Annotated in this window: 60 protein-coding genes and 1 pseudogene (1 of these 61 running past the window's edge); 34 read left to right on the top strand and 27 right to left on the bottom strand. The window is 63.8% G+C overall.

Features of this window, described 5'->3' with window-relative positions; genetic code table 11:
* Together Q0S16_RS22600 and Q0S16_RS22595 are read right to left on the bottom strand one after the other, a co-directional pair.
* On the bottom strand, positions 1-668 hold the 5' portion of the coding sequence (locus Q0S16_RS22600; protein ID WP_295853378.1) for an aminotransferase class IV. The gene continues 244 nt to the left of window position 1, outside the view; only the first 668 of its 912 coding nucleotides appear in the window; its start codon is at positions 666-668; its stop codon lies beyond the left edge, outside the window.
* A gap of 156 nt (positions 669-824) precedes the next feature.
* Entirely contained in the window at positions 825-1634 is an 810-nt protein-coding gene (locus tag Q0S16_RS22595) for an ABC transporter substrate-binding protein (protein ID WP_295853376.1), read from the bottom strand.
* A gap of 175 nt (positions 1635-1809) precedes the next feature.
* Here Q0S16_RS22595 and Q0S16_RS22590 point away from each other — a divergent pair, with 175 nt between their 5' ends.
* From Q0S16_RS22590 to Q0S16_RS22565, 6 genes are all read left to right on the top strand, one after another.
* Positions 1810-3891: a HAMP domain-containing methyl-accepting chemotaxis protein gene (locus Q0S16_RS22590; RefSeq protein ID WP_295853373.1), complete on the top strand. Its 2082-nt coding sequence runs from the start codon at positions 1810-1812 to the stop codon at positions 3889-3891.
* A gap of 149 nt (positions 3892-4040) precedes the next feature.
* Positions 4041-4181, top strand: a complete 141-nt coding sequence (locus tag Q0S16_RS22585) for a hypothetical protein (RefSeq protein ID WP_295853371.1) — start codon at positions 4041-4043, stop codon at positions 4179-4181.
* A 272-nt stretch (positions 4182-4453) separates the two neighbouring features.
* Entirely contained in the window at positions 4454-5101 is a 648-nt protein-coding gene (locus Q0S16_RS22580) for a nuclear transport factor 2 family protein (RefSeq protein WP_295853370.1), read from the top strand.
* Between the two features lie 109 nt (positions 5102-5210).
* On the top strand, positions 5211-6095 hold the full coding sequence (locus tag Q0S16_RS22575) for a hypothetical protein (protein ID WP_295853368.1): 885 nt from the start codon (positions 5211-5213) through the stop codon (positions 6093-6095).
* Positions 6096-6236: 141 nt separating this feature from the next.
* Positions 6237-6656, top strand: a complete 420-nt coding sequence (locus Q0S16_RS22570) for a hypothetical protein (RefSeq protein ID WP_295853366.1) — start codon at positions 6237-6239, stop codon at positions 6654-6656.
* A 134-nt stretch (positions 6657-6790) separates the two neighbouring features.
* A complete protein-coding gene (locus Q0S16_RS22565; RefSeq protein WP_295853364.1) occupies positions 6791-6928 on the top strand; it encodes a hypothetical protein in 138 nt (45 codons plus the stop codon).
* A gap of 52 nt (positions 6929-6980) precedes the next feature.
* Here Q0S16_RS22565 and Q0S16_RS22560 read toward each other — a convergent pair whose 3' ends face one another.
* The 3 genes from Q0S16_RS22560 to Q0S16_RS22550 all read right to left on the bottom strand — a co-directional run bounded on the left by Q0S16_RS22560 (position 6981) and on the right by Q0S16_RS22550 (position 8210).
* Positions 6981-7124, bottom strand: a complete 144-nt coding sequence (locus Q0S16_RS22560) for a hypothetical protein (RefSeq protein WP_295853362.1) — start codon at positions 7122-7124, stop codon at positions 6981-6983.
* 138 nt (positions 7125-7262) lie between these two features.
* Positions 7263-7745, bottom strand: a complete 483-nt coding sequence (locus tag Q0S16_RS22555; protein ID WP_295853359.1) for a MaoC family dehydratase — start codon at positions 7743-7745, stop codon at positions 7263-7265.
* Positions 7746-7754: 9 nt separating this feature from the next.
* Complete coding sequence (locus Q0S16_RS22550) at positions 7755-8210, bottom strand: MaoC family dehydratase (RefSeq protein WP_295853357.1); 456 nt, start codon at positions 8208-8210, stop codon at positions 7755-7757.
* Positions 8211-8392: 182 nt separating this feature from the next.
* On the opposite strand from Q0S16_RS22550, the gene Q0S16_RS22545 reads away from it, so the two are divergent.
* The gene (locus Q0S16_RS22545; protein ID WP_295853355.1) at positions 8393-8686 is read left to right on the top strand and encodes a DUF4282 domain-containing protein; all 294 of its coding nucleotides are present in this window, start codon (positions 8393-8395) and stop codon (positions 8684-8686) included.
* A gap of 159 nt (positions 8687-8845) precedes the next feature.
* On the opposite strand, the gene ychF is transcribed toward Q0S16_RS22545, so the two are convergent.
* The 3 genes from ychF to Q0S16_RS22530 are packed head-to-tail and all read right to left on the bottom strand — an operon-like array spanning position 8846 to position 11324.
* A complete protein-coding gene (gene ychF, locus Q0S16_RS22540; RefSeq protein ID WP_295853351.1) occupies positions 8846-9943 on the bottom strand; it encodes a redox-regulated ATPase YchF in 1098 nt (365 codons plus the stop codon).
* Positions 9944-9971: 28 nt separating this feature from the next.
* Positions 9972-10574, bottom strand: a complete 603-nt coding sequence (gene pth / locus Q0S16_RS22535) for an aminoacyl-tRNA hydrolase (protein WP_295853348.1) — start codon at positions 10572-10574, stop codon at positions 9972-9974.
* A 21-nt stretch (positions 10575-10595) separates the two neighbouring features.
* Positions 10596-11324 (bottom strand): 50S ribosomal protein L25/general stress protein Ctc, encoded by a 729-nt coding sequence (locus Q0S16_RS22530; RefSeq protein ID WP_295853345.1) that lies wholly within the window; start codon positions 11322-11324, stop codon positions 10596-10598.
* A gap of 208 nt (positions 11325-11532) precedes the next feature.
* On the opposite strand from Q0S16_RS22530, the pseudogene Q0S16_RS22525 reads away from it, so the two are divergent.
* Positions 11533-11726: pseudogene (locus Q0S16_RS22525) on the top strand (type II toxin-antitoxin system HicA family toxin).
* Positions 11726-11932 (top strand): type II toxin-antitoxin system HicB family antitoxin, encoded by a 207-nt coding sequence (locus tag Q0S16_RS22520; protein ID WP_295853342.1) that lies wholly within the window; start codon positions 11726-11728, stop codon positions 11930-11932. The pseudogene Q0S16_RS22525 and the gene Q0S16_RS22520 overlap by 1 nt, the downstream one beginning before the upstream one ends.
* A gap of 26 nt (positions 11933-11958) precedes the next feature.
* Here the strand turns inward: Q0S16_RS22520 and Q0S16_RS22515 are convergent, their stop codons facing one another.
* A complete protein-coding gene (locus tag Q0S16_RS22515; RefSeq protein ID WP_295853338.1) occupies positions 11959-12234 on the bottom strand; it encodes an accessory factor UbiK family protein in 276 nt (91 codons plus the stop codon).
* A 193-nt stretch (positions 12235-12427) separates the two neighbouring features.
* Here Q0S16_RS22515 and lgt point away from each other — a divergent pair, with 193 nt between their 5' ends.
* The 5 genes from lgt (at position 12428) to Q0S16_RS22490 (ending at position 17025) form a co-directional block, all read left to right on the top strand.
* Positions 12428-13282: a prolipoprotein diacylglyceryl transferase gene (lgt, locus tag Q0S16_RS22510; RefSeq protein WP_295853403.1), complete on the top strand. Its 855-nt coding sequence runs from the start codon at positions 12428-12430 to the stop codon at positions 13280-13282.
* Positions 13279-14403 carry an SAM-dependent methyltransferase gene (locus tag Q0S16_RS22505; protein WP_295853335.1) on the top strand — a complete coding sequence of 375 codons (1125 nt, stop codon included), beginning with the start codon at positions 13279-13281 and terminating at the stop codon, positions 14401-14403. The genes lgt and Q0S16_RS22505 overlap by 4 nt, the downstream gene beginning before the upstream one ends.
* Complete coding sequence (gene pgeF, locus Q0S16_RS22500; RefSeq protein ID WP_295853332.1) at positions 14400-15179, top strand: peptidoglycan editing factor PgeF; 780 nt, start codon at positions 14400-14402, stop codon at positions 15177-15179. Before Q0S16_RS22505 ends, pgeF begins: the two co-directional genes overlap by 4 nt.
* Positions 15180-15354: 175 nt before the next feature.
* Complete coding sequence (locus Q0S16_RS22495; RefSeq protein WP_366517856.1) at positions 15355-15915, top strand: hypothetical protein; 561 nt, start codon at positions 15355-15357, stop codon at positions 15913-15915.
* A 156-nt stretch (positions 15916-16071) separates the two neighbouring features.
* Positions 16072-17025, top strand: coding sequence for a ribose-phosphate pyrophosphokinase (locus Q0S16_RS22490; protein ID WP_295853397.1), 954 nt, complete (start codon positions 16072-16074; stop codon positions 17023-17025).
* A 105-nt stretch (positions 17026-17130) separates the two neighbouring features.
* Here the strand turns inward: Q0S16_RS22490 and Q0S16_RS22485 are convergent, their stop codons facing one another.
* Complete coding sequence (locus tag Q0S16_RS22485; RefSeq protein ID WP_295853330.1) at positions 17131-17646, bottom strand: 6,7-dimethyl-8-ribityllumazine synthase; 516 nt, start codon at positions 17644-17646, stop codon at positions 17131-17133.
* A 423-nt stretch (positions 17647-18069) separates the two neighbouring features.
* Here Q0S16_RS22485 and Q0S16_RS22480 point away from each other — a divergent pair, with 423 nt between their 5' ends.
* The 3 genes from Q0S16_RS22480 (at position 18070) to proC (ending at position 19907) form a co-directional block, all read left to right on the top strand.
* Positions 18070-18570 carry a YbjN domain-containing protein gene (locus Q0S16_RS22480; RefSeq protein ID WP_295853328.1) on the top strand — a complete coding sequence of 167 codons (501 nt, stop codon included), beginning with the start codon at positions 18070-18072 and terminating at the stop codon, positions 18568-18570.
* Positions 18571-18575: 5 nt separating this feature from the next.
* Positions 18576-19010, top strand: a complete 435-nt coding sequence (locus tag Q0S16_RS22475; protein ID WP_295853394.1) for a GNAT family N-acetyltransferase — start codon at positions 18576-18578, stop codon at positions 19008-19010.
* A 69-nt stretch (positions 19011-19079) separates the two neighbouring features.
* Positions 19080-19907 (top strand): pyrroline-5-carboxylate reductase, encoded by an 828-nt coding sequence (proC, locus tag Q0S16_RS22470; protein WP_295853327.1) that lies wholly within the window; start codon positions 19080-19082, stop codon positions 19905-19907.
* 94 nt (positions 19908-20001) lie between these two features.
* Here the strand turns inward: proC and Q0S16_RS22465 are convergent, their stop codons facing one another.
* From Q0S16_RS22465 to Q0S16_RS22455, 3 genes are read right to left on the bottom strand one after another with little or no spacing between them, the layout of a single operon-like run.
* Positions 20002-21390 (bottom strand): ATP-binding protein, encoded by a 1389-nt coding sequence (locus tag Q0S16_RS22465; protein ID WP_295853324.1) that lies wholly within the window; start codon positions 21388-21390, stop codon positions 20002-20004.
* A 17-nt stretch (positions 21391-21407) separates the two neighbouring features.
* Positions 21408-22133 carry a response regulator transcription factor gene (locus Q0S16_RS22460; RefSeq protein ID WP_295853322.1) on the bottom strand — a complete coding sequence of 242 codons (726 nt, stop codon included), beginning with the start codon at positions 22131-22133 and terminating at the stop codon, positions 21408-21410.
* Positions 22130-22696, bottom strand: a complete 567-nt coding sequence (locus Q0S16_RS22455) for a MarR family transcriptional regulator (RefSeq protein WP_295853391.1) — start codon at positions 22694-22696, stop codon at positions 22130-22132. The genes Q0S16_RS22460 and Q0S16_RS22455 overlap by 4 nt, the downstream gene beginning before the upstream one ends.
* A 278-nt stretch (positions 22697-22974) precedes the next feature.
* Between Q0S16_RS22455 and Q0S16_RS22450 the strand changes: the two genes are divergently transcribed.
* On the top strand, positions 22975-24087 hold the full coding sequence (locus Q0S16_RS22450) for a branched-chain amino acid aminotransferase (protein ID WP_295853320.1): 1113 nt from the start codon (positions 22975-22977) through the stop codon (positions 24085-24087).
* A gap of 186 nt (positions 24088-24273) precedes the next feature.
* On the opposite strand, the gene Q0S16_RS22445 is transcribed toward Q0S16_RS22450, so the two are convergent.
* From Q0S16_RS22445 to uvrC, 6 genes are all read right to left on the bottom strand, one after another.
* Positions 24274-25662 carry an MATE family efflux transporter gene (locus tag Q0S16_RS22445; protein ID WP_295853388.1) on the bottom strand — a complete coding sequence of 463 codons (1389 nt, stop codon included), beginning with the start codon at positions 25660-25662 and terminating at the stop codon, positions 24274-24276.
* Positions 25663-25747: 85 nt separating this feature from the next.
* A complete protein-coding gene (gene prmB, locus Q0S16_RS22440) occupies positions 25748-26725 on the bottom strand; it encodes a 50S ribosomal protein L3 N(5)-glutamine methyltransferase (RefSeq protein ID WP_295853318.1) in 978 nt (325 codons plus the stop codon).
* Positions 26725-27192, bottom strand: coding sequence for a molybdenum cofactor biosynthesis protein MoaE (locus Q0S16_RS22435; protein WP_295853315.1), 468 nt, complete (start codon positions 27190-27192; stop codon positions 26725-26727). The genes prmB and Q0S16_RS22435 overlap by 1 nt, the downstream gene beginning before the upstream one ends.
* Before the next feature lie 6 nt (positions 27193-27198).
* Positions 27199-27450 (bottom strand): molybdopterin converting factor subunit 1, encoded by a 252-nt coding sequence (gene moaD / locus Q0S16_RS22430; protein WP_295853312.1) that lies wholly within the window; start codon positions 27448-27450, stop codon positions 27199-27201.
* Positions 27447-28058, bottom strand: coding sequence for a CDP-diacylglycerol--glycerol-3-phosphate 3-phosphatidyltransferase (gene pgsA / locus Q0S16_RS22425; protein ID WP_295853309.1), 612 nt, complete (start codon positions 28056-28058; stop codon positions 27447-27449). Before pgsA ends, moaD begins: the two co-directional genes overlap by 4 nt.
* Positions 28059-28166: 108 nt before the next feature.
* Complete coding sequence (gene uvrC, locus Q0S16_RS22420; protein ID WP_295853306.1) at positions 28167-30242, bottom strand: excinuclease ABC subunit UvrC; 2076 nt, start codon at positions 30240-30242, stop codon at positions 28167-28169.
* A gap of 297 nt (positions 30243-30539) precedes the next feature.
* Here uvrC and Q0S16_RS22415 point away from each other — a divergent pair, with 297 nt between their 5' ends.
* Complete coding sequence (locus Q0S16_RS22415) at positions 30540-31160, top strand: porin family protein (RefSeq protein WP_295853303.1); 621 nt, start codon at positions 30540-30542, stop codon at positions 31158-31160.
* 216 nt (positions 31161-31376) lie between these two features.
* Here Q0S16_RS22415 and Q0S16_RS22410 read toward each other — a convergent pair whose 3' ends face one another.
* From Q0S16_RS22410 to Q0S16_RS22395, 4 genes are all read right to left on the bottom strand, one after another.
* A complete protein-coding gene (locus Q0S16_RS22410) occupies positions 31377-31592 on the bottom strand; it encodes a cold-shock protein (protein WP_295853300.1) in 216 nt (71 codons plus the stop codon).
* A 298-nt stretch (positions 31593-31890) separates the two neighbouring features.
* Complete coding sequence (gene rlmJ / locus Q0S16_RS22405; protein ID WP_295853297.1) at positions 31891-32751, bottom strand: 23S rRNA (adenine(2030)-N(6))-methyltransferase RlmJ; 861 nt, start codon at positions 32749-32751, stop codon at positions 31891-31893.
* A gap of 192 nt (positions 32752-32943) precedes the next feature.
* Entirely contained in the window at positions 32944-33624 is a 681-nt protein-coding gene (locus tag Q0S16_RS22400; RefSeq protein WP_295853293.1) for a ribonuclease T2, read from the bottom strand.
* A gap of 79 nt (positions 33625-33703) precedes the next feature.
* Positions 33704-34174: a hypothetical protein gene (locus Q0S16_RS22395; protein WP_295853291.1), complete on the bottom strand. Its 471-nt coding sequence runs from the start codon at positions 34172-34174 to the stop codon at positions 33704-33706.
* Between the two features lie 164 nt (positions 34175-34338).
* On the opposite strand from Q0S16_RS22395, the gene Q0S16_RS22390 reads away from it, so the two are divergent.
* Together Q0S16_RS22390 and Q0S16_RS22385 are read left to right on the top strand one after the other, a co-directional pair.
* Positions 34339-34632, top strand: a complete 294-nt coding sequence (locus tag Q0S16_RS22390) for a hypothetical protein (protein ID WP_295853290.1) — start codon at positions 34339-34341, stop codon at positions 34630-34632.
* A gap of 142 nt (positions 34633-34774) precedes the next feature.
* A complete protein-coding gene (locus Q0S16_RS22385) occupies positions 34775-35566 on the top strand; it encodes a thioesterase family protein (protein WP_295853288.1) in 792 nt (263 codons plus the stop codon).
* A gap of 156 nt (positions 35567-35722) precedes the next feature.
* On the opposite strand, the gene Q0S16_RS22380 is transcribed toward Q0S16_RS22385, so the two are convergent.
* Positions 35723-35926, bottom strand: coding sequence for a tautomerase family protein (locus Q0S16_RS22380; RefSeq protein ID WP_295853286.1), 204 nt, complete (start codon positions 35924-35926; stop codon positions 35723-35725).
* Positions 35927-35961: 35 nt separating this feature from the next.
* Entirely contained in the window at positions 35962-37479 is a 1518-nt protein-coding gene (hisS, locus tag Q0S16_RS22375; RefSeq protein ID WP_295853283.1) for a histidine--tRNA ligase, read from the bottom strand.
* A 180-nt stretch (positions 37480-37659) separates the two neighbouring features.
* Here hisS and Q0S16_RS22370 point away from each other — a divergent pair, with 180 nt between their 5' ends.
* The 6 genes from Q0S16_RS22370 (at position 37660) to Q0S16_RS22345 (ending at position 45166) form a co-directional block, all read left to right on the top strand.
* Positions 37660-39006, top strand: a complete 1347-nt coding sequence (locus Q0S16_RS22370) for an aspartate aminotransferase family protein (protein ID WP_295853280.1) — start codon at positions 37660-37662, stop codon at positions 39004-39006.
* A gap of 210 nt (positions 39007-39216) precedes the next feature.
* Positions 39217-39849 (top strand): phage holin family protein, encoded by a 633-nt coding sequence (locus Q0S16_RS22365; RefSeq protein ID WP_295853276.1) that lies wholly within the window; start codon positions 39217-39219, stop codon positions 39847-39849.
* Positions 39849-40988, top strand: a complete 1140-nt coding sequence (locus tag Q0S16_RS22360; protein ID WP_295853273.1) for a YihY/virulence factor BrkB family protein — start codon at positions 39849-39851, stop codon at positions 40986-40988. The genes Q0S16_RS22365 and Q0S16_RS22360 overlap by 1 nt, the downstream gene beginning before the upstream one ends.
* A gap of 142 nt (positions 40989-41130) precedes the next feature.
* A complete protein-coding gene (locus Q0S16_RS22355; protein WP_295853270.1) occupies positions 41131-42627 on the top strand; it encodes an EAL domain-containing protein in 1497 nt (498 codons plus the stop codon).
* A 15-nt stretch (positions 42628-42642) separates the two neighbouring features.
* On the top strand, positions 42643-43497 hold the full coding sequence (locus Q0S16_RS22350; protein ID WP_295853267.1) for a TIGR01459 family HAD-type hydrolase: 855 nt from the start codon (positions 42643-42645) through the stop codon (positions 43495-43497).
* A gap of 112 nt (positions 43498-43609) precedes the next feature.
* Positions 43610-45166: a serine hydrolase gene (locus Q0S16_RS22345; RefSeq protein WP_295853264.1), complete on the top strand. Its 1557-nt coding sequence runs from the start codon at positions 43610-43612 to the stop codon at positions 45164-45166.
* Between the two features lie 241 nt (positions 45167-45407).
* Here the strand turns inward: Q0S16_RS22345 and Q0S16_RS22340 are convergent, their stop codons facing one another.
* Entirely contained in the window at positions 45408-45803 is a 396-nt protein-coding gene (locus tag Q0S16_RS22340; protein WP_068733808.1) for a response regulator, read from the bottom strand.
* Between the two features lie 262 nt (positions 45804-46065).
* On the opposite strand from Q0S16_RS22340, the gene Q0S16_RS22335 reads away from it, so the two are divergent.
* Positions 46066-47037 carry a bifunctional riboflavin kinase/FAD synthetase gene (locus tag Q0S16_RS22335; protein ID WP_295853257.1) on the top strand — a complete coding sequence of 324 codons (972 nt, stop codon included), beginning with the start codon at positions 46066-46068 and terminating at the stop codon, positions 47035-47037.
* A 13-nt stretch (positions 47038-47050) separates the two neighbouring features.
* Here Q0S16_RS22335 and Q0S16_RS22330 read toward each other — a convergent pair whose 3' ends face one another.
* Positions 47051-47344, bottom strand: a complete 294-nt coding sequence (locus Q0S16_RS22330) for an MbcA/ParS/Xre antitoxin family protein (protein ID WP_295853255.1) — start codon at positions 47342-47344, stop codon at positions 47051-47053.
* Positions 47345-47438: 94 nt separating this feature from the next.
* Here Q0S16_RS22330 and Q0S16_RS22325 point away from each other — a divergent pair, with 94 nt between their 5' ends.
* From Q0S16_RS22325 to Q0S16_RS22300, 6 genes are all read left to right on the top strand, one after another.
* A complete protein-coding gene (locus Q0S16_RS22325) occupies positions 47439-48005 on the top strand; it encodes a sugar O-acetyltransferase (RefSeq protein ID WP_295853383.1) in 567 nt (188 codons plus the stop codon).
* Between the two features lie 267 nt (positions 48006-48272).
* Positions 48273-51269: an isoleucine--tRNA ligase gene (ileS, locus tag Q0S16_RS22320; protein WP_295853253.1), complete on the top strand. Its 2997-nt coding sequence runs from the start codon at positions 48273-48275 to the stop codon at positions 51267-51269.
* Complete coding sequence (lspA, locus tag Q0S16_RS22315; RefSeq protein WP_295853250.1) at positions 51242-51763, top strand: signal peptidase II; 522 nt, start codon at positions 51242-51244, stop codon at positions 51761-51763. Before ileS ends, lspA begins: the two co-directional genes overlap by 28 nt.
* Positions 51764-51848: 85 nt before the next feature.
* Positions 51849-52556 (top strand): hypothetical protein, encoded by a 708-nt coding sequence (locus Q0S16_RS22310; RefSeq protein ID WP_295853249.1) that lies wholly within the window; start codon positions 51849-51851, stop codon positions 52554-52556.
* Between the two features lie 129 nt (positions 52557-52685).
* Positions 52686-54068 carry a pitrilysin family protein gene (locus Q0S16_RS22305; RefSeq protein WP_295853246.1) on the top strand — a complete coding sequence of 461 codons (1383 nt, stop codon included), beginning with the start codon at positions 52686-52688 and terminating at the stop codon, positions 54066-54068.
* 2 nt (positions 54069-54070) lie between these two features.
* Positions 54071-55423: a pitrilysin family protein gene (locus Q0S16_RS22300; RefSeq protein ID WP_295853380.1), complete on the top strand. Its 1353-nt coding sequence runs from the start codon at positions 54071-54073 to the stop codon at positions 55421-55423.
* Positions 55424-55460: the final 37 nt, after the last annotated feature.

Genomic DNA, 55460 nt, shown 5'->3' with positions numbered 1-55460 from the left:
TCGAGCACGGTCCGGCGCGTGATGCCATGCAGGCTGCCGCGGTCGGGGGTGCGGACCTCACCATCCTTGACCACGAACACGTTGAAGCCCGGCCCTTCGGTGACGAAGCCGGCTTCGTCGCAGACGATGGCGGAATCGGCGCCATGATCCTGCGCTTCGAACAGGCCGCTGGTCAGGTCGCTCCATTGATAGTTCTTCACGGTCGGATCCACCGCGGCATCCGCCACCCGCGGCTTCGACGCGACCCACAGATGCGCGCCGCGCGCCTGTACATCCTTCGGGATCACGTCGATCCACGGCACCGCATAGGCCATGAAATGGTTGTCGCAGTCCTCGATCCGCCGCGAGCCGGCAATGCGCGGCCGGCCACGCAACGCGACCATGGCGACATAGGCATCGTGCAACTGCGCCAGCGCGACGCAGCGGTGCAGGATGGCCTGCATCTCGTCGCGCGTCTCCGGCGGAGCCAGGCGGCGTGCGCGCATCGAGGCTGTGAAACGATCGAGGTGATCGGCCAGCCGGAAGAAACCATCCTCAAACACATGAACTACGTCGTAGACCACGTCGGACCGGGTGAACGCCCAGTCCAGCGGCGAGACGCTGGCCTCGGCCACCGGCACGAATTGTCCGCGTGCAAAAGCGGCGCCGCCGCGGAAAAAATCATGCATCGGCGGTCGCCCTGTCGTTGGAACGGAATCCCATGTCACGATGCTCGTCGGTTCTCGCGCCCGCGGCAAGGGCTGCGGGACCTTCCGCCCATTCCAACCGACATAGCTTGAATGCGTTAAAGCGCGCCGGCCTGGTCAACGCATCCGCCCGGTAGGCTACTTCGCTGCCGGCGGCGCGACCTCGGCAATCTGATCGCTGCGCTTCAGTGCCGCGGCGATGAATCCCGACGCCTTCATTTCCTCGACAAACGCCGCGAGATAATGCGCGCCCGCCACCTTCGGCTGGCCTTCGACGCGCGGCATGCCCATCGCCTGCATGATTTCCTGGAAGTGGCCTGGCATCACCCGCATGTCGGGATGGTCCTTGGCATAGGCGTCGAGCTGCTGGCGCACGCCGGAGGCGACGTCGAGCCGGTCGTTGACGAACATCTCGATCATCGCGGTGCCGCCGCCGGTGGCGGCGCGCAGCAGGGTGGCCTGTTTGATCGTGCGGGTCAGATACAGGTCATAGGCCGAGCCGAGGCCGACCGCGATCTTGATGCCAGGCTGGTCGACCTCGCCGACGTCCCTGAACGGTGATTCCCGCCGCACCATGTAGGTGCCCTCGATGATCACATAGGGCGCGGTGAACATCACCTCGGCGGCCCGCACCGGCTCGATCGCCATGAAGCCGACATCCCAGATTCCAGCCCTGGCGCCTTCAAACACTTTACCAGCAGCCTCAAACGGCACGAACGCGACTGGCACGCCGAGCCGCTTCGCCAGCTCGGCGGCAAGATCCGCCGAGACACCGCGCGGCGCGCCATCAGGACCCTTCTGCGCCAGCACGCTGTTGCCGAAATTGATCGCGGCGCGAAGTTGACCAGTCGGCGCCAGATCGCGCAGCACGTCCGGTGAAGGCGATTGGGCGAAAGCCGGAGACGCCGCCACCATCACCATCACCATCATCGATCGCAGCCCAAGCATCTTCATTCTCCCGGTGGCGCCATGATCTATTCGCGCCGCTTCACATCATGCATCCGCCCGGCGACGTCACATCGCGAACGCTTCGCCCGATTTCATACCACCTTCAGGGAAGTTTAATTAAATACCTATAGCCTGGCGCTATATTTACCTATTCAAATTTTTCGACGGTGTTTTGATGAAAATCGGTACCTTGCTGACGCTTACGATCGCGGCTCTGTCGGCCACCGGCGGCGGTCTGGCGGTCTATGTCGCCGCCACCAAATACGACACCATGGACAAGGTCGCCACCGCGCAAGGGCGACTGGCGCTGGTGCGGGCCGTCGGCAACATCCCGCGCTATGTAAATCCGGAGCGCGGCTTCTCCACCAACATCCTGTTCGGGCCCACGGTGATCGAGCCGAAGATGCGAACCGAACTCGAAAGCGTCCGCAGGCTCACTGACGGCGCTGTCGACAAGATGAATCAGATCCGGACAACCAAGGTCGACGCTTTCGAAGACAACGCGGAGATCATCCCGAAGATCGACGACATCAACCGCCGCTTCAAGGCGCTGCGCGGCGCCATCGATAGCGCGATCGCGGGACCGTCGGAAGCGCGTCGCGATGCCGCGAAGAAAATCGTCTCCGACAATGTCGCGCTCAATGCCACCGTCACCGCTCTGCTTGCCGAGCAGATCCGCAAGATGGCTGCCAGCAATGGCGACGCCTACCGGCAATCGACCTACGCCAACGCCGCCTGGGTGTTGCGCGACGTCGGCGGATTCAGTGCCAGCGCGCACAAGAGCATGATCGGCGCCCGCCGCGTCGGCACCGAGGCCGAGCTGCTGGATCTGAGCCGATTGCAAGGCGGCTCCGACCAGGCGCTCGCCACGCTGCTGGAATTGCGTGGCAATCCCGCGACACCCGGAAACGTCGTGGCCGCGCTCGACAAGATGAATACGGCCTATGTCGAGCGTCTGGGTAATGAGTTGAAGATGATCAGGGCCGGCGCCGTCAGCGGCATTTACGAACACGACGTCGACGCCTTCTACGTCGAATCGCAGTTCGGCCTGAATTCCGTCATCGATGTCCGCGAGGCGCTATACGACAATGCCGAACTACTGCTGGCCTCGGCCTATGACGGCGCCCGGGTCAGCTTCGTGGTCGCGCTGGCGGTGCTGCTCGCGGTCGCCGCCGCCAGTGTCACCATGGTCATCGTGGTCCGGCGCCGGATCGTGCAGCCAATCGTCGACATCACCGCCTCGATGACACGGCTCGCCGGCGGCGACGCCTCCGAGGAGACTGCTGCCAGCGATCGGCACGACGAGATCGGCGCAATGGCCGCCGCGGTCCAGGTATTCAAGGATAATATGATCACGGCCAGACGCCTGGCGTTGGAGCAATCGGCGGAAAGCGATGCCAAGATGCGCCGCGCCGGCCTGCTCGATGAGCTGACGAAATCGTTCGAGGTCCGGGTCAGCGAGCTGGTGAACGGACTGTCGTCGTCTTCCGCGACCATGGAGACGGCGGCGCGATCGATGTCGTCGACCGCCTCCAGCACGAATCGGCAGGCCGGCGTTGTCGCGGAGGTATCCGGACAGACCTCTTCAAACGTGCAGACGGTGGCGAGCGCCACGGAAGAGCTGACCACCTCGATCGCCGAGATCGGCCGCCAGGTCGCCCAGTCCGCCCAGATCTCGGCACGGGCGGTCGAGGATGCGCGCCGAACCGGCGACACCGCGCAGTCGCTCGCGCTCGGCGCGCAGAAGATCGGCGATGTGGTGATCCTGATCCAGAATATCGCCGCGCAAACCAATCTGCTGGCGCTCAATGCGACCATCGAGGCCGCGCGCGCCGGCGAAGCCGGCCGCGGCTTCGCCGTGGTCGCCTCCGAGGTGAAATCGCTCGCCGGCCAGACGGCGCAAGCGACCACGGAAATTTCCGAGCAAGTCGCGGCCATCCAGGGCGCCAGTGACGAGGCCGTCGCGGCGATCCGCGACGTGGTTGGCGTGATCACCGAGATCGAGCAAATCGGCCAGGCCATTGCCGCGGCGATCGAGGAACAGGGCTCGGCAACGCGCGAAATCGCCCGCAACGTGCAGGAAGCGGCGCAGGGCACCAAGCAGGTGACGTTGAATATTTCCGGCGTTCAGGAGGCCGCCAACGACACCGGCGCCGCGGCGACGCAAGTGCTCGGGGCTGCCGAACAGCTATCCACCCAGTCGCGGGATCTTGCCAGCCAGGTTGATCGCTTCCTCGCCGACGTCCGGGCGGCGTAGCCGGTGTTGCTCGGTCCGCCTGATTCACGCAGTCGAGAACGCCCGCGGCCAGGCGGCTAACGCGCGCCGTCGCCACACTTACAAAGCCGGCGCGACCTGTTACTTATCAAGCGCGCCGAATCCATCCACCGGGCGCCGAGGACATCGTCATGGCCAAAGGTCAAATGAAGTCGAACAAGGAAAAGAAGAAACCGAAGTCCGACAAGAACCTGAAGAAGGGGGGCGTCGCCAACGTCAATCCGTTCGCGGCCAGCAAGACACCGGCCGGTTCGGCGCCGAACAAGAAATAATCGACATGGACCTGGCCGGTCCGAGATCGGCCAGCCCCTGACACGGCATGCGCCGCAACGTTGATGGCCTTTGGGGCGGATCGCCCGGCTCAAGGAATAGCCGTAGCTCGCGCCATCGCCGGACATCCGCCCGGCATCAGTAACGCGGCGGGCGAAGCGCCCGGTCGATCGATCTGGTCACCGGCTTCCGCCCACCTCGCTCGGGCCGCCATTCCCGGGGCGCCGGCGCGCTTCTCGCGCCTGCACGGCGTGTCGCACCCGGCGCGCGCGGGTTGCCGGCGATTTGGACGAGCCTGACCATTTTAAGATTTTCGCAACCCTCGTCCCGCATCGGGCTTGCCTTTGAGGCCCGCCCGCGTGCACGATCAGTTTTTAACTGCCGACCCATTTTAATTAATTCCGTTGTTGTTCATTTTTCTTTCCCCATCCATTTCCCGCATTGCGGACCTCAGACGGGCCACACCATGCCAGATCAAGCAACGCGACAATGCGTCATCGATTTTCTCGACGGTTATTATGACGGCGATGCCAGCCGCGTGATGGCTTGCTGCGCGGAAGATTTCGAGAGCATTGTTTACGCTCCGGTGGAGCTGTTTCCACATCTTGGCCACCAGCGCGGCAGGCAATGGGGCGTCGAGGCGACCCGCATCCTGCGAGCCCGCTACGCCAGCCGGCGCTACGAACTCACCTTCATGGCGGTCGAAGGTGAAAAGGCCTCGACCATGGTCCGGGTGTCGCTGAAAAAACGCAACGACCATCGGATCATGCAACTTCAGGTCGCGGATTTCTTCACCTTGCGCGACGGGTTGATCTTATCGCATCGCGCATTCTTCGATTCGTTCGATTTGGTGCAGCAAGTCCTCGGACGCGACCTCACCGAAGCCTTTGCCGCCAGCGTGCGGCATGCCATGCCCGCCTAGCCCGCGGGCATGGTCGCTTGCATTCCTAAAGAATATGTCGCGGTGCCACATTTTGGTCTTGGGGTGGAGTATCATTGGGACAAGGTGAACTCCCGGGGCGGCTGGCATAATGACCCGTGAATTGAACTCTGCTTTTTTGCTGTTGGGCCTGGCCGCGGCTGGCCTGACGTCGCCTTTGTGCGCGCAAGATGCCTGGCGCGGGATCGACACCGCCCCGCCCGCGGGTGAAATCGAGCCCACCGCGTCCGGGACGCCGCTCAATCCGGATGTTCCGGAACCGGACTGGGCGCTGCTGGACAATGACCGCACACCCTATGCCAAAGCCGCCCCGCGCGAGCCGCGCGTATCGCCTTGGCCTTCCGGTTCGGCCTGGACAAACCAGAACAAGGATGACGGCTCCAAGGCACTATCGGTGAAACAGCCGCTGTCGGCATTCTGGGACACCCGCGTGGGAGCCGATCTGAATGTTGCCGGGCAGCCGTCCGCGAGCAGCGCTTCGGACTCGTTTCGCAACCAGTTCGGCGACGGGCATCCATCGCAATCCGGTGGTGCGGCCTGGGCCGCGATGACCGCTCCCGGCATCGCCTCGATCTGGGATCAGACCGCGATCGAGGCCCGTGTCGATCCAGTGCAGGACCAGAGCAAGCTTGCGACCTCGCTGAGCAAGTCGGTGCCGCTCGGCGGCAACCAATATTCACTGACCCTGCAGAACGGCTATAATATCGTCCAGCAGGGCGGCCTGCCGGTGATCGGCTATAATGGCAGGCCATCGCGCAGCTACGAAACCGACCAACTGGCGAAACTCAGCCTCAACGAAAGTGGTACCAGTTTCATCGCCGGTCAGACCCTGGCCACCAGCGACGACAAATGGCTGCGCAAGGTGGGAGCCGAGCAGAAGCTGGTCGGCGGCGTCAATATTTCCGGCACGGTCAGCGAGACCCTGCAGGGTTCGCTCAACAAGAGTCTGACCGCCGGATTCAAGCATAGTTGGTAATTGATTTAACCTGTGTCGTATATTTTCAGGCGGATTTCAGGCGCTGCCGCAGATTGGCCGTGATCTGATGCGCAGATGACAATCGAACTTCATCGTGCGGGGACGATCCGCGCTCGCGTCATGCGAAACAAGGAATAGCCGATGAGCATCATTCATCCTGAGAAATCAGAACCGTTTGAAGACGACAACCTCGCCGCCGTCACGGAAGTGGAAGCTGGCATCCGCGATTTCGTGCGCAACGATGTCGCCTATCTGCGCCGCCCGGCGCCGGGCAGCGCGGCTGCGACGCCGGAAATTGCCCTGGAAGCCAATACCGAGGCCACCGTCAACAGTGTCAATTCGCTGATCCAGCGCGTCGCCGGCACGTCGCTCACCGAGATCGAAAATCTGGTCAGCGAACTTGAAAGCCTGCGCGATCTGCTGCATGCCGAAGGCCAGCGCGTCCAGCGTGAGATCTCGGGCTATGCCCAGCTCAGCCAGGCCGCGATGAAGTCGACCCGCTTGATTGCGGACAATGTGGCGCAGTGGAAGCGGACCGCGGACGGCCTTCGCCACGACTGAGCTGCCCTTCATTGAGTTGCCAAACGCCGCTTCCGGAGAGGAGGCGGCGTTTTTTCGTCGAATTCAACTGAACTTTATCGGTACTTGCCCCGACCAAAGGGTGCCGTGCCACGCGGTACAGGGGATAGCGATCCGTGAAGACCATTCGGCCGAATCATACCGAACCGATACCGGTTCGCTCGGTGCCGCCAAAAATGGGCACCATCATCCTGCGATTTATCGGACTGTTAGCGGTCGCTGTGGCGCTGCTGGGCTGGGCCTGGAGCCGCTGAGGGGCTCCCTGCATCGCTCCCTTGGCGGAAGCGATGGTTAACAAAACATGTACTAGCGACTTGCGATCGGAGCGGTATCCAGCGAATAGGCGCCGTCCGCATAGCCCTTCACCACCATCCCGCTGACCAGCATCACCGCCAGCGTCACGCTGGCAAAGATGAAGCCTACAAATTTCAGTCCGGTGCGGTCAGCCATCGTTGTCCCCAGGATCTTTCGTCGTCGTGCGTGTGTCGTACATCACCAACACAAGGTTCAGAACGCCTTAACAACAAGGCAGTTCCTTGGCCAAAATTGGTAATGGTTAAGTAGCCAGTGCTTTCCGGCAAGGTGTGTTCAGACGGCCACGCCCCGTTGCGGAACGAAGGCGGAAGCGAGAAAGGAACAGACCACTTCGCCGCGCTGGTTGGTGGCGATATTGCGGGCCTGCACGATGCCCCAGCCGGGCCGCGTCGCTGTGGCCCGCACGGTTTCTACCTGGTTGACGTAGCTGATCGTGTCGCCCGCCAGCACCGGCCTGAGCCAGCGCAATTCGCGAAAGCCCGGCGATGGTCCCCATGTCGCCACCGGCTCGCCGGCGGCGATCTGATCCGCCGTCTGCCGCTGCCCTTCGGCGACCAGCAGCTTCATACCGACCGCGGTGATGTGCCAGCCCGACGCCGCGAGGCCGCCGAACAGCGACTGCCGCCCGGCCTCCTCGTCGAGATGAAACGGCTGCGGATCGAATTGCACGGCGAATTGCTTGATCGCCTCGGCAGTGAAGGTGAAGCAGCCGAATTCGCGGCGCAGGCCAACTTCGATGTCTTCGAGAAATTTCATCGGCGTGACCTAGTTCGCCGCGACGGCCGCGCGGCCGATGATGATCGGTACGATCATCTCCGCCACCGCCTGCCCGGCCGCGTTGCGGGTGCTGCATTTGAAGGTCACGATGCCCGTCGTCGGACGACTCTGCGACAACCGTGCCTCCATCACCTCGACATCGAGCATCAGATCGTCACCGGGACGAAACGGCGCCAGCCAGCGCATCGAATTGACACCCGGCGACCCCATCGACGCCGTGTGTCGCAGAAATCCGTCATAGATCATCCGCATCATCAGCGAACACATGTGCCAGCCGGAGCCGGCGAGCCCCCTCAGCAAGGACGCATCCGCGGCGGCGTCATCCAGATGCATCGGTTGCGGGTCGTACTCTTTGGCAAACGCGATGATTTCCTCGCGCGTGACATGGCGCGGCCCGTAACTGCCGAAGTGGCCCGGTTGAAAATTTTCGAACGTCAGGGTCATGATGAGGTTTGCCACCGCCAAGGCTTGATTGTGGCCGCTATTTGCAGCGATCTCAAGTCCGGCCGCTGCATGGCTTTCCCGCGATCTTGCTCAGACCATTGTTGGACACTAGAGCGAGGCAGGCCGACTTTTTGCATGTGGGCGATCATGATCTATCTACGCGCGCCGGGGGAGAACAACCGATGTTTGAGTTTCGCGATCTGTTTCAGTGGGACCGTTTCATCACGCCCACCATCATCAAGACGTTCTACTGGCTGGTGATCGCGATGTGGGTCCTGTTCGGCATTTCCGGAATCTTCTCGGGTCTCGCGGCGATGGCGGTCAGCCCGTTTGGCGGGTTCATCCTGCTGCTGACCTCGCTCGCCGGCGTGGTGGTCGGCATCATCTTCTCGCGCATCGCCGCGGAATTCATCCTGATCGTGTTTCGCATCAACGAACACCTTGGCGCGATCCGCGATCAGGGTCAGGGGCATTAAGACAAAGGGAGGTCCCGTTTCCCGGACGCGCCGCGGCGCTCTTGTGCCGCTGCGCGGATCCGGGATCCCGGTTGCTTCTTCGCGTTAACCGGGGCCCCGGATCCGCGGCGCACCGCTCCGCGCTGCGATGCGTCCGGGAAACGAATTAGGCAGTCAGCTTTACGTATTGAACCGGAAGTGCAGCACGTCGCCATCGGCGACGACGTATTCCTTGCCTTCCAGCCGCAGCTTGCCGCCGTCGCGCGCGCCGGACTCGCCGCCCAGCGTGACGTAATCGTCATAGGCGATGGTTTCGGCGCGGATAAATCCCTTTTCGAAGTCGGTGTGGATCACCGCGGCGGCCTGCGGCGCCTTGGTGCCGCGGTTGATGGTCCAGGCACGCGCTTCCTTCGGCCCGACGGTGAAGTAGGTGATCAGGTCGAGCAGCTTGTAGCCAGCGCGGATCAGCTTATCGAGGCCCGCCTCTTCGAGGCCCAGCGTCTCGAGGAATTCCGCGCGCTCGGCTTTCGACAGCGTCGCGATCTCGGATTCGATCTTGGCGGAGATGGCAACGGCGACGGCGCCTTCCTTGGTGGCGTGTTCGGTCACCAGCTTCGAATAGGCATTGCCCTCTCCGGCCGCGCCTTCCTCGACGTTGCACACATAAAGCACCGGCTTCGAGGTCAGCAGGCCGAGCATGCCGAAGGCGCGCTCTTCTTCCGGCTTGCGCTCGAGAAAGCGCGTCGGCTTGCCTTCGCGCAGCAGCACCAGAGCGCGCTGCACGAGGTCGAGCTGCTCCTTGGCGTCCTTGTCGTTGCCTTTTGCTTTCTTGGTCAAATTGTCGACGCGCTTCTCGCAGGATTCGAGATCGGCGAGCATCAGCTCGGTCTCGATGATCTCGATGTCGGCGAGCGGATCGATCTTGCCTTCGACATGCGTGATGTCATCATCGACGAAGCAGCGCACCACGTGCGCGATCGCATCGGTTTCGCGGATGGTGGCGAGAAACTGATTGCCGAGGCCTTCGCCCTTGGACGCGCCCTTCACCAGGCCCGCGATGTCGACGAAGGTCAGCCGCGTCGGAATGATCTGCTGCGACTTGCCGACCTCGGAGAGTGTGTCCAAGCGTTTGTCCGGCACCGCGACTTCACCGACGTTGGGCTCGATGGTGCAGAACGGATAGTTCGCCGCCTGCGCCGCGGCGGTTTCGGTGAGCGCATTGAACAGCGTCGATTTGCCGACATTCGGCAGCCCGACGATACCGCATTTAAATCCCATGACCTGTCCTGAATGGTTCGACGACGCTTCAAGCGCCGTTGTCGTCCTTCGACGTGAATCCCTTGGCCTGCATCGTCAGATGCACCTTGTTCTGAAAGCTGGAGTCGTGGCCATCGGCCAGCAGCGCCACATTGTCCACCACCGCGTCGACCAGCGCTTCCAGCTGCGGCCGTTCAGCCTTGGCGAAATCACTGAGCACGTGATTATGCACCAGTTCCTTGACGCCGGGATGGCCGATCCCGAGCCGGACGCGGCGGTAGTCGTTGCCGACATGCGCGGAGATCGAGCGCAGGCCGTTATGCCCGGCGATGCCGCCGCCAACCTTGACGCGCAGTTTCGAGAACGGCAGTTCGAGCTCGTCGTGAAATACCGCGATGTCGCCGACCGCGATCTTGAAGAAACTGGCAGCAGCCTGCACCGAGATGCCGGAGTCGTTCATGAAGGTCAGCGGACGCAGCAGGATGACGCGCTCGCTGCCTAGATTGCCTTCCGAGGTCTCGCCCTGAAAGCGGCGGCGCCACGGTGCAAACCGGTGACGCCGCGCCATCTCGTCGAGAACCATGAACCCGATATTGTGCCGGTTGCCCTGGTATTTCGCACCAGGGTTTCCGAGACCAACAAAGAGTCGCATGACGCGGGTGTCCGCGCAGGCTTACTTCTTCTTCGCCGGGGCAGCAGGTGCCTTGGCGCCAGCGGCGGGCGCTTTCGCGCCGGCTGCGGGGGCCTTGGCGCCAGCGGCCGGAGCCTTGGCAGCCGCGGCTGCGGCCGGAGCAGCGGTCGCGCCGGGGGTCGCCGCGGCGCCTTCTTCGCCATAGCCGGACGGCGGCACGATGGTGACCAGGGTCACGTCTTCATCGCGGGCCAGCGCCTTGACGCCCTTCGGCAGCTTGATGTCCGACATGTGCAGCGAACCGCCGATATCGAGCTGGCTGACGTCAGCCTCGATGAACTGCGGAATGCTGTCGGCCTCAGCCTCGACATCGAGCGTGTGGGTGACGACGTTGATGGTGCCGCCGCGCTTCACGCCCGGCGCGCTGTCCGCGTTCTTGAGATGCAAGGGAACGCTGACGCGGATGGTGGCGCCGACGCCGAGGCGCAGGAAGTCGACATGGAGCGGGAAGTCCCGGACCGGATCGAGGGCGAAGTCGCGCGGAATCACGCGGTGCTTGGTGCCATCGAGATCGATGTCATAGATCGTGGTGAGGAAGCGGCCGGCCAGAATGCGCTGACGGAGCTCGGCATCATCGACCGAGATCGCCACCGGGGGCTTGCTGTCACCATAGATTACTCCCGGCACGCGGCCGGCGCGTCGTACTGCCCGTGCGGCCCCCTTGCCGCCTGCCGAACGTACGGTCGCCTTCAATTCCTTGACGGTCGCCATCGTTTAAGTCCTTGTTTTCTAAAAAGTTAAAGGCCGCAACGCGGCCCGTTTCGTCGTCGCAGCAAGCCTCCAGGGGTGCGGGGGCTGCAGACGTGCCGGGCTTTTAACGCCAAAGCCCGGGAAAGACAAGGAAATGCAGGGGTTTTTTGCGGTATTGGCCGCTCTATACCGGCGGCCTATCCTTGTTTTACCAACAGGGATGGACGCCATGAAGGTCCGGGAAGCGATTCGAGTGATCGAAGAGGACGGCTGGTTTCAGGTCGCGACCCGCGGCAGCATCGACAGTTCAAGCATCCGACCAGGCCGGGGCGGGTCACGGTGGCCGGCCACCCCTCTGACGACCTTGCGCCCGGAACATTTGCCAGTACTTTGAAACAGGCTGGTCTGAAGAAACGACGCTGATGCGATACGCGGTGGTGATCGAAACGGCCGACGGCAATTATTCGGCTTACGTCCCCGACTTGCCGGGCTGCGTTGCCACGGGCGACACTGTAAAGGCCGTCGAGGTCGAGATTCGGGACGCCATCCGCTTTCATATCGCCGGGCTGAGGGAAGATGGCCTCCCGGTGCCGGCGCCTACCAGCATCGCCGACTACGTCGAGACGTAACAGCGCAGCTGCGCAAAGGTGCGCAGCTAGCCGGCACTGGTCGACGGCGCAGTCCCGCCCAGCCTGGCTTCCAGCGCCTCGATCCGCGCCTTCAGGGTCTCGTTTTCCTCCCGGGCGAGGCGCGCCATGTCCTTGACCGCCTCGAATTCCTCGCGCTTGACGATATCGAGGTCGCGCAGGATCTTTTCGGCCTGGTTACGGACCACGCTGTCGACCTCGCGCTTGACGCCCTGGGCGGCGCCAGCGGCATCGTTCATCAGGCGGCCGATCTCGTCGAAAAACCGATTATTGGTCTGGGTCATGGCAGCAACTCCGGCCGGCTGAACTGAATTGGCGCGAAATGCGCTTGGCCTTCGACAATGGCGTTCCCGGCGGCGTTGTTCAAGCCCGCTGTGGAATGCGCGTTTGTCGGCTCGGAAAGCCCTGCCAAGGTCATACACTCATGCTTTACTGGCACTGCCTCAAATCGTAAGCCACGCCATGCCCTTTCCAGACTTGCCGTTTCTCACCATAGCCTTCCCCGTGTTCGACCCGATCGCCGTCGCGCTGGGGCCGATCGTGATCCGCTGGTATGCGCTGGCCTATATCGGCGGCATCGTGCTCGGCTGGGTCTACGCCCGGGCGCTGATCAAGCGGACGCAGCTATGGGGCGGGCCGTCGCCGGTCTCGCTGCTGGAATTCGACGATTTCATCCTCTGGGTAACGCTCGGCATCATTCTCGGCGGCCGAACCGGCTATGTGCTGTTCTACAACCTCGATTTCTTCGTCGCCCACCCGGGCGAAATCTTGGAACTGTGGAAGGGCGGCATGTCGTTCCACGGCGGCTTCTTGGGCTGCGTGGTGGCGGTGATCGCATTCTGCTGGAAGCGTGGCCTGCCGATCCTGTCGCTGGGCGACATCACCTGCGCGGTCGGACCGATCGGGCTGCTGCTCGGGCGCCTCGCCAATTTCATCAACAGCGAATTGTGGGGCCGCCATGCCGACGCCAGCGTGCCGTGGGCGATGGTGTTTCCCAATGGTGGCCCGCTGCCGCGTCATCCCAGCCAGTTATATGAAGCCGGTCTTGAAGGCATCGTGCTGTTTGTGATTCTGGCGCTGATGATCCGCGCCGGCGCGCTGAAGCGGCCAGGACTGATCCTCGGCGCTTTCATCTTGTTTTATGCGCTGGCGCGTATCGCCGGCGAGCTCTTCCGTGAACCGGACCCGCAATTGGGATTTCTGTGGGGTGGGCTCACCATGGGAATGTTGCTGTCGGCGCCGATGATCCTGGTCGGACTGTTTCTCATGGCACAGGCATGGCGGAAGCCGCCGCGCACCTCCACCATCGCTGTCAGCCAGGGCGCCACGTGACCGAACCTTCGCCGCTTCAAGACGAAATCAAGCGCCTCATCAAGTCGGCGGGACCGATGCCGGTGTGGCGCTACATGCAGCTCTGCCTCACCCATCCGCTTTATGGCTACTATATCTCCCGCGATCCGCTGGGACGCGAGGGCGACTTCACCACCGCCCCCGAAGTCAGCCAGATGTTCGGCGAGCTGTTGGGGCTGTGGGCGGCGTCGGTGTGGCGCGCGATCGATTCACCGCCCGTCCTGCATCTGATCGAGCTCGGCCCCGGCCGCGGCACCATGATGGCCGACGCGCTGCGGGCGCTCAGGGTCCTTCCGCCGCTATACCAGGCGCTGCAGGTGCACCTTGTCGAAATCAACCCTGTGCTGCGCGAAAAACAGAAGGCGATGCTGTCCAATGCGCGCAGTATCACGTGGCACGACAGCCTCGATACGGTGCCGGTCGGCCCCTCGGTCATTCTCGCCAATGAATATTTTGACGTACTGCCAATCCATCAGGTGGTAAAACGGGAGTCCGGCTGGCACGAGCGCACGGTCGAGATCACCGCCGACGATCAACTGATGTTCGGCGCCTCGGTCGAGCCGTTGCCGCGCTTCGAGGTTCTGCTGCCACCGCTGGTGCGCGCCGCGCCGAATGGCGCGGTGTTCGAATGGCGGCCCGACACCGAGATGATGAAGATCGCCAGCCGCGTCCGCGACCATGGCGGCGCCGCGCTGATCATCGACTATGGCCACCTGCGTTCCGACGCCGGCGACACGCTTCAAGCCATCGCCCGGCACAGCTTCGCCGATCCGCTGAAGGACCCCGGCCAAGCCGACGTCACGGCCCATGTCGATTTCCAGGCGCTGGGCCGCGCCGCCGAAGATGTCGGCGCCCGCGTCCACGGCCCGGTATCGCAGGGTGAATTTCTCAAACGTCTCGGCATCGAGACCCGCGCCGTGACGCTGATGGCCAAGGCGACGCCCGAGATTTCCGAAGACGTGTCCGGCGCATTGAAGCGGCTGACCGACAGCGGTCGCGGCGGCATGGGCTCGATGTTCAAGGTGATCGGTATCTCCGATCCGGCCATTCCCACGCTGGTGGCGCTCAGCGACGACACCGGCATCGAGGCTAACCCGTCATGACCTTTGTTTCGCCGCTGCTGGCCGCCCTTCCCGGCCTGCGCCACACCTTCTTCACCCGCGACGGCGGCGTGTCGCAAGGCATCTATGCCGGCCTCAATGGCGGGCTGGGCTCCAGGGACGATCCGGACGATGTGACGGAAAATCGCCGCCGCATGGCCGCCGACATGGGGGTCGATCCCGCGCACTTTCTCACCGCTCACCAGGTGCATTCGCCCGATGTGGTGGTAGCCTCCGCGCCCTGGGATGCCGCCTCGCGTCCGCGCGTCGATGCGATGGTCACCCGGGTCGAAGGCCTCGCGCTCGGCGTGACGGCGGCGGATTGCGGACCTGTGCTGTTCGCCGATCCAAAAGCGCGCGTGATCGGCGCCGCCCATGCCGGCTGGAAGGGCGCGCTGACCGGTGTCCTGGAATCAACCATTGAGGCCATGGAAAAGCTCGGCGCCGCCCGCGCCGACATGGTGGTGGCGATCGGCCCGCTGATCCGGCAGCCAAGCTATGAAGTCGGCGCCGAATTCGTCGAACGCTTTGTCCGCGAGGACGGCGACTACGCCCTGTTCTTCAAGCCATCGAAGCGCGACGGGCACGCGATGTTCGATCTTGGCGGTTTCATCCGCATGCGCCTCGAACATGCCGGAATCGGGGCCATCGACGACACCGGGATCGACACCTATCCCGACGAGCGCCTGTTCAGCTACCGCCGCTCGGTGCACCGTGGCGAGACGGACTACGGCCGGCAGATTCACGCCATCGCGCTGGAAGCCGCACATTCGTTGTAAACGCTTCGGTTACACCTGTAACGATGCCGCCCTAGACCTTAATGGATTTTAACGATATCGCTCGATCTTACCGGTGCAGTGGAAAGCCGGATTGAAGCTAGGATGTCGTTGCATGCATGCGCCTGCCCTCACCGCCCGTCGAACCACGTCGCGCCTGATCTCGGCTGCGCTATTGATGACGGTGGCTTTCGGGCTCGGCGGTTGCGCCAATGTGGCCGGCAGCGGGGCTCCCGCCGCGGCTTTTGCGCAAGCCGGCGCGCCGGGCGGCGCCACCGTTGCGTTTGAATCGGTCGATGGCCCGCCGCCGCAAGTGTTCGATCGCATGATCAACCTCCTGGACAGTGAAGCGCGGCTGCGCAACCTCGCGGTTGTGTCACGCAAGGACAGCGCGGCCTATCGCGTGCGCAGCTACCTCGCCGCCCAGGTGCGCGGCGGCAGGACCAGCATTGCCTGGGTGTGGGATGTCTATGACCGCGACCAGCAGCGCGCCCTGCGCCTCGCGGGCGAAGAGCCCACTGGCAAGAACGGCACTGATGCCTGGGCGAGCGCCGACGACGTGGTGCTCCGGCGGATCGCACAGGCCGGCCTCACCGGCCTTGGGGGTATGATCAACGGAACCACACCCGGCGACGCAGCACCGGCGACCGTTCCGAGCGGCAATGGTCCGGCGATTGCGCGTGTCGATGAGCGCTCGCCGGAAACCGTCGCCAGCGCCCTCAGCTTCAGCGCGAATTAACGATAGAAACCTTGAAATGACGCAGGAAAACCGCGGCCTACGGGTTGCCAGCGGACTGTCGTCCTTGATATCACCTCGCTGACTGAGACCATCCAGTTCCGTGGGTAATCCGATATGCTGAACGTTGTATCCACCAAGCCGCGGGGAGACGCGTCGATGTCGGGCAAGAACGGCTCCATCAAGCTGGTCGCCGGCAATTCGAACCCGGTGCTGGCGCAGGAGATCGCCTCCTGGCTGCAACTGGCGCTCACCAAAGCCAGCGTCCGTCGCTTTGCCGACATGGAAATCTTCGTCGAGATCCAGGAAAACGTCCGCGGCTCCGACGTCTACATCATCCAGTCGACGTCGTTTCCCACCAACGACCATTTGATGGAATTGCTGATCATCACCGACGCGCTTCGCCGCGCCTCAGCTCGCCGTATCACCGCCGTGGTGCCGTATTTCGGTTATGCCCGCCAGGACCGCAAGGTCGGATCGCGTTCGCCGATCTCCGCCAAGCTGGTGGCCAACCTGATCACCCATGCGGGTGTCGACCGGGTCATGACCCTCGACCTGCATGCCGGCCAGATCCAGGGCTTCTTCGATATTCCCGTGGACAATCTGTTTGCCTCGCCAGTGATGGTGCGCGACATCAAGGATAAGTTCGACCTTGGCAATGTCATGGTGGTATCGCCCGACGTCGGCGGCGTGGTACGCGCCCGCGGCCTCGCCAAGCGGATCAACGTACCGCTGGCGATCATCGACAAGCGCCGCGAACGCGCCGGTGAATCCGAGGTCATGAACGTGATTGGCGACGTCGCCGGCTATACCTGCATCCTGATCGACGACATCGTCGATTCCGGCGGCACGCTGGTGAACGCCGCCGATGCTCTGCTCGCCAACGGCGCCAAGGATGTCTACGCCTACATCACCCACGGCGTGTTGAGCGGCGGCGCCGCGGCGCGCATCACGGCCTCGAAGCTGAAAGAGCTGGTGATCACCGACTCGATCCTGCCGACGGAAGCCGTGATCCACTCGCCGAACATTCGCACGCTCTCGATCGCCTCCCTGATCGCCGAAGCGATCGGCCGCACGGCGTCGGAAGAGTCGGTGTCGAGCTTGTTCGACTAATTGAGCGTATGTAGCCCGGAGGAGTCCTTGCGACATCCGGGACGGGCGCCTCGTGGAGGCTCTTTTCCCGGATTTCGCCTCGCTTCATCCAGACTACAAAAAGAACTACACAATCCCGGCCGCGACCTGGCCGCGCAGCTGCTCCAGGCTGAGTAGCGTATTGGCGCAGGCTTCCGCGACCTCGACGCCCCTCGCCGCGAAATGCTTGCGCAGGAAATCTGAGCCCGCATCGGTCTCATCGAACTCGTCCGGCGTAACCACCGCGGAAAACACCGGCACCTCGGTCCTCAATTGCACGTCCATCAGCGCGCGGATCACGGTGTCGGCCACGAAACCGCGGACGCCGCTATCGACCACGAGGCCAGCCGCGACGATGGCGGTATAGCGCCGCGTCTTGGCGAGAATCTGCACATGCAGCGGAATTTCGAACGAGCCCGGCACCTCGAACAGATCGACCTGCGCCGGCGCGATATGCCGCGCCGCGATCTCGGCGAGGAATGACAGCCGGCACGATTCAACGATGTCGCGGTGCCACGACGACTGCACGAAGGCGACACGCTGAGGTTTGGCAAAGCGCGGATGATCCGCCGCCTCCGTTGAGGCGTGCGTGGACTCGTTCATGACAACATTCTTTCCAGTGACGCTGGAACTATGCCGAAACCTGATCGCAGCGGCAAGAACCATCCACAGCCGTGCCGATCCCGCCAATGCCCTTGATGGACCGCCGAAAGCCATGCCGCCCTGCCCGCGAATCAATTGGTTAACGGCCGATCCGGACTCGCGCCACGATAGCGCGGCGCCCCGGACTCGCATGCCGAGAATCCGATTCCGGTTTGTTCTCATCAAGGCACGATCAGCTGTGGATGAAGGATGGTTTGTCTGTGGATGGATTCGTGGTGGCGTTGCGCGGATTCCGCAAATCACATCACTTCAAACTCGCAAGCTCCGGAAGATGAGGGATTGCAGCCCGCGGCGGCGCATCGATTTATCGCGTACCGGCCGTCCGCGAGCCATTCATTTCATTCAAAGCAAGGTCGCGACGGCATGTCACTTCTCGAAAGCGCTATCGATTCACGCGTCAACCCGCTCGCGGTTGTCGAGGATATCGCCGCCGACCATAACTGGGCGTTCGAGCGTTCCGGCGAGGACGAAGTCACGATCGTCTCGAAGGGCGACTGGACCGACTATCAACTCTCCTTCACCTGGATGAATGAGATCGAGGCGCTGCATCTGGCATGCGCCTTCGACATGAAGATCCCGGCCGCGCGCCGCGCCGAAGTACAGCGCCTGATCGCCGCTATCAACGAGCAGATGTGGGTCGGACATTTCGATATCTGGACCCATACCGGCATGGTGATGTACCGTCAGGCCTTGATCCTGCCGGAGGGCCTGATCGCCTCCACCGCGCAGTGCGAGACCATGCTGGTCTCCGCCATCCATAGCTGCGAGCGCTACTATCCGGCGTTTCAGTTTGTCGTCTGGGCCGGCAAGACCGCGTCCGAGGCGATGTCCGCGGCGATGTTCGACACCGCCGGCGAAGCGTGACGCATATGACCAGCGCGCATCCCGGGATCGTCGTTCCTGCCCATCCGAACGACAGTCACCGCGCCGCTGTTTTAAAGGCGTTGATGCAGTACAACGACAGCAAGGTCGGCCCGTCTGGCTTTGAACCGCTGGCGATCCTGATCAACGATCCGGTCACCGGCGAACCCGCTGGTGGGCTGTGGGGTAAGACGGCCTATAATTGGTGTTTTGTCGAACTGTTTGTGATCCCGGAAGCGTTCCGCGGACAGGACATGGGCTCCAAGGTTCTGGCGCAGGCCGAAGACATCGCGCGCGGGCGCGGGTGCATCGGCCTATGGCTCGATACCTACTGGTTTCAGGCGCCGGCGTTCTATCAGAAACAGGGCTACGAGATAGTTGGCACCCTGCCCGATTATCCGCGCGGCGGCCCGCGCTACTTTCTGAAAAAGAGCCTGGTCTAGACCGCCAGAGGCTGCATGCGCGCCGCGCCGGTGATACGGTCCGGCAGCTTTCATTTCCCGGATCGAACCATGACCTCAACCAGCCTGCCGCTTGCCGAACTCACCGGCACCCTCGTGCTCGCCGGCGCTGGCAAAATGGGCGGCGCGATGCTGACCGGCTGGCTCGCGCGCGGCCTCGACCCGAAGCGCGTGGTCGTGATCGATCCATTTGCCTCCGATGCCATCAAGGCCCTTGGCACCACCGGCGTCCGCATTAATCCCGCGACCAACACCATCGGCAAGGCCGCCACCCTCGTGATCGCCGTGAAGCCGCAGATGTTTCGCGACGCCGGCCCTCAGTTGCGCGACTTCGCGGCTTCGGCGCTGGTGGTCTCGATCATGGCCGGCGCGACCATCGCTGCGATCTCCGAGATCTGCGGCGGCAGGGTGGTGCGCGCGATGCCGAACACGCCGGCGGCGATCGGCCGCGGCATCACCGTGGCGGTGGCCGCCGACGACGTCAGCACCGAGCAACGACATGTCGCCGACGCGCTACTTCGCGCCACCGGCGCCGTCGAATGGGTTGACGATGAGAACCTGATGGATGCCGTGACGGCACTTTCCGGATCAGGCCCGGCCTATGTCTTCCTGCTGGCCGAGGAGATGGCGCGCGCCGGCGTCGCCGCCGGCCTTCCGGTCGAACTCGCCACCAGACTGGCGCGCGAGACCGTGGCCGGCTCCGGCGAGTTGCTGCATCGCTCGGAGTTGGATTCAGCGACGCTACGCAAGAACGTTACCTCCCCCGGCGGCACCACCGCCGCGGCGCTGGAGGTATTGATGGGCGCCGATGGCTTTGAGCCGTTGCTGACACGCGCGATCGCCGCGGCCACGAAGCGATCGAAGGAACTGGCGAAGTAGCATGTAGCCCGCATGAGCGAAGCGACATGCGGGACCCGCCCATCCGACCAAGCGTTGTCCCGCGTATCACTTCGTTCATGCGGGCTACAAGTGATTACACCGGTACCCGCACCGTCGCCCTCAACCCGCCCATCGGGCTGTCGCCCAGCGTGATGTCGCCACCATGCGAGCGCGCGATGTCACGGGCGATGGCGAGGCCAAGGCCGGTGCCGCCCTCGTCCTGGTTGCGGGCGTCGTCGAGCCGCAGGAACGGCTTGAACACTTCCTCGCGCATGTCGGCGGGAATGCCGGGACCGTCATCGTCGATCGTCACCGTGAGGTAGCGATGATCGCGATGGCCGGTGATGCCGATGTCGTGGGCGTGGCGCGCGGCATTGGAGACCAGATTGGCGAGGCAGCGCTTGAACGACGCTGGCTTCACGGTCACCACGGGAAGACCGTGGAACACCACCGTGGCGGTGTGGCCGTTGCGCTCGGCGTCGCTGCGCAGATCTTCCAGCGCGGCCGCCATGTCGGTGGGCTGCGCCTGCTCGCCACTGTCGCCGCGCGCGAACGCCAGATAGGCCTCCAGCATGCCGGCCATCTCGTCGACATCCTTGCGCATGTCCTCGACTTCCGGGCTGTTGTCGATCAGCGCCAGTTCGAGCTTGAAGCGGGTCAGTATGGTGCGCAAATCATGGCTGACGCCGGCCAGCATCGCGGTGCGCTGCTCGATCGAGCGTTCGATCCGCACCTTCATCTCGATGAAGGCGTTGGCAGCACGGCGTACCTCGCGGGCGCCCCGCGGCCGAAAGTTCGGCGCGTCACGGCCCTTGCCAAAGCTCTCCGCCGCATCGGCCAGCCGCAGGATCGGCCGGATCTGGTTGCGCAGGAACAGCACGGCGACGATCAGCAGGATCGAGGAGGTCCCGACCATCCAGAACAGGAAGATCTCGGAATTCGACGCATAGGCGGCGCTACGTTGGGCAAACACCCGCATCACCGTGTCGTTGAGCTGGATGCGGATTTCCACCAGATTGGAGCGGCCGACGGTGTCGATCCAGAACGGTTTTGTAATTTGCCGTCCGATCTGCACCGACAAGGCCTGGTCGAGCAGCGAAAAGAACGGCTTTGGACCGGGCGGCGGCATGTCGCCGATCGGCAGAAAATCCACCACCAGGCCAAGCCGCTGTTGCGCGAGCATCTTGATCTGGGTGCGGTCCTTGTCCTGCGGATAGATCTTGTAGACGTCGATCAGCGCGGCGATGTCCTGTACCACCGCCTGCGACAGCCGCCGCGTCACCGTGTTCCAGTGCCGTTCCATGAACACGAAGGCGACCACCGACTGCAGGATCACCATCGGCAAGATCATGATCAGCAGCGCGCGGGCATAGAGGCCCTTCGGCATGAAATTGTTGAAGCGCCGATTCAGCCAGCCATTAGCCGCGGACATCCGCCCGGCGGCGGTACGAATCATCGTCAGGCCGGTATCGAGGGTGCTCATGCGATCAATTCATCTGGCTATGGCGACGCCACCAGGCGGTAGCCGATGCCGCGCACAGCCTGCAGGAATAGCGGGTTGGCGGGATCGGTCTCGATCTTGCGGCGCAGCCGGTTGATCTGCACGTCGACCGCGCGCTCATTGACGGTGCCGTCGCCGCCGGTCAGCTCGCCGCGCGGCACGGTCTCGCCGGGCGTCGTCGCCAGCACCCGCAGCATGTCACGCTCGCGATCGGTGAGATGGACGATCTCATCGCCCTGGCGCAACTCGCCGCGCTGCAAATGATAGACATAGGGGCCGAACTGCAGCGACTCCGTGCGCTCGACCGGCACCGGCGCCAGCCGCTTCAGGATATTGCCGATCCGCAGTACCAGCTCGCGCGGCTCGAACGGCTTGGCGACATAGTCGTCGGCACCGATCTGCAGCCCCTCGATGCGGCTCTCGGCCTCGTGCCGCGCGGTCAGCATGATAATCGGTACCAGCGAGGTGGTGCGGATGAAGCGGGCGAGTTCGAAGCCGGTCTCGCCGGGCATCATTACGTCGAGGATCAGCATGTCGAAATGCAGGCCAAACAGCTTGGCGCGGGCATCCTTGGCAGAGGCCGCGGTGGTGACGCGATAACCTTCGCCGGCGAGAAAGCGCGACAGCAGGTCGCGGATGCGGCGGTCGTCGTCAACCAGCAGCAGATGCGGCGCGTCGTCGGTGGGTTCGACAGGCACTCGTTTGGCGGCGGCGGCTAATATCATTCTTTGGTCATCCCGCTGTCAGCGCCCGTTTTGCCTGTTCCAAGAATGGTTTGCAGCACCTTGTCCGGATCGTCGCGATCAATCATTCCGCTGAGGAAGCGGCCGACGGCATCGACCTCACCCGCCGTGAAATTGCGCAGCGCGCGGGTGATGCGGTCGGTCTGCAGTCCGGCCAGTCGCGCCACCAGAGCCTCGCCCTTGGCGGTGGCGAAAAGCAGCCGTTGCCGCCGATCGGCCGCGCCCGACTTCTGCACGATATACCCTTCATCGAGCAATTGCTTGAGAACCCGCCCCAGCGACTGCTTGGTGATGCGCAACACGTCGAGCAGATCGGCGACCTTCAGGCCGGGATAACGATGCACGAAATGCACGACGCGGTGATGGGCGCGGCCAAAGCCGAACTGGTCCAGCACATGGTCGGGATCGCCGACAAAGTCACGATAGGCGAAAAACAGCAGTTCGATGATGTCCCAGCGCGGCGCTGGGACATCCCTAACCGGTTCCTGCCGGGCCGCACCCTCAACCGATCGTGCAGCGTGCTCCGCAAGTTTTATGTCAGGCATATTGACACATCTTTGTTTCAATCTTACAAAACAAGCCATCGAGACGAAATAATAGAACTTTCGTCGAGACAGGGCCTCAACAGTCCGATACCACGAATTGGCGGCATGGCCGCATTTCCTCCACCGGCGATTGTTCAGGCAGTCGGCCAAACATACCGAATTTCACGATTTCCGCAAAAAAACATGCGCCGTCACAAACCGGTGTTGTGGAACGCGAAGTTGACGTAGAACCACCGCGCCTTCGCCCAGCCGAGGCGCGCAAGCCAGGAGTTAGGTCCATGGGAATCTCGTTCGATAAAGTCGATGGTTCGGCCTGGTTGACATTCGACGTCCAGCCCGCGGCCAATGTGCTGTCCGCGACGGATCGCGCGGCGAAGTTGATGAATCCTGGCTTCGGCCGGGTGTTCACCGAGCACATGGCCCTGGTCCGCTACAACGAGGCCGACGGATGGCATGGCGCCCGGGTCGAATCCCGCGCCAATTTCCCGCTCGATCCGGCCACCGCCGTTCTGCACTACGCGCAGGAAATCTTTGAAGGCCTCAAGGCCTACAAGCGTGACGATGGCGGCGTGAACCTGTTCCGCCCCGATGCCAATGCACGGCGCTTCCGCAATTCGGCCGACCGTATGGCGATGGCGCCGCTGCCCGACCCGGTGTTCATCGAAGCCGTCGAGCAACTGGTGCGGATCGACCGCGACTGGATTCCATCCGGCGAAGGCAGCCTCTATCTGCGACCCTTCATGATCGCCAGCGAGATCTTCCTCGGCGTCAAGCCGTCCGCGGAGTACATCTTTGCCGTGATCGCCTCGCCGGTCGGCTCCTATTTCAAGGGCGGCCCCGCGCCGGTGTCGATCTGGGTGTCGGAGAATTATACGCGCGCCGCGGTCGGCGGCACCGGCGCGGTCAAATGCGGCGGCAACTACGCCGCCAGCCTGCGCGCACAGGCCGAGGCGATCGATCACGGCTGCGACCAGGTCGTATTCCTCGATGCGATCGAGCGCCGCTACGTCGAGGAACTTGGCGGCATGAACATCTTCTTCGTGTTCGATGACGGCTCGCTGCTGACGCCGCCGCTCGGCACCATCCTGCCGGGCATCACCCGCGATTCGATCATCGCGCTGGCGAAGGCTTCCGGCACCGAGGTGCGCGAAGAGCTTTACACGCTCGAGCAGTGGCGCGCCGACGCCGCCAGCGGCAGGCTGAAGGAAGCCTTCGCCTGTGGCACCGCGGCGGTGATCTCGCCGATCGGCAAGGTGTGTTCGGCGAGCGGCGACTTTCTGATCGCGGACGGCACCGGCGGGCCGATGGCAACGGCGCTGCGCAAGCAGCTCGTCGATATCCAGTACGGCCGCGCGCCGGATCCGCACAACTGGATCCGCAAGGTTTTGTAAGCGACGACGTACGACGCTTACTTCCCCTCTCCCGTTGTGGGAGAGGGTGGCCACGCGCAGCGTGGCCGGGTGAGGGGTAGCCGCGAACGCCGAGCCCGGAGACACCTCATCCGTCTTCGCTTCGCGAAGCCATCTTCTGCCACAAGGCGAGAAGGAAGCGACAGCGTCCGCCGCCCGCTTTGAGCACTACCCCCTCAGCAGGCCGAGCCGCCGCCGCCAGGTCCAGCGCCACACCATCACCAGCGCGACCGCCGCCAGTCCGGCCGCCAGTCCGATCCAGATCCCGACGCTGCCGAAACCGAGCCTGAAGGCCAGAAGCAGGCCGAGCGGCATGCCAAATCCCCAATAACCGACCAGCGCGAATATCATCGGAACCCGCGTGTCCTGCAGTCCACGCAGCATCCCGGAGGCCACCGACTGCGCACCGTCGGCGATCTGGAACACAGCGACGCAAAACAGGAACGACATCGCAATATCGACCACTGCGTGATTCGCGGCATCGTTGATATCGAGGAAAGCGCTGATCAAGAACCGCGGCGTCAGCAGCAGCAGCGCGCTCATCGAGGCCATGAAGCCGACGCCGAGCGCAAAGGCGGTCCATCCGGCGCGGGTGATGGCGTCGCGGTCACCGGCGCCAAAGGCCTGCCCGACCCGCACGGTGGCCGCCTGGCTGAGGCCCATCGGCACCATGAAGGTGACGGAGCCGATCTGGAGCGCAATGGTGTGGGCAGCGATCGCGGCGGTACCGAACTGCCCCATCAGAAACACCGAGGCGTTGAACACCGTGATCTCGAACGCCACCGTGGCACCGATCGGCACGCCGAGTCGCCACAATTTGGCAAAGCGCGGCCAGTCCGCGCGCCACCAGCGGCCAAACAGATGGTAGCGGCGGAATTTTCGATGAAAGCCAACGACCAGCGCAAACGACACGAACAGAAAGACATTCGACAGCGTCGTCGCGAGGCCGGAGCCGCGCAGTCCCATGGCCGGCAGGCCGAGATGGCCGAACACCAGCGCCCAGTTGGCGACGATGTTGAAAAGGATGGCCAGACCGGTCACCACCAGCGCCCAGATAGGCCGCTGCAGCGCCGCCACGAACGAGCGCAACGCGATGAAGCCGAGCGTCGGCAGAAATCCCCATTGCAGCATGCGAACAAAACTCTGCGCGTCGGCGGCAGCCTGCGGCACCTGCCCGAACAGCAGCAGGATCGACTCGGCGTGCCACAGCAGCAGCCACGCCGGCACCGAGATGATCACCGCCGACCACAGGCCCTGGCGAAAGGTGCGGCGGATATCGCGCACCGCATGCAGCCCGCGGCCGATCGCTTCGGCCATCATCGGCGAGGTCGCGGTGATCAGGCCGATGGCGAAGATCAGAATGGCAAAATACAGGTTGACGCCAAGCGCGCCGGCCGCGAGCGCCGAGGCGCTGACCCGGCCGAGCACGATGACATCGGTGGTGGTAAGCGCGATCTGCGCGACATTGGTGAGGACCAGCGGCCAGCCGAGCGCCAGCGTCGCGCGCAGTTCGGCAAGCCAGGCCGCGCGCGTAAACGCGCCGGAGCGATCGATCATGGACATGACCGGCTTGTAGGATGGGTTGGCCCGTTGCGAAACCCATCATCCGCGGTTGATGGGCTTCGCAAGGGCTCGACCGATCCTACAGATCGGACGCTGCGATCCAGAACACTTCGCCGTCGGAATCTTCCGTATCGAGCCACAGCAACGGCAGTTCGGGAAATGCCGCCTCGATTTGTTCGCGGCCGCGTCCGATTTCGCACAGCAGCCCGCCATTCGGCGTCAGGTGGTCGGCGGCTTCCGCGAGAATCCGACGGACGACATCGAGCCCGTCGTCGCCGCCGTCAAACGCCATCGCCGGCTCGGCGCGGCACTCGTCCGGCAGGTCGGCCATGCCCTGTGCGTCGACATAGGGCGGGTTGGTGATGATGAGATCGTAGCGGGCGTCGCCCAGCGGCGCGAACAGGTCGCCCTTGTGCAGCGTCAGGCGGTCCCCGATGCCGTAATCGGCGACGTTCTTCGCGGCGACGGCGAGCGCATCCTTTGACAGGTCGACAGCATCGACCCGCGCATTCGGGAACGACTGGCTGGCGAGAATCGCGATGCAGCCGGAGCCGGTGCAGAGATCGAGCACGGATTCGATCGCCGCGGGATCGTCGATCAGCGAGCCGCCCTCCTCGGTTTCACCACCGCTGAAATGCGTATCCAGCAATTCGCCGATGAAGGAGCGCGGCACGATCACCCGCTCGTCGACATAGAACGGCAGCCCGCGCATGTAGATCTTGTTGACCAGATAGGCCGCCGGCTTCCGCGTCGCGACGCGGGCGTTGATGACGTCGAGGATCTTGCGGCCTTCCGCCGCGGTCACGCGCGCGATGGCGAAGGTATCGAACTGGTCGGGATGCAGATGCAGGATTTCGCAGACGATAAAGGCCGCTTCGGCGACGGGATCGGTGGTGCCATGGGCAAAAGCGAGCTTCGCCTCGAGGAAGCGGCTGACGGCATAGCGGACGTAATCGAGCAGCGTCACCAGTTCGCCGGCGCCGACCTTCGGCGCCTTGACGGCCGCTGACTTGGGCTTTGCCGCCGCCTTGGCCTTCTTGATAAGTTTCTTGGCCATTATTTTTTGTCCCAGCGCGCAGCCGCGTCATCGTCGTCGGTCTTCGCTGCGATCCAGCCGGCGCCCTCGACCGTCTCCTCACGCTTCCAGAACGGCGCGTGGGCCTTGAGATAGTCCATCAGAAACTCGGCGGCCTGAAACGCGGCCTGGCGATGCGCCGAGGCGGTCAACACCACCATGATATTTTCGCCGGGCACCAGGCGACCGACGCGGTGGACGATGGTGAGGCCGGTCAGCGGCCAGCGCGCCATCGCCTCGTCGGCGTGGCGCGCGATCTCGGCTTCGGCCATGCCGGGATAGTGTTCCAGCGTCAGCGCCGTGGTGGCGTCACCGCCCTCGGTGCCGCGGCAGATGCCGCTGAAACTGACGACCGCGCCGATGTCGGTACGGCTGCCGGTCAACGCGGCGATCTCGTGGGAGACGTCGAAGTCGGCGTGCTGGATGCGAATGGTGACGGCGCGTGTCATGGCAGCCTAGCCGCCAGTCATCGGCGGAAAGAACGCGATCTCGCGCGCGCCGGAAATCATCGCATCGGGGCGCACATGGGTGTGGTCGATGGCGGCGCGGATCACTTTCGGCGTCTCGAAGGCATGGGCATATTCATCGCCGCGCGTGGTCAGCCAGCCGATCAGTTCACCGACGGTCGTTACCGCGGCCGGCGGATCGATCAGTTCCTCGGCCTTGCCTATGCGTTCCCGCACCCAGGCGAAATACAGCAATTTCATGCGTCCTCCGCGATCAGGTGGTGAATGCCGGAGCGGAAATAATCATAGCCGGTATAAATGGTCAGCAAGGCCGACAGCCAGAGCAGCACAATACCGGTAAGGGTGGTGAAGGGCAGCACGAGGTCACCGGCCTCGCCGGCCAGCAAAAACCCGATCGCGACCAATTGCATCGTGGTCTTCCACTTCGCCAGTTTCGTGACAGGAACGCTGACGCGCAGAGCGGCCAGATATTCGCGCAGACCCGACACCAGGATTTCGCGACACAGGATGACGACGGCGGCCCACAGCGTCCAGCCATGAATGCTGGCATCCGCCGCCAGCATCAGCAGGCAGGATGCAACCAGCAACTTGTCGGCGATCGGGTCGAGCATGCGGCCAAATGCCGAGTGCTGGTCCCAGATCCGGGCATAGTAGCCATCGAGGAAATCGGTAATACCGGCGGCGATGAATACCGCGACCGCGACCCATCTCAGCCACAGCGGTCCGTCCTGAACCGACTGGGCATACAGACAGCCGACGACCACCGGGATCGCGGCGATGCGGGCGTAGGTCAGCATATTCGGCAGCGACAGCGCGGAATTCGCCGTCTTTCGTGGGGTAACTGTCATCGTTCCTAACAATACTGCCATGGCGCGAAGGTCAACCGCCGCGGGATCGCCCAGCGTTAGTTTACCGCAAAACGGTCTCGTCCCGACGACAGCCAGATTACAATGCTGTCATCTCTGCCCGGCCGGGGCATGGAAAAAATCGAAGATTTTTCGCGCGCTCTCCGCCGAGATCCCGGGAACCTTGCCGAGATCGCCCACAGAGGCGCGTTCGATCGCCTTCAGGGTTCCGAAATGGTGCAGCAGCGCGCGCTTGCGGGTCGGCCCGATGCCCGGGATTTCCTGCAGCCCGGCCTCGCGGATATCCTTTTTGCGCAGCGTGCGGTGTGACCCGATCACGAAGCGATGCGCCTCATCGCGCAGCCGCTGGATGAAATACAGCACCGGATCGCGCGGCTGCAGCTTGATCGCCGGGCGGTCCGGCATGAACAGCGTTTCCTGACCAGCATCGCGTTCCGGCCCTTTGGCCACCGACATCAGCGTTACATGCTTCAGCTCCAGCGCGTCGAAAATCTCCTTGACCGCGTTGAGCTGGCCGCGGCCGCCGTCGATGATCACGAGGTCCGGCCACAGTGGCACGTCGTCGTCTTTCGGCCTCACCGCCTCGCCTTCCGCCGGCGGCGTCAGCAGCCGCTTGAAACGGCGCTGCAGCACCTCCTTCATCATCGCATAATCGTCGCCTGGCGTCAGGCCTTCCGATTTGATGTTAAATTTGCGGTACTGGTTTTTCAGGAACCCATCGGGGCCGGCAACGATCATCGCACCGACCGCGTTGGTGCCCTGGATGTGGCTGTTGTCATAGACCTCGATCCGCTTGGGCACCTGCGGCAGGCCAAGCGTGGTGCAGATCCCCTGCAGCAGCCGCGCCTGCGTCGCGGTATCCGCGAGCTTGCGGCCGAGCGCCTCGCGGGCATTGGTCAGCGCGTGGGCGACCAGTTCCTTCTTCTCGCCGCGCTGCGGGGTAATCACCTCGACCTTGAAACCGGCCTTGATGCAAAGCGCTGACGCCAGCACTTCGGCATCCTCGATCGCGTGCGACAGCAGAATCATCTTCGGCGGCGGCTTGTCATCGTAGAACTGCGCCAGGAACGAGGCCAGCACCTCCTCCGCCGTGAAGGATTTTTCCGCGCGTGGGAAATAAGCGCGGTTGCCCCAGTTCTGGCCGGTACGGAAGAAGAACACCTCGACGCAGGAATAGCCGCCCTCCTGGTGGATGGCGAACACGTCGGCCTCCTCCACCGTGCGCGGGTTGATGCCCTGCTGCGACTGGATCGCCGACAATGCTGCAAGGCGGTCGCGGTACAAGGCCGCGCGCTCGAATTCGAGCTCGTCGGAGGCCCTTTCCATTTCACCGGCCAGTTGCTGCTTGACCGCTCGGGATCGCCCGGACAGAAAATCCTTGGCCTCCTTGACCAGCTCGGTATAGCCAGGAAAATCAATCTCGCCGGTGCACGGCCCGGAGCAGCGCCGGATCTGGTACAGCAGACACGGCCGGGTGCGGCTCTCGAAGAACGAGTCGGTGCAGGAGCGCATCAGGAAGGCGCGCTGCAGCGCCGTGATGGTGCGGTTGACCGCGCCGACCGAGGCGAACGGGCCGAAATACCGTCCGGGGCGCGACTGCGCGCCACGATGTTTCAGGATCTGCGGCGCCCAGTGGTCACCCGATAGCAGGATGTAGGGGAACGACTTGTCGTCGCGCAGCAGCACGTTGAAGCGCGGCCGCAACTGCTTGATCAGATTGGCCTCGAGCAGCAACGCCTCGGTTTCGGTGGCGGTCGAGATGATCTCCACCATCACGGTGGCCGCGATCATCCGCGCGATCCGCATCACATGGCCGGTCGGCCGGGCATAGGAGCTCAGCCGCTTCTTCACATTCTTGGCCTTGCCGACATACAGCACGTCGTTGGCCGCATTGAGCATGCGGTAGACGCCCGGCGATTGCGGCGCGTGTTTTACCGCGTGCTCGATCGCGGCGCGGCCGAGCGCCAGCGGGCCTTCCGGAACCGGCTCGCCGGAATCATCATCGGCGGCATCCGGCAACGCGCCGTCTTCCTCATCCTCGGCTGCTGTGTCCGGGTCGAGTTCCGGCGCGCCCTGCGCCGCAACGTCGAGCGCTTCGGCCGCAGCCTCCGGCGCGGCGGCAGCGTCGGCCGGCGCCGGTATCGGTTCGGTGGGGTCGTCAATCATGACGCTGATCTAAGCCTTGCCGAAGCTGATCGCCAGCGCTGGTCGACGGCCAGATGTGGACAGCCGAAGTTGCGGTCTGCCCGTCACGCATCGCTGCCTTGCAGGGCAAACCCTGGAGGCTGCCGCAAGTAAGACTTTTTTAACGCCAATACCGCGCCGGAGGCCGCTGTTAAGGACTGCTTAAGTCAAAACTTCCACAAATCTTATCAAGAACATATCGAATTCCGTAACCCTAAGGGTTCGTTCGAGAGACCACCCGGGTTCGGCCAGTACAGCGTATTTTGGAGAGTTTTTGTGATGAGCAAGTTAGCGTTCGCGGCGTTCGCCGTTCTGTCGGCGAGTGTGGTGTCGGCGCAGGCGGCGGACCTGCCCTATCGCTCGCGCCAGCCCTATACGGTGAACCAGCCGCTCAATGCCTATAGCTGGGCAGGTCCCTATCTCGGCGGCACGCTGGGCTACGAATGGGGCAGCGTTTCCAACAGCGGCGCCAAGCCGTCCGGCATCGCCGGCGGCGTCACCGCCGGTTACAACTGGCAGAGCGGCAATATTGTGTTCGGTCTCGAAGGCGACATGCAGGGCACCGCCGCCGATGATCGCTTCGCCAATTACAAGTTTTCCAACCCGTGGTTCGGCACCGCGCGCGGCCGCATCGGTTACGCCTTCAATAACGTCCTGATCTACGGCACCGGCGGTCTCGCCTTCGGCAGCCTGCAGACGGAACTCAACGGCCTGCAGCAGTCGCAGACCTCGATCGGCTATGCCGTCGGCGTCGGCGCCGAGGTCGGGATCTACCAGAACTGGACCGCGAAGATCGAATATCTCTACGTCGGCCTGTCCAGCAACAACTACACGCTCACCGGCGCCAATAATGGCCTGGATTTCGGCACCGTCCGCCTCGGCGTGAACTATCACTTCTAGTTCAACCAGAATACCAATCGACACCAACCTCCCGGCCGTTCACGCGGCCGGGATTTTTTTGCTCACCCGTCATTGCGAGGAGCCCTTGCGACGAAGCAATCCAGTCTTCGCGTGCGGTCTCTGGATTGCCGCGTCGCGGAGCCTGTCATCGGGCCGGCGAAGCCGGACCCGTTGGCTCCTCGCAATCACGGGGAGAGGGTGTGCCCCTATGCGCCGCTAAGCCGTCACCACCAGATTGACCGCCTTGGGACCCTTGCCCTTCTTGTCGGGCTCAACCTCGAAGGTGATGCGTTGTCCCTCGATCAGGTCCTTCAGCCCGGCGCGCTCGACCGCGGTGATGTGCACGAACACGTCGCGCCCGCCATCGTCCGGCTTGATGAAGCCATAGCCGCGCTCGCCGTTGAAGAACTTGACGACTCCGCTCATGCCCATCGGGAAACTCCTCCCCCATGCTCCGCCGCGGCGCCACACGCACCGCGGCCGACCGGACATTCACTGCGAAGTTCGCACTTCCCGGAAAGCTTGGCCTTCACGGACACGGCACCTGTTTCCGGTCCGTCAAATCATCAAGGCCCACTCACTCCGCCGCCCCCATTCGCGGAAGCGGAACGTAAAGCCAGTCCCAATGGAGTCAGCATAATACGGTTCACAGCGGATTGACTACCGCCGAAATACAGTTTTTGCGCGCAATGCTTTGCTAGTCAGGCTGTTGTAGTTGCGGACTGGACTATCAGACCTTGACGGTTTCCAGCCGGAAGCGGCTGGCGCCGCCGAGGCCGAGCGGCTTCTCCAGTTCCGGCAGGATCGCCTTCAGTTCCGCCATCAGCTTCCAGGGCGGGTTGACGATCAGCAGGCCGGTGGAGGTCAGGCCGCCATCGGCGGTCTGCGGCGCGACGCTGAATTCCAGACGCAGACATTTGGCCGGCGTGGCCGCTGCATCCGCGGTGAAGGCGACGTGCTGGGCTAGCGCATCGGTGGCGCGGCGGCTTTTCACCGGGTACCACAGCACGTAGATGCCGGTGGCCCATTTGGCGAAGGCCTCGTCAAAGGCCTGCGCCATGCGCTCGAACTCGTCCTTCTTTTCGAACGGCGGATCGATCAGCACCACGCCGCGGCGCTCGTTCGGCGGCACGAAGGCTGGCAACCCGACCCAGCCGTCGAGGTCGACGATCCGGGCCTGCTTGTCGCGGCGCAGCGCCGAGATCAGGTGCTTTCGCGCATTCGGCTCGACCTCGCAGGCGACCATGCGGTCCTGCGGCCGCATCAGGCGACGGGCGATCAGCGGCGAGCCCGGATAGACCTTGAGCTCGCGCGGCTTGTTGAAGGAGCGGACGATCTCGAGATAGGGCTCGACCAGCGGCACCGTCGATTCGGTGAAGCGCGCCTGCATGGCGCGGGCGATGCCGGTGGTCCATTCGCCGGTACGGGTCGCTTCGTCGCCCTGCAGGTCATAGACCCCGGCGCCGGCATGGCTGTCGATGACGCGGAACGGCGCCTCTTTCTCGCGCAGATGGACCAGGATGCGGACCAGCACGATGTGCTTGATGACGTCGGCAAAGCCGCCGGCGTGAAAGGCGTGACGATAATTCATGGCGCCAGCCCTACGCTATGCCGGGCGATTCAGCAAAGAATTGGCGCGATGAAACGACTTGCTCCGTTTCCCGGACGCGGTGCGGCATCCTTATGCCGCTCCGCGGAGCCGGGATCCCGGTTTCCAAAGTACCGGAGCCCAGCTCTGCGAAGCAACATTACGTGTTGCATCGGGTCCGGGCAACGACACGGCCTATCCGCCGCGCAGCGGCGGCATCGTCACCTGATCGCGACGGCAGGCACGGCGGTCGATTTCCTCGCAGGCGCGAAACTGCAGGTCCTTGCTCAGGCAGATCCGCACTTCGCTGAGCCGGTTGCGGTCACAGGTTACCGCGATGGCCGACTGGCTGAGGCCCGGATTGACCTTGATGAAGGCCGCCTCGATGGCGTCCGGAGAAACCGTCCGGGCCTCTTGCAGGTCGAGAAACTCCGCCGGAATCTTGACGCCGGCGCGGGCCTTGCGCACCGCCTCGAAGTAGCCGCGGGCGCCGAGTCCCGAGCAGGTGCCGTGCTTGTCCCATTCGTTGAAAATCAACCCGGGCGCCGGCATCAGGTCGAGCATCGAGCTCATGATGTTGCGGTCGAGTCGCGGCGACGGCCGCTGGCAGTAATTGGGAAAGCCGCGGTCATATTGCGGCCACAGGCCGTGCACGACGAAGGCATAGGGCCGGCCGCCGCATTGCATCTGCTGCGAGCGGCTGGAATTGCCACGCTCGGATGCCGCCTCGCAGAAGGACGGCGACCAGGACAGCGACAGCACGTAGAAATCAAATTCACCGGGCGCGTTCTGCCGCTGGTCCTGCGCCCGGGCCTGACCGAACCCGACCAGCGCCAGCACGCTGAGCGACACAATGACCCGAAAAGCCTGCCACATGATCTGACCCCACCCCTGAGAGCACGAGCCTAATCAGGCCTTTGGAACAATTCAAGAACGATGAGGAGCGGAAATCGATTTAGTGCTTGGCGGCGCGGCAACGCGGATTGTAGGCCCAGTCGCGATCGAGCCCGACCACGCACCATTCGACGCCCTGATTATAGCCGGCAAAGCCGCCATCCTCGATGATCGAGTAATGCACCTGGCGCAGCTTGCCATCGTTCAGCATGGCGTCGGCGGTGCAATAGCGGCGCGGAATGTTGTCCGAGGTCCAGGGCCGGAACGCGGTTTCATGGACCCGGGCAAAACCGGTGATCTGCAGCGCCGAATTCCAGAATGTGCTTTCCTTGTCCTGGAACTGGGACGAGATCGTCGACAGGCCGGCTTCGCATTCGGCCACGCGGCCTTCATAGTTCGGACCGAACAGCCCGAAGTTCAGTTCCAGCGGGTTGGCGGCCTGCGCCCCGGGCGCGAACGCCAACAGACCGAAGGCGACGCCGGTGAGGGCGGCCAGAGCGGCTTTTTTCCAGGATGAAACGAGGTCGCGCATGGGGAATCCGCCCGGTAGTTAAGGTTCCCAACGGTGCCGCGAAGCCCGCACGGGGTCAAGTGCATCGCGGCAACACCCTGCGCACAACTCCGTCAGACCCTGCTTGTGTTCTTTTCAGGGTGACCGTCGCCCACTACACTGGACCCAACCTGATGGAGACGAAGATGCGAATGATTCGGCCGGCGATCCTGGTGGCGGCACTCAGTGCCCTGCTCGGCTGTGGAGCGGCCCAGGCCAACACCGTTCCGGCGTTCAAGGGCAACGACACCGGCGGCATCATCTCCAATGCCCTGATCGGCCAGACCGACGTCCGCGCTTTGGCGATCGACCATTGTGCGCGCTACGGCAAGGTCGTGAAATTCCTCGGCTCGCAGAATTACTATGGCGGGTACGTTTCTTTCGCCTGCCGCTGGGTGCCCTACGGCGCCTCCGACCGGCCGCTGCGCGTCCGTTACTGAGCTTTTCGCGAAGCAAGCCTTACACCGTCATTCCGGGATGCGCGCGGCTGGCGCCGCGCCCGCTTTTCTCTCCGCTCCAATTCCCGCTATAGATGACGTCGATCATTTCAATGGCGCGATACGACGCCAGCGGGGACACGCGATGACCGACTTCACCGAATTGATGAGCAGCCTGACCCAGGGCGACGATGGCTGGCAGGTCAGCGTCAGCGACGACTGGCTGCAGGGCCGCACCCTGTATGGCGGACTGGCCGCGGCGCTGTGCGCGCAGACGGCGTTGCGCGAGATCGCCGATCTGCCACCGCTGCGCTCGGCGCAATTCGCCTTTGTCGGCCCGGCCAGCGGTACTTTGCACCTGAAGCCGAGCGTGCTGCGCAAAGGCAAGTCGACGGTGTTTGTCGCCGTCGACTTGATCGGCGACGCCGGCCTCGCCACCCGTGCGACCTTGTGCTTTGGCGCGGCGCGACCATCGGCCTTCGCCCACACCGAGATCGGCACGCCGGAGCTGAAGGCGCCTGATTCCTGTCCGGACTTCTTCCGCCGCGCGCCGCCGAGCCTGCAATTCGTGCAGCATTTCGAAGGCCGCCATGTCGGCGGTTCGCTGCCGTTCAGCGGCAGCGCGCATCCGGAAATGACCTTGTGGCTGCGCCATCGCGGCTCGGCCGCGACCGCGCCGATGGTGGCGCTGCTGGCACTGGCCGACGCGCCGCCGCCCGCGGCCTCCGCGATGTCCACCGCGCCTTCGCCGCTCAGCACCATGACCTGGTCGATCGACATGCTCACCGACAAGATCACGACCGATGACGGCTGGTGGCTGATCCGCAACACCTCCGAACAGATCGCCGACGGTTATTCCAGCCAGGCGATGACGCTGTGGAACGCGCACGGCGTGCCGGTGATGGCCAGCCGGCAGAACATCGCGGTGTTTGGATAAATTTCTGCGTCGCGCGGCAACACCACTGTCATTCCGGGGCGTGAGCCGCGAAAGCTGCGAGCGAACCCGGAAGCCCGAAATGTTCAAAACATGTCGAGATTCCGGGATGTACGCCAGTCGGCTGTGCCGACCGAAGTGCATCCCGGAATGACAGCTCTACTTCGTCAGCGCCGCCTTGCGTTCCACAAACGTCTGGCCGCCCTTCATCTTGTTGTTGAGCGGCGCCTCGTTGATCTGGATCACGACGGCGTCGGCGGTGACGCCGAGATTCTTCACCAGCGCCTGGGTGATGTCGAGCATCATGCCCTTCTTCTGCTCGTCGGTGCGGCCGGCGGCCAAATTGATGGTGATCTCAGGCATCGATGTCTCCCGTTTATTGAATTTTCGTGCGCGGATTAATTCCACTTCACGCCGTGTCTGTCGAGAATCTTGCGTACCGCCTCGACCAGCGACGCCTCCGGCACCTTGGTCTGCGCCTCGCTCTGCTTCGCCAGATAGGCGTCGCGGTCGCCTTCGAGCTTGGACAGCTCGGCGCCGAGGATCAGATCCTTCAGCATCACCTCGCCGGCCGCCTTCTCATCCGAGCCCTGGATGATCACGCAGGGCGAGTGACGGCGGTCGGCATACTTCAACTGGTTGCCCATGTTCTTCGGGTTGCCGAGATAGAGCTCGGCGCGGATCCTGGCGTTGCGCAGCTGCGCCACCATCTTCTGGTAGTCGGCGACGCGGTCGCGGTCGAATACGGTGACGACGACGGGTCCGAATTCCGGCGTGACGTCGAGCTTGCCGAGCAAAGTGAGCGCGGCCTGCAGCCGGGACACCCCGATCGAAAAACCGGTCGCTGGCACCGGTTCGCCGCGAAACCGCGACACGAGGCCATCATAGCGCCCGCCGCCGCCGACCGAGCCGAAGCGAACGGGACGGCCTTTTTCGTCGTTGGTTTCGAGCAGCAATTCAACCTCGAAAACCGGTCCGGTGTAATATTCGAGGCCGCGGACGATCGACGGATCAATCCGGATGCGATCGTCGCCATAGCCCGCGGACGTGACGATTTCCGAAATCTGACGCAATTCGTCACGCGCGAGCTGAACCAGCTCGGGTTCGAACAGATAGCGATACGCCGCCTCGTTTTCGGATGAAGGTTCGCCGATGTAATTGGCGAGCGCGCCGGCATGCGCCTCGTCAAGACCGGCCCCCTTGGTGAAGTCGCCCTTGCCTTCTTCGCCACCATCCCATCTTCCAATAGTGAGAAGCTTGATGATTTCGCCAATCGGAAATTTATCGAGCTTGTCGATCGCGCGCATCACGGTGAGCCACTGCGCGTCGTCCGCGACGCCGATGGCCTGCCGCATGCCATCGAGCACCTTGCGGTTGTTCACCTTCACCACATACTGACCGCGCTTGATGCCCAGCGCTTCCATCGCGTCCGCCGCCATCATGCACATCTCGGCGTCGGCGGCCGGCGAGGCCGAGCCCACGGTGTCGGCGTCGAACTGCATGAACTGCCGGAAACGGCCGGGACCGGGCTTTTCGTTGCGGTAGACATAGCCGGCGCGATAGCTGCGATAGGGTTTTGGCAAATGATCGAAATTCTCGGCGACATAGCGCGCCAGCGGCGCCGTCAGGTCGTAGCGCAGCGAAATCCACTGTTCGTCATCGTCCTGAAACGAGAACACGCCCTCATTGGGCCGGTCCTGGTCGGGCAGGAATTTGCCGAGCGCATCGGTGAACTCCATCGCCGGGGTTTCCACCGGCTCGAAGCCATAGCGCTCATAGACCTCGCGAATGGTCTCGGTCATGCGCCGCGTCGCGGCGATTTCCGCGGGTCCGCGATCGCCAAGGCCGCGCGGCAATCTGGCGCGGAGCTTCTGGATCTTTTTGGGTTTGGCCGCTTTTTCGGGTGTATCCTGCATGGCAGCGGTCGTACCAGCGGACCACTGGCGCAGCAAGCCGGTGCCTGCGGCAAACGCGACCGAGCGCTGCAAATCTGCGCCACGCGGAGACAAATATGGGCAGCTGCCGGCATATCCGGCGCGGCCTGAAACTGATAGGTTCATGGCAACCCCATGCGCCGCAAAACTCGAGAGGCCACCATGTTAGAAAACAGCAAGCCGCAGCCCGTCGCCCACGTGCCCAATGACCTGGCCGCGTTCTGGATGCCGTTCACCTCGAACCGCGCCTTCAAGCTGGCGCCGCGGATGCTCGCCGGCGCCAAGGACATGCATTATTTCACCACCGACGGCCGCAAGATCCTCGATGCCGCCGCCGGCATGTGGTGCTCCAACGCCGGCCACGGCCGCAAGGAAATCGCCGAAGCCATCAAGCTTTCGGCCGATACGCTGGATTACGCGCCGCCGTTCCAGTTCGCGCATCCGCAGGCCTTCGAGCTGGCGACCCGCATCGCCGACCTGGCTCCGGCCGGCCTCGACCACGTCTTCTTCTGCAATTCCGGCTCGGAAGCCGCCGACACCGCGCTGAAGATGGCGCTGGCCTATCACCAGATCCGCGGCGAAGGCTCGCGCACCCGGCTAATCGGCCGCGTCCGCGGCTATCATGGCGTCGGTTTCGGCGGCATCTCGGTCGGCGGCATGGTCAACAACCGCAAGATGTTCGGCACCCTTTTGTCCGGCGTCGACCACATCGCCCACACCTATGACCGCGACAAGCAGGCTTTCAGCAAGGGCGAGCCGGAATATGGCGCGCATTTCGCCGACGATCTGGAGCGTCTGGTCGAATTGCACGGCGCCAACACCATCGCCGCCGTGATGGTCGAACCGATGGCCGGCTCCACCGGCGTGCTGCCGCCGCCGGTCGGCTATCTCAAGCGGCTGCGCGAGATCGCCACCAAGCACGGCATCCTGCTGATCTTCGACGAGGTCATCACTGGCTTCGGCCGCCTTGGGCACGCCTTCGCCGCGGAACGCTATGGTGTTACCCCCGATCTGTTGACCTTCGCCAAGGGCGTCACCAACGGTGCCGCCCCGATGGGCGGCGTCATTGCCCATGACAGCGTGCACGACGCCTTCATGACCGGGCCGGCCCATGTGGTGGAGCTGTTCCATGGCTACACCTATTCGGCGCATCCGCTGGCCTGCGCCGCCGGCCTTGCCTCGCTCAACATCTATCGCGACGAGAAGTTGTTCGAGCGCGCCAAGGCGATGGAGAGCATGTTCGCCGACGCGGTGATGTCGCTGAAGGGACTGCCCAACGTGGTCGATATCCGTACCCTCGGCATTGTCGCGGGCATCGACCTGGCACCAAGCAAGGACGGCGCCGGCAAGCGTGGCTGGGACGCGCTGAACAGCGCCTTCCACGAGCATGAAGTCCTGTTCCGCACCGCTGGCGACACCATCGCTTTGACCCCGCCGCTGATCATCAGCGAAGATCAGGTCGGCGAAATCGTCGAGAAGGTCGGCAAGGTGATCAAGTCGGTCGCGTAAGCGGCCTGGCTCAATCTGTAGCCCGGATGAGGCACCGCGACGTTTCGCGTCGTGGTGCCGACATCCGGGACAGAGCTTCAAGGACAGATTTTCGCCGGATATCGCTTCGCTCATCCGGGCCATGAAATCTCTCCGCGGAACCAACGCCCCGCCTCCTCGTTCCCATTGTCATCCTGGCCGTCAGGCCGCGCGACAGACGAGGACCCATTCATGCCCCCCCTTGCGAATACCCTGCTGAGAACCGGGCTGGCATTGAAATTCAACCAGATCAGGCGCGCCACCGAATCCTATGCGCGCGACCGCGCCGCGCAGGGCCAGGGAGCGATCGTCTCCTACGCCGTCGCCGCCGGCCTGTACGCCGCCGCGGGCATCTTTGCCATTGCCCTGCTGCTGGTCGGCGCGACCGCCCTGTTTCGTTGGATCGAGCTGCATCACGGCCTGTTCGAGGCGTTTGGCGCCAGCGCCGGCCTGTTGCTGTTCCTGGCGATTCTCTGCGCCACCCTGGCCGCCAGCCGGCTGAAGCGACCGTCGCGACAATTCCCCAGCCTTGGCAGTCGTCTGCGCGTCGCGATCTCGGCCACGCCGGGCCAGAGCGCCGGCGTACAGTCGCGCACGGTCCATGCCGGCCAGGTTTCAAACGCGGAGCTCTCCAACTCGGCGGCTCCCGGTCGCGCCACCTCGCCATTCAAGCCAAGCCGCCCGCCAGCGCCGGCCCGGATCGGCGGACAGGCCAAGGCGGGCCTTATTCTCGCCGCCACCCTGGCCGGCTGGGCGCTGGCACGACGCCACAGCCTGACCCAGATCGCGCGCCAGCCCCGACCGATGGGCAAAGTGAACGTCTGATGCGACGCCGCCGCGCCGGCAATGCAAGCTACACCGATTCCTGGGCCGTGGCGGCTGCCGCGGCCTTCGCCTTGTTCGCGTTGCAGAGTTACCTGGCCGGCAGCCGGGCGCAGCCGGAGCCGGACGCGCCAGAACCACAAGCGATCGGCACCACCAAGGTCACGCCGCCCGAGGCATTTACCCGCGAACTGGCGCAGCGCGGCCGCGGCCGGCGCTCCGCCAGTCCGTTGCAGATTCCGTGGACCGGCTGGAAAGACATTTTGTGGCGCACTTACGACCAGATCAATGAAGACCGCCTGCTCGCGATCGCCGCCGGCGTGGTTTTTTACGGCCTGCTCGCGGTTTTTCCGGCGATCACCGCGCTGGTCTCCTGCTACGGCCTGTTCGCCGATGCCTCGACCATTTCCGACAATCTGCGAACGCTGGCCTACCTGCTGCCCGACGGCTCGTACCAGATCGTGCAGGACCAGATCGGCCGCGTCCTCAGCAATGGCCAGGCCCAGCTCGGCCTGACCTTTTTATTCGGCCTCGCGCTGGCACTGTGGAGCGCCAATGCCGGCGTCAAGGCGGTGATCGATGCGCTCAACGTGGTCTATGGCGAACGCGAGAAGCGTGGTTTTCTCAGGCTCAACCTGCTGTCGCTCAGCTTCACGACCGGCGCCATTGCCGCGCTGCTGCTGATGGTCGGCGCGGTGGTGGCGCTGCCGCTGACGCTGGACAGCCTGGGCCTTGCCGATGACAGTAAGGTGATCGTCAGCCTGGCGCGCTGGCCGCTGTTGCTGGGCCTGCTGCTCACGGCGCTTGGCATTCTCTACCGCTTTGGCCCGAGCCGGCCCGGCGCACGCTGGGAATGGCTCGGCGTCGGCACGGTGCTCGCTGCCCTGCTGTGGATCGCGGGCTCCTCGCTGCTGTCATGGTACCTGTCGAACTTCGCCAATTACAGCGCGACCTACGGTTCGCTGGGCGCGGCGATCGGCCTGATGACCTGGATGTGGATGTCGGCGATCATCGTGCTGTGCGGCGCCGAGCTGAACTCCGAGATCGAGCACCAGACCGCGATCGATACCACCGTCGGGCCGGGCCGCCCGATGGGCGCCCGCGGCGCCACGATGGCCGATACGCTCGGCCGCGCCGCCTGACAATCCGGTGGGCGACGCCGCCAGTCTGGCTTTCCGAATCAACAATAATGCTAGTGTCACCAACAGGCTGGGCGTTAAGCGTGCGGGATTGGCGCAGCTTGGGCGCATGTGGGGAATTGGACGTCAGGATGTTGCACGCGTTATGATTCGCATCTCCACGATTTTCGTTGCCATCTGCATGGTGCTGGTCGCTGCCTCGCTCGGCATGGTGCTGTATGCGATGGCCGGCATCAGCGGCTCTGAATCCGCCATTGTCGCGCTCACCGCGCTGACCTTCATGATCCTCTACAACGCCGTATCGATCCGGCTGCGCGATCGCAGTGAGGCGGGCAGCCAGATCACCGATCTGTCGCGCGGCACCGCTGACCTGGCACGTCAGGTCGCCGAGTTTGGCCGTCGCCTCGCCGCCGTCGAGGGCAAGGTTGTCTCGGTCAATTCCACGAGCCAGGACCGCATCCAGTCGGTGATCGGCGAGATCAATGAACTCGGTACACTGGTCAAGCAGCTGGCGTCGTCGGTCGCCACTCACGAAGACATGCTGTCGGCGCCGCCGCAGCTGGTGCCGGTGACGACGGCGGCACCAGCCATTTCACCGCCCGCGCCGATGCCAGCCCGGGACATGCCGACACAGGCCCCGGACATCAGGCCGGAGCGGCTATTATCGGTCGCCGGCGCGGAGGCAGGGACGCTTGCCGCATCGACGCCGGTCGCACTGGCATCCACGACCGCGTCATCGCGCAACGCGGCGCAGCTCGCCGCCGTGGTCAGGAGCGCCATCGCCGAGAGCCGCATCGACATCTATCTACAGCCGATGGTGACGCTGCCGCAGCGCAAGGTCCGTTTCTACGAAGCGATGACGCGGCTGCGCGACGACAAGGACCAGGTCATCGTCGCCGACGAATTCATCGACGCCGCCGAAACCTCGGGGCTGATGGGGCAGATCGATCACACTGTGATGCTGCGCTGCATGCAGGTGCTGCGCCGGCTGATGGTGCGCAACAAGGACGTCGGCGTGTTCTGCAACGTCGCGGCCAGCACGCTGTCGCACGCCGCGACCTTCGCGGACTGCATCGATTTTCTCGAAGCCAACCGCGCGCTGGCGCCGTCCTTTGTGCTGGAATTCAAGCAGAGCACGTTCCGCAACCTCGGCCCGATCGAAAGCGAGCACCTCGCCGCGCTGGCGCAGCGCGGCTACCGCTTCTCGATCGACCACGTCACCGATTTGCGGATCGAACCGCGCGAACTCGCCGACCGCGGCGTGCGCTTCATCAAGGTACCGGCGGCGCTGCTGCTCGACCCGCAGCAGAATTCCAATACCGACATCCACCCGGCCGACCTGTCCGATCTGCTCGGCCGGTTCGGCATCGACCTGATCGCCGAACGCATCGAGGGCGAGCGCGCGGTGGTCGACCTGCTCGACTTCGACGTCCGCTTCGGGCAAGGGTTTCTGTTCGCGGCGCCGCGGCCATTGCGGCCGGAGACGCCTGTCACCGGTAACTTGCCCGCGACTCCCGATAAAGCGTCGCAAAGCAGCAATGGTTCAGTCAGACCGGCCAGGAATGAACCTCCGAAAAACGACCCACCGCGTACAACCGGCAATGCCGCGCTGGCCCGCCGCGCGACCACCGGCCCGAACTGAACGGCACCCATCTCCATGACCACATTACGATTCGCCGACCAACTGCGCGATCTCGTCACCGATACCGATGTGGTGTTGAGCGACATCTGGGGCGTCGTGCATAACGGCATCGTCTCGTTCCCCGAAGCCTGCGAGGCGCTTCACACCTTTCGTGCCCGCGGCGGAACCGTGATCATGATCACCAACGCGCCGCGGCCGGCGGATTCGGTACAGCGACAGCTGCGCAAGCTCGGCGTCGCCGACGACATCTATGATTCCATCGTCTCGTCCGGAGACCTGACCCGCAATTTCATTACCGGGCGGCTCGGCCAGTCGATGTACTGGATCGGTCCGGAGCGCGACAATTCGATCTATCGCGGGCTCGATGCCAAATTCGCGCCGCTCGAACAGGCCGACTACATCGTCTGCACCGGCCCGTTCGACGATGAGGTAGAGACCGCCGAGGACTATCGCGAGATGTTGACGCAGGCACTGGCGCGCCAGCTGACGCTGGTCTGCGCCAACCCCGACATCATCGTCGAGCGCGGCGACCGCCTGATCTATTGCGCCGGCGCGATCGCCGAACTGTACCGCGAACTTGGCGGCGACGTGGTGTTCTACGGCCAGCCACACCGGCCGATCTACGATCAGGCGATGGCGCTGGCCAAGGCCAAATCCGGCATCGACACCCCGCTCAACCGGGTGCTGGCGATCGGCGATTCCGTCCGTACGGACCTGGCCGGCGCGCATGCCTATGGCATCGATTGCCTGTTCATCACCCGCGGCATCCATGCCGGCGAATTCGAAGGCATCGAACGAATGGATTCCGCCGCCGTGAAGGAGCTGTTCGGACATCCGCCGAAGGCCCTGATGCGCGAACTGAAATGGTGACGTCGCGGCCGGTGCGAATCCTGAAAACGCGCTGAGATTTTTTTTCATATTGAACAACTCCAGAATGCCGGTAAATTTGGGATAGCGTTTCAAGCCGTTCCGCGAGGCATCGATGCGAAACTCACGAAGTCGCGTCCTCCGGCTGGCATTGCTCATCGCGGTGCTGGCGGGCGTTGCGGGCGTTACCGCGGATCTCGCCCGGGCCGGTACCGAGCCGATCTGGCCGACGCAGCAATGGCAGGCATCCTCGCCCGAAGAGCAGGGCATGGATTCGGCGGCGCTGGCCCGGCTGATCGATTTCGGGCAGACGCGAAATCTCGACAGCCTGCTGATCGTGCGCCATGGCAAAATGGTTTTGGACGCCTATTATGCGCCCTATACGGCGGACATTCCGCATGCGGTCAATTCCGTCACCAAGGCCGTGGTCGGCACGCTGGCGGCGATTGCGCTAAAGGAAGGCGTGCTCGACAGCACGAGCCATCCGGTGCTGGACTATTTTGGCGATCGAACCATCGAAAACGCCGACGACCGCAAGAAGACGATCACGCTCCAGCATCTGCTGGACATGACCTCCGGCCTGGCCTGGACGGAGCCGCTCACCGACAATCGGTTTGAATCGGTCGTCGAAATGGAGCGCAGCCCGAACTGGGTAAAGTTCGTCCTCGATCGCCCGATGGCCCGCACGCCCGGCGAGAGCTTCGACTACAATAGCGGCAATCCGCATCTGTTGTCCGCCATCCTCACCAAGGTCACGGGGATGAGCGCTGAAGATTATGCGCGCACGAAGCTGTTCGGTCCGCTGGGGATCGGCAAATGGCAATGGCGGCGAGATCCGCGGGGAATCTCGACCGGCGGCTACGGTCTGGCGCTGCTGCCGCACGACATGGCGAAGCTTGGCTATCTGTACCTGCGACGCGGCGAATGGGAGGGCAAATCGCTGGTCTCGGCGGAATGGATCGACAAGGTGAACCACGCGAGCGTGGACATGAACACCACGTTTGATCCGACCTTGCGCTATTCCAACTTCTTTTGGGCGCGGCCCGACAACCAAGTCTACTTTGCCAACGGCTACCATTGCCAGATGATCCTGGTTTACCCCGCATTGGACATTGTCGCGGTGACTACCGCGCGCGGCGATTGCGCCGCGGGGCGACTGGCGACCTACATTGCGGATGCCGCAAGATCCGCCACCGCGCTGCCACCGGATCCGAACGGCGCAAATCTGCTGGCCAGCACGGTGCGAGACATTGCCGTCGAGAAACCGACAGAGCATGACAGGACATCGCCGCTGGCCTTGACCGTTTCGGGCAAGACCTATCATTTTCAGCGCAATGCGCTGCTGGTCAAATCGCTGTCGCTGACCCTGGACAATCCGCGACCGCGGTATGAGTTGGAGCTCTACAATCTCAATCCGAAAAATCCGCCAATAATGCTCACGGGCCCGATCGGACTCGACGGCGTCTATCGCAGCGGTCCGCCGACCCCCATGGGTGTCAACGCCGCGAAGGCCAACTGGCTGAACGACCATACGCTGGTCATCAACAGTCTCATCGTGGGCGGCAGCAATCCGGCGCAGCGCTGGACGTTATGGTTTGACGGCGACAAGCTCAATCTTCGTGGCAGCCTCGATGGCCGAGCGGTGTCGATCGATAGTGATCCGGGCGGTTAGAGCGTGCTCGTAATGGATTGAACCGGGCCGCCCTTGTCCCGGACGCGATGCCGCGCAACGCGCTGCGTCGCGTCCGGGAGGCGATTCAACGATCACGATTCATCCTCTAGAAGCGTCCGTCAACTTACAGCACCGCGAGGCTACGTCGAAACGCAGACGCCCGGCCTGTCGAGCAAAGCGATGCTTCGCGACGGGCCGGGAATGACGAATGGTAGGACGACCGAAGCGAACCGACGACGCGTTACGCCGGCACGGTGTCGGGGAACACGGCTTCGATCTTGGTCTTCAGCGTCGCGGCGTTGAACGGCTTGACGATGTAGTTATTGACGCCGGCCTTCTTCGCCGCGATCACGTTCTCGGTCTTGGATTCCGCGGTGATCATGATGAACGGCGTCTGCGACAAATTGGGATCGGCGCGGACTTCCTTGAGCAGGTCGTAGCCCGTCATCGGCTCCATGTTCCAGTCCGAAATCACCAGGCCGTATTTCTTGGTGCGCATCTTTTCCAGCGCCGCCGAGCCATCGCTGGCATCATCGATATGCTCGAAGCCGAGCTGCTTGAGAAGATTGCGAATGATACGGATCATGGTGTTGTAATCGTCCACCACCAGAACCGTCATCGACAAATCAACCGCCATCTTCATTCCCCCTGAGACACGAACCGCAAATGCGAAACACTGACTATCCGCCGGCAGGCAAATATATCCGGGCGCAGGATCGGCATAATTTCCATCCGCTGCCCGACCACATGAATAGCAGCCGCAGTTAAATTTCCCGTTAACCGCGGCGGTCGCTTGATGGATCAAATGTGGCGGGATCGCCCGCGGGCCTCGGCTTGACTTCATCGTCCGCTCCGCGTCACGGTCTGGTTCCCGTTCCCACCCATTATCGAACTCCCGCATGACGTCTGACTTTATCGTGATCCGCGACACGACCCCCGCCGCCGCCATTCCCCGCGGCACCGTGGTCGCGATGGGCAATTTCGACGGTGTCCATCTCGGCCACCGCGCCGTCATCAACGCGGCGCTGGAAATGGCCCGGCTGCGCAACACGACCGCTCTGGCGGTGACCTTCGAGCCGCATCCGCGAAGCTATTTCAGCCCCAGCACGCCGCAGTTCCGGCTCACCGACGAGGCCAGCAAATTGCGCCTGCTGGCCGGCACCGGGCTTGGCGGCGCGGTGGTCATGACCTTCGACAAGGGTCGCGCCGGCACCCCGGCGCAAGACTTTATTCACCATGATCTGATCGAGCGGCTGGGCATCAGCGGTATCGCGGTCGGCTACGACTTTCATTTCGGCAAGGGCCGCGTCGGCTCGCCCAGCCTGCTGGTCGCCGAGGCCCCGCGGCTGGGCATCGAGGTCGACGTGCAACCGCATATCGATTTCGATGAACGACCGGTGTCATCCAGCGCCATCCGGATGGCGCTGGCCGAGGGCCAGGTCGCCGAGGCCAGCACCATGCTCGACGGTCCCTGGTTCGTCACCGGCGAAGTCATCCACGGCAAAAAACTCGGCCGCGACCTCGGCTATCCCACCGCCAATATCCGCCTGCCCGCCAGTTGCGGGCTGCGGCACGGCATCTACGCGGTTCGCGTCGGTCGCGGGGCTGAACGGTTCGATGCCGTGGCCAGTTTCGGCCGCCGCCCGACCTTCGACAATGGCGCGCCGTTGCTGGAAGTGTTCTTGTTCGATTTTGCCGGCGATCTTTACGGCCAGGTTCTGGACGTGGCCTTTATCGCTTTCATCCGCGAAGAGCTGAAATTCGACGGCATCGAGCCGCTGATCCGGCAGATGAACGACGACAGCGCGAGGGCCCGCGCCGCGCTGGCAGCGGCGCCTCTGGCGTTTCCGCGGTTGGGGCCGATCGGCTGAACCGACCGGCTATTCAGGCCAATTGGCCCTGATCGATCCGCTCGAGCGCATCGCGCACCACGGCCGCGCCAAGCGTGTCCCCGATGAGGTCGATCGGCAGCTGGCCCGCCATGTACGGGTTCGGCCGATGCAACCAGGCGTCGGCCTCGCTTTCACCGCCAAGAATGCGCTCGGCCATTGCGCGGGCTTCCAGCACCCGCAGCAATCTGGCGTCATAGAAGAAGGTGTCCCCCGCCGAGGTCAAATCGCCGCGGCGGCGCAGTTCCTTCAGATTCTCGTAGACTTGGGTTTGGGTCTGTCGGCTCATGGACGTCACTCCATCATGTCGCCAAATTAGTGTGCGAGTCTGAAATTGCAACCATGCGCCCCTCGGCCGCCACCTGACCTCCGGGAGACTTGTCCTGACCAAAACCGAGAAACAGAAAATGCTGGCCGGCGACCTCTATCGTCCCGGCGGCCCCGAACTGAACGCCGACGAGAAGGCCAACAAGGTCTGGATGGCCCGTTACAACGCCGTGCTGGATCGGCCGGTGGCCGAGCGACTGGCGCTGCTGAAGCTGCATTTCAACCAGGTTGGCGCCGATTGCGTGATCCGACCGCCGTTTTTCTGCGACTATGGCTACAATATCAGCCTTGGCGACAACGTGTTCCTGAATTTCAACTGCGTGATCCTGGACATCGTCGCGGTGACGATCGGTGATCGCACCCAGATCGGGCCGGCGGTGCAGATCTATGCCGCCGACCACCCCCGCGACGCCAGAACCCGGGCCGAGGGCCTCGAATTCGGCCGCCCGGTCAGCATCGGCGCCGACGTCTGGATCGGCGGCGGCGCGATGATCGTGCCGGGGGTGACGATCGGCGACGGCGCGGTGATCGGCGCCGGCAGCGTGGTGACAAGGGACGTCCCGGCAGGCGCGATCGTGGCCGGCAATCCGGCACGCGTGCTAAAAAGGCAGGCTTTGCCCTGAGTTTCGCTCATTCGTCATTGCGAGGTCAGGAAAAGCCAATTGGATTTTCCTGACCTCGCAATGACGGCTGACAGGCCTCTGCCCGGCCTGCAGGGCTTTGCGCTTGGCCCGCCGGCTGCTATTGAGAGCCGGATGTCTGTACGGCGCCCCATAATCCGCATTATCGGCCCGGCTTCCGCCTGAGCTTGGCTCGGCGCAAGACCGGGATCGCCGCCGTTCACCGCGTCCCCCACGCGTTTCCGCGCCATTGACCGAGCCAGAGCCTTCATGTCCGACAAGCCCGTTAAATCCGACGCCCACGATTATTCGAGCACCCTGTATTTGCCGCAGACGGAGTTTCCGATGCGCGCCGGCCTGCCACAGGCCGAGCCGAAGATGCTGGAGCGCTGGAACGAGATCGACCTCTACGGCAGCTTGCGAAAACAGTCCAAGGGCAAGCCGAAATTCGTGCTGCATGACGGCCCGCCCTATGCCAATGGCAACATCCATATCGGGCATGCGCTCAACAAGATCCTCAAGGACGTGGTGACCAAGAGCCAGCAGATGCTCGGCTTCGATAGCAATTACGTGCCGGGCTGGGACTGTCACGGCCTGCCGATCGAATGGAAGATCGAGGAAGAGAATTATCGCTCCAAGGGCAAGCCGAAGCCGGACTTCAGGGATTCCGCGGCGATGGTCGCGTTCCGCCAGGAATGTCGCGCCTATGCCGGGCGCTGGCTCGACGTGCAGCGCGCCGAATTCAAGCGGCTCGGCATCGTCGGCGACTGGAACGGCCGCTATGCGACCATGGATTTCTTCGCGGAAGCGCAGATCGCCCGCGAATTGATGAAGTTCGCCGCCAACGGCACGCTGTATCGCGGCTCCAAGCCGGTGATGTGGAGCGTGGTCGAGAAGACCGCGCTGGCGGAAGCCGAAGTCGAATATGAGGACTACACCTCGGACACCGTATGGGTGAAGTTTCCGGTCAAGGCGGAGTTCGGCCGGCTGGCCAAGGCCTCGGTGGTGATCTGGACCACCACGCCGTGGACGCTGCCGGGCAACCGCGCCATCAGCTTTTCCAACAAGATTTCCTACGGCCTCTACAAGGTCACCGAGGCGCCGGAAGACAATTGGGTGAAGCCCGGCGAGCTCTTGATCCTCGCCGACACGCTGGCCGAGAGCGTGTTCAAGCAGGCCCGCGTCACCGCCTACGAGAAGAGTGGCGATGTCGATTCCGGCATCCTCGACGCGCTGGAATGCAAGCATCCGCTCGCGGGTTTCGCGGGCGGTTATGAATTCACCGTGCCGCTGCTCGACGGCGATCACGTCACCGACGACACCGGTACCGGCTTCGTCCACACCGCGCCGGGCCACGGCCGCGAGGATTTCGACATCTGGATGTCGAATGCGCGCGAGCTGGAAGCGCGTGGCATCAGCGCCGTGATCCCCTACACCGTCGACGAGAACGGCGCGCTGACCGAACAGGCGCCGGGCTTTGTCGGCGAGCGCGTCATCAACGACAAGGGCGAAAAGGGTGGCGCCAACGAGGCGGTCATCAAGGCGCTGGCCGCGGCCGGCATGCTGCTGGCGCGGTCGCGGCTGAAGCATCAATACCCGCATTCCTGGCGCTCGAAAAAGCCGGTGATCTATCGCAACACGCCGCAATGGTTCATCGCGATGGACAAGGACATTCGCGACGATGGCGCGGCCAAGCCCGGCGACACGCTGCGGCATCGCGCGCTGGAAGCCATCAAGGTCACGCAATGGGTGCCGGCGATGGGCCAGAACCGCATCAACGGCATGATCAACACCAAGCCGGATTGGGTGATCTCGCGGCAGCGCGCCTGGGGTGTGCCGATCGCGGTGTTCGTGCGTGAAAAGGGCGACGGCTCAGCCGAAATCCTGATCGATGACACCGTCAACGCGCGCATCGCCGACGCCTTCGACGCCGAAGGCGCCGACGCCTGGTATGCCGACGGCGCGCGCGAGCGCTTTCTCGGCTCGCTGTCGAACGAGGCCTGGAAAAAGGTCGACGACATCTGCGACGTCTGGTTCGATTCCGGCTCGACCCATGCCTTCGTGCTGGAAGACCCCGTTCACTTCCCGGGGCTTGCCAGCATTCACCGCAAGGTCGATGGCGGCCGCGATACCGTGATGTATCTGGAAGGCTCCGACCAGCACCGCGGCTGGTTCCAGTCGTCCTTGCTGGAAAGCTGCGGCACCCGTGGCCGCGCGCCCTATGACATCGTGCTGACCCACGGCTTCACGCTCGACGAGAACGGGCGGAAAATGTCGAAATCGGTCGGCAACACCGTCGAACCGCAGAAGATCATCGCGCAGTCCGGCGCCGACATCTTGCGGCTCTGGGTCTGCGCCACCGACTATGCCGACGACCAGCGCATCGGTCCGGAAATCCTCAAGACCACGATCGAGACCTATCGCAAGCTGCGCAATTCGGTGCGCTGGATGCTCGGCACGCTGGCTCACTTCAAGCCGGAAGACGCGGTGGCATTCGCCGACATGCCCGAGCTGGAACGGCTGATGCTGCATCAGCTTGCCGAGCAGGACGCGATCGTGCGGAAGGCCTATCAGGAATTCGACTACAAGACGGTGGTCGCGTCATTGTCAGCCTTCATGAACACCGAATTATCGGCGTTCTATTTCGACATCCGCAAGGACACGCTGTATTGCGACGCGCCGTCGTCGCTGGCGCGAAAGGCCGCGCTGACCACCATCGACATGCTCTGCAACGCGATCCTGAAATGGCTGGCGCCGATCCTGTCCTTCACCGCGGAAGAAGCCTGGCGGATGTACAAGCCCGACGCCGAGCCGTCGGTGCATCTGACGGTGTTTCCGGACGGCCTCGGCCAGCATCGCGACGACGCGCTCGCTGCGAAGTGGGAAACCATCCGCAATGTCCGCCGCGTCGTCACCGGCGCGCTGGAAGTCGAGCGCGCGGCCAAGCGCATCGGTTCGTCGCTGGAAGCGTCGCCGCTGGTCTATGTCAACGATCCCGCGATCTTCGCCATCCTCGCCGATATCGACCTCGCCGAAGTGTTCATCACCTCGAATGCGATGATGACCAATGATGACGCTCCGGCCGGCGCCTTCACGCTGAGCGATGTTGCCGGCGTCGCCGTGGTTGTCGAAAAGGCGGTCGGCAGCAAATGCGCACGGTCGTGGAAGATCCTGCCGACGGTCGGCGCAGACGCCGAATATCCCGACGTCTCGCCGCGCGACGCCGCGGCTTTGCGCGAATGGAAGACTCTGGGGAGTTCAGTGTGACTGCCTTCTTCCGCGCCGGTATCCTGACCGCGCTGGTCGTCCTGCTGATCGACCAGGCCTCAAAACTCTGGCTGCTGTTGGTGTTCGACATCGGGCGCCGCGGCGCGGTCGAGGTGACGCCGTTCTTCGATCTGGTGCTGGCCTGGAATACCGGCATCAGCTATGGCTGGTTTTCCGATTCCGGCCCGGCCGGCCAGGCGGTCCTGATCGCCATCAAGGCGATCGCCGTGGTGGCGCTGGCGATCTGGATGGCGAAATCGCACACCCGGCTGGCGACGCTGGCGCTGGGCTTGATCATCGGCGGCGCGATCGGCAATGCGATCGACCGGCTTGCCTGGGGCGCGGTGGTCGATTTCGCCCTGTTGCACGTCCGGATCGGCGGCCAGACCTACAACTGGTACGTGTTTAACCTGGCCGACTGCGCCATTGTTGCCGGGGTTGTAGCCCTGCTGTATGACTCGTTCTTCACTTTACCCGCCGCAAAAGCGCCCTGATCCCGGCCGATACGGATGCAGGGACGACGCGAGTGGAACGCCGCCAGATTGGCGATCCGCCAGACATTTGAACAGGATGACTGCGATGCGCAAGACCGAAACCGCCACTTGCAACGTGCAGACTTCATCGGCGCCCTGGAAGCGCGGCCGCCGGCTGGCCGCGGTTGCCCTCGGCATCGGCCTGGTGATGTCGGCCGGCGCGGCCCGCGCCGCCGATGACGAAGACGACGACAGCTCGATCGAGGACAAAATCATCAAGGGCATCATGACGGGCCTCGGCGGCACCAATATGGAGAACCAAGGCATCGATTACCGCGAGCGCTCGCCGCTGGTGGTTCCGCCGAAGATCACCCTGCCGCCGCCGGACACTACCGCCGTGTCCGTTCCGAACTGGCCGAAAGATCCCGATATCCAGCAGCGCAATGCGGCGCGCGAAGCTGCCAAGCGACCCAAGGGCAACGTGCTGGAAGAGGCGCGTTCGCTGACGCCCAAGGAAATGGCGATGCAGCGCACGAAGCCCACCCAGACCGTCGAAGGCAACATTCCCGGCGATCCCAACCGGAACATCGTGCTTAGCCCGAAGCAGCTCGGTTATGAAGGCGGGCTGTTCAAGACCATGTTTGGCGGCAACAAGGGTGAGACCGCCGAGTTCAAGGGCGAGCCGACGCGGGATTCCTTGACCCAGCCGCCTTCGGGTTATCAGACGCCTTCTTCCGGCTACGCCTATGGCACCGGACCGAAGGAAATCATGCAGAATTCCGCCAACATCAACCCGATGACCGGCAAGTATTGACCGCGGCGCCGGTGTTGCGCGCCTGTCGATTCCATTTTCAGTCCTGTCCTATTGCCTTGCGATCGGCTTGCTTGCGCGAATGCGTCCGGCGCGATCGCTTACCCATGCCGAGGAGCTGCTAGCCCCATCATGACCTCATCATCCCGATCGGCCCTTCGTTCCGTCGCGGCGCTGGCGCTGCTGCTGGCCCCCGGCCTCGCCGCGGCGCAGACGGTGACCGCCGCGCCGCCCGCCACCTTCACGCTGGCCAATGGCATGCAGGTGGTGGTGATCCCCGATCACCGCACCCCGGTGGTGACGCAGATGGTCTGGTACAAGGTCGGCTCCGCCGACGAGACCCCCGGCAAATCGGGCCTGGCGCATTTTCTCGAACATCTGATGTTCAAGGGCACCGCGAAACATCCGGCCGGCGAATTCTCCCAGACCGTGCAGCGCATCGGCGGCAATGAGAACGCCTTCACCTCCACCGACTACACCGGCTACTTCCAGCGCGTCACCAAGGACCAGCTCGGCAAGATGATGGAGTTCGAGGCCGACCGCATGACCGGCCTGGTTCTGAAGGACGAGAACGTGCTGCCCGAGCGCGACGTGGTGCTCGAGGAATACAATATGCGCGTCGCCAACAGCCCGGAAGCACGGCTGTCCGAGCAGGTGATGGCGGCGCTGTATCTCAACCATCCCTATGGCCGTCCGATCATCGGCTGGCATCAGGAAATCCAGAAGCTCGACCGCGAGGACGCGCTCGCCTTCTACAAGCGCTTTTATGCGCCGAACAATGCGACGCTGGTGATCGCCGGCGATGTCGAGGCGCCGGAAATCCGCCCGATGATCGAGCGGACCTATGGCGTCATACCCGCGCAGCCGTCGATTCACGCCCAGCGGATCCGGCCGCAGGAGCCGACCCCGGCGGCCTCGCGCACCGTGACCCTCGCCGATCCGCGCGTCGAACAGTCCAGCGTACGCCGCTATTATCTAGCGCCGTCGGCCACCACCGCGGCGGCCGGTGAAAGCCAGGCACTCGACGTGATGGCGCAGCTCATCGGCGGCGGCAGCAATTCCTACCTCTACCGCGCGCTGGTGGTCGACAAGGGCCTCGCGATCACCGCCGGCGCCAGCTACCAGGGCACCGCGCTCGACAGCGCGCAATTCATGATCTCGGTATCGCCGAAACCCGGCGTCGAATTCGCCGATGTCGAAAAGACCATGGACGCGGTCATTGCCGATATCGCCGCCAACGCGGTGCCGGCCGCCGACCTCGAACGCGTCAAGACCCAGCTGGTGGCCGAGGCGATCTACGCCCAGGACAACCAGGCGTCATTGGCGCGCTGGTATGGCGCCGCCCTCACCACTGGCCTCAGCGTCGAGGATATCCGCGCCTGGCCCGACCGCATCAAGGCCGTCACCGCCGAGCAGGTCCGCGATGTCGCGCAGAAATGGCTCGACAAGAAGAGCTCGGTCACCGGCTATCTGATCAAGGACACCGCGCCGAAGCGCGAGGAGAAGCGATCGTGAACATGATCACACGCCACATCGGGCGCCTCGGCTTCGCTCTCGCCGCCACCTTCGCGCTCGCCTCGCCGTCGCATGCCGCCGCCAAGATCCAGCATCTGGTGTCGCCAGGCGGCATCGAGGCCTGGTTCGTGCAGGACGCCACCGTGCCCCTGATCGCGATGGAATACGCCTTCGGCGGCGGCGCCGCGCAGGACCCGGCCGACAAGTCCGGTACCTCCAACATGGTCGCCAGCCTGATGGACGAAGGCGCCGCCGACCTCGACTCCAAGGCCTTCCATGAACGGCTCGAGCGCCGTGCCATCGAGCTCAGCTACACCGCGCAGCGCGACAATTTCCGCGGCTCGCTGCGGATGCTGTCGGAAAACCGCGACGAGGCGTTCGACCTGCTGCGGCTGTCGCTGACCCAGCCGCGCTTCGACGCCGTCGACATCGAGCGCATCCGCGCCCAGATCCTGTCCGGCCTGCGTCGCGAGACCAGCAATCCCGGCTCGATTGCCAGCCGCAAATTCCTCGAAGTCGCCTTTGGCGATCATCCCTATAGCCGCTCCGCCAGCGGCACGCTGACCAGCGTGCCGGCCATCACTGTCGATGACCTCAAGGCCTACAAGGATCGCATCATCGCCCGGGACACGCTGAAAGTTGCGGTGGTCGGCGACGTCGATGCAGCCACCCTCGGCAAGTTGCTCGACCAGACCTTTGGCAGCCTGCCGGCGAAGGCGACGTTGACGCCGGTGCCTGACATCGTCGCCGCCAAGCCACCGCAGAAATTCTTTGTCCCACTCGACGTGCCACAGACCGTGATCACCTTCGGCGCCCCCGGCATCAAGCGCGACGATCCGAACTTCATGGCGGCCTATATCGTCAACCACATCCTTGGTGGCGGCACGCTGTCGTCGCGGCTGTATCACGAGGTCCGAGAGAAGCGCGGCCTGGCCTATTCGGTATCCGGCTCGCTGCTATGGATGCAGCATTCTGGCCTCTATATCGGCAATACCGCTACCCGCTCCGACCGCGCCACCGAGACCCTCGATACGGTCAATGCGGAAGTGAAGCGGCTGGCCGAACAGGGCCCAACCCAGACCGAGCTCGACGAGGCCAAATCCTATCTGAAGGGTTCGCAGATGCTGGCGCTCGACACCTCGTCGAAGCTGGCCGGCGCGCTGCTGCAGTACCAGATCGACAAGCAATCGATCGACTACATCGAAAAGCGCAACGCCATCGTCGATGCCGTGACGCTGGACCAGGCCAAGGCGGCGGCGAAGAAGATCTGGGGTGACGGCCTCGTCACGGTCATCGTCGGCCGCGCCGCGCAGGCCGCCGCGACCCCGATCGTGACCGCGCCGAAGGCGAACTGAAGTCCACCCCTGCCGGACCGTCGCGCCGCCCGCGCGA

This window comes from Tardiphaga sp., from assembly GCF_025356345.1.
Classification (GTDB): domain Bacteria; phylum Pseudomonadota; class Alphaproteobacteria; order Rhizobiales; family Xanthobacteraceae; genus Tardiphaga.
The sequence above is the reverse complement of the archived record's forward strand: the minus strand, read 5'-3'. Positions and strand labels throughout refer to the sequence as shown.

Bases quoted from the DNA above. Each gene is read 5' to 3' on its own strand.
- Q0S16_RS22595 (WP_295853376.1), bottom strand. From the start codon at position 1,634: ATGCTTGGGCTGCGATCGATGATGGTGATGGTGATGGTGGCGGCGTCT.
- Q0S16_RS22590 (WP_295853373.1), top strand. From the start codon at position 1,810: ATGAAAATCGGTACCTTGCTGACGCTTACGATCGCGGCTCTGTCGGCC.
- Q0S16_RS22585 (WP_295853371.1), top strand. From the start codon at position 4,041: ATGGCCAAAGGTCAAATGAAGTCGAACAAGGAAAAGAAGAAACCGAAG.
- Q0S16_RS22575 (WP_295853368.1), top strand. From the start codon at position 5,211: ATGACCCGTGAATTGAACTCTGCTTTTTTGCTGTTGGGCCTGGCCGCG.
- Q0S16_RS22570 (WP_295853366.1), top strand. From the start codon at position 6,237: ATGAGCATCATTCATCCTGAGAAATCAGAACCGTTTGAAGACGACAAC.
- Q0S16_RS22560 (WP_295853362.1), bottom strand. From the start codon at position 7,124: ATGGCTGACCGCACCGGACTGAAATTTGTAGGCTTCATCTTTGCCAGC.
- Q0S16_RS22555 (WP_295853359.1), bottom strand. From the start codon at position 7,745: ATGAAATTTCTCGAAGACATCGAAGTTGGCCTGCGCCGCGAATTCGGC.
- Q0S16_RS22550 (WP_295853357.1), bottom strand. From the start codon at position 8,210: ATGACCCTGACGTTCGAAAATTTTCAACCGGGCCACTTCGGCAGTTAC.
- Q0S16_RS22545 (WP_295853355.1), top strand. From the start codon at position 8,393: ATGTTTGAGTTTCGCGATCTGTTTCAGTGGGACCGTTTCATCACGCCC.
- ychF (WP_295853351.1), bottom strand. From the start codon at position 9,943: ATGGGATTTAAATGCGGTATCGTCGGGCTGCCGAATGTCGGCAAATCG.
- pth (WP_295853348.1), bottom strand. From the start codon at position 10,574: ATGCGACTCTTTGTTGGTCTCGGAAACCCTGGTGCGAAATACCAGGGC.
- Q0S16_RS22530 (WP_295853345.1), bottom strand. From the start codon at position 11,324: ATGGCGACCGTCAAGGAATTGAAGGCGACCGTACGTTCGGCAGGCGGC.
- Q0S16_RS22520 (WP_295853342.1), top strand. From the start codon at position 11,726: ATGCGATACGCGGTGGTGATCGAAACGGCCGACGGCAATTATTCGGCT.
- Q0S16_RS22515 (WP_295853338.1), bottom strand. From the start codon at position 12,234: ATGACCCAGACCAATAATCGGTTTTTCGACGAGATCGGCCGCCTGATG.
- pgeF (WP_295853332.1), top strand. From the start codon at position 14,400: ATGACCTTTGTTTCGCCGCTGCTGGCCGCCCTTCCCGGCCTGCGCCAC.
- Q0S16_RS22495 (WP_366517856.1), top strand. From the start codon at position 15,355: ATGACGGTGGCTTTCGGGCTCGGCGGTTGCGCCAATGTGGCCGGCAGC.
- Q0S16_RS22490 (WP_295853397.1), top strand. From the start codon at position 16,072: ATGTCGGGCAAGAACGGCTCCATCAAGCTGGTCGCCGGCAATTCGAAC.
- Q0S16_RS22485 (WP_295853330.1), bottom strand. From the start codon at position 17,646: ATGAACGAGTCCACGCACGCCTCAACGGAGGCGGCGGATCATCCGCGC.
- Q0S16_RS22480 (WP_295853328.1), top strand. From the start codon at position 18,070: ATGTCACTTCTCGAAAGCGCTATCGATTCACGCGTCAACCCGCTCGCG.
- Q0S16_RS22475 (WP_295853394.1), top strand. From the start codon at position 18,576: ATGACCAGCGCGCATCCCGGGATCGTCGTTCCTGCCCATCCGAACGAC.
- proC (WP_295853327.1), top strand. From the start codon at position 19,080: ATGACCTCAACCAGCCTGCCGCTTGCCGAACTCACCGGCACCCTCGTG.
- Q0S16_RS22465 (WP_295853324.1), bottom strand. From the start codon at position 21,390: ATGAGCACCCTCGATACCGGCCTGACGATGATTCGTACCGCCGCCGGG.
- Q0S16_RS22460 (WP_295853322.1), bottom strand. From the start codon at position 22,133: ATGATATTAGCCGCCGCCGCCAAACGAGTGCCTGTCGAACCCACCGAC.
- Q0S16_RS22455 (WP_295853391.1), bottom strand. From the start codon at position 22,696: ATGCCTGACATAAAACTTGCGGAGCACGCTGCACGATCGGTTGAGGGT.
- Q0S16_RS22450 (WP_295853320.1), top strand. From the start codon at position 22,975: ATGGGAATCTCGTTCGATAAAGTCGATGGTTCGGCCTGGTTGACATTC.
- Q0S16_RS22445 (WP_295853388.1), bottom strand. From the start codon at position 25,662: ATGATCGATCGCTCCGGCGCGTTTACGCGCGCGGCCTGGCTTGCCGAA.
- prmB (WP_295853318.1), bottom strand. From the start codon at position 26,725: ATGGCCAAGAAACTTATCAAGAAGGCCAAGGCGGCGGCAAAGCCCAAG.
- Q0S16_RS22435 (WP_295853315.1), bottom strand. From the start codon at position 27,192: ATGACACGCGCCGTCACCATTCGCATCCAGCACGCCGACTTCGACGTC.
- moaD (WP_295853312.1), bottom strand. From the start codon at position 27,450: ATGAAATTGCTGTATTTCGCCTGGGTGCGGGAACGCATAGGCAAGGCC.
- pgsA (WP_295853309.1), bottom strand. From the start codon at position 28,058: ATGACAGTTACCCCACGAAAGACGGCGAATTCCGCGCTGTCGCTGCCG.
- uvrC (WP_295853306.1), bottom strand. From the start codon at position 30,242: ATGATTGACGACCCCACCGAACCGATACCGGCGCCGGCCGACGCTGCC.
- Q0S16_RS22415 (WP_295853303.1), top strand. From the start codon at position 30,540: ATGAGCAAGTTAGCGTTCGCGGCGTTCGCCGTTCTGTCGGCGAGTGTG.
- Q0S16_RS22410 (WP_295853300.1), bottom strand. From the start codon at position 31,592: ATGGGCATGAGCGGAGTCGTCAAGTTCTTCAACGGCGAGCGCGGCTAT.
- rlmJ (WP_295853297.1), bottom strand. From the start codon at position 32,751: ATGAATTATCGTCACGCCTTTCACGCCGGCGGCTTTGCCGACGTCATC.
- Q0S16_RS22400 (WP_295853293.1), bottom strand. From the start codon at position 33,624: ATGTGGCAGGCTTTTCGGGTCATTGTGTCGCTCAGCGTGCTGGCGCTG.
- Q0S16_RS22395 (WP_295853291.1), bottom strand. From the start codon at position 34,174: ATGCGCGACCTCGTTTCATCCTGGAAAAAAGCCGCTCTGGCCGCCCTC.
- Q0S16_RS22390 (WP_295853290.1), top strand. From the start codon at position 34,339: ATGCGAATGATTCGGCCGGCGATCCTGGTGGCGGCACTCAGTGCCCTG.
- Q0S16_RS22385 (WP_295853288.1), top strand. From the start codon at position 34,775: ATGACCGACTTCACCGAATTGATGAGCAGCCTGACCCAGGGCGACGAT.
- Q0S16_RS22380 (WP_295853286.1), bottom strand. From the start codon at position 35,926: ATGCCTGAGATCACCATCAATTTGGCCGCCGGCCGCACCGACGAGCAG.
- hisS (WP_295853283.1), bottom strand. From the start codon at position 37,479: ATGCAGGATACACCCGAAAAAGCGGCCAAACCCAAAAAGATCCAGAAG.
- Q0S16_RS22370 (WP_295853280.1), top strand. From the start codon at position 37,660: ATGTTAGAAAACAGCAAGCCGCAGCCCGTCGCCCACGTGCCCAATGAC.
- Q0S16_RS22365 (WP_295853276.1), top strand. From the start codon at position 39,217: ATGCCCCCCCTTGCGAATACCCTGCTGAGAACCGGGCTGGCATTGAAA.
- Q0S16_RS22360 (WP_295853273.1), top strand. From the start codon at position 39,849: ATGCGACGCCGCCGCGCCGGCAATGCAAGCTACACCGATTCCTGGGCC.
- Q0S16_RS22355 (WP_295853270.1), top strand. From the start codon at position 41,131: ATGATTCGCATCTCCACGATTTTCGTTGCCATCTGCATGGTGCTGGTC.
- Q0S16_RS22350 (WP_295853267.1), top strand. From the start codon at position 42,643: ATGACCACATTACGATTCGCCGACCAACTGCGCGATCTCGTCACCGAT.
- Q0S16_RS22345 (WP_295853264.1), top strand. From the start codon at position 43,610: ATGCGAAACTCACGAAGTCGCGTCCTCCGGCTGGCATTGCTCATCGCG.
- Q0S16_RS22340 (WP_068733808.1), bottom strand. From the start codon at position 45,803: ATGGCGGTTGATTTGTCGATGACGGTTCTGGTGGTGGACGATTACAAC.
- Q0S16_RS22335 (WP_295853257.1), top strand. From the start codon at position 46,066: ATGACGTCTGACTTTATCGTGATCCGCGACACGACCCCCGCCGCCGCC.
- Q0S16_RS22330 (WP_295853255.1), bottom strand. From the start codon at position 47,344: ATGAGCCGACAGACCCAAACCCAAGTCTACGAGAATCTGAAGGAACTG.
- ileS (WP_295853253.1), top strand. From the start codon at position 48,273: ATGTCCGACAAGCCCGTTAAATCCGACGCCCACGATTATTCGAGCACC.
- lspA (WP_295853250.1), top strand. From the start codon at position 51,242: ATGGAAGACTCTGGGGAGTTCAGTGTGACTGCCTTCTTCCGCGCCGGT.
- Q0S16_RS22310 (WP_295853249.1), top strand. From the start codon at position 51,849: ATGCGCAAGACCGAAACCGCCACTTGCAACGTGCAGACTTCATCGGCG.
- Q0S16_RS22305 (WP_295853246.1), top strand. From the start codon at position 52,686: ATGACCTCATCATCCCGATCGGCCCTTCGTTCCGTCGCGGCGCTGGCG.
- Q0S16_RS22300 (WP_295853380.1), top strand. From the start codon at position 54,071: ATGATCACACGCCACATCGGGCGCCTCGGCTTCGCTCTCGCCGCCACC.